Here is a 52712-nt window from a genome sequence, read left to right on the forward strand (position 1 = left end):
GCCGTGCTCGGTGATGTGGTCCAGGGCCCTGAGGTGCCCGTCGGCGAGGTCCACCACGTGGATGTAGTCGCGCACGCCCGTCCCGTCGGCGGTCGGGTAGTCGGCGCCGTACACCTTCAGCTTCTCGCGCCGGCCCACGGCCACCTGGGCGATGAACGGCAGCAGGTTGTTCGGCACGCCCGAGGGGTCCTCGCCGATCCGCCCGGACTCGTGGGCGCCCACCGGGTTGAAGTAGCGCAGCAGGGCGACGTTCCAGGACGGGTCCGACGCGGCGAGGTCCACGAGCATGTCCTCGATGTGCTCCTTGGTCCGCCCGTACGGGTTCTGCGCGTCCATGGGCTGCTTCTCGGTCAGCGGCATCTCCTCGGGGGCGCCGTAGACCGTGGCCGAGGAGGAGAACACGATGGACCGGCAGCCGTGGGCCCCCATGGCGTCCAGCAGGTTGAGGGTGCCGGCCACGTTGGTGCGGTAGTACCACAGGGGCAACTCGGCCGACTCGCCGACGGCCTTGAGCCCGGCGAAGTGGATCACGGCCTCCGGGCGGTGCTCCGCGAACAGGGCGTCGAGTCCCGCGGGGTCGAGGAGGTCGACCTCCGCGAACGCCTCGACGGCGCGTCCCGCGAGCTCCTCGACCCGCTCCAGCGAGGTCCGCGAGGAGTTCGCGAGGTTGTCCATCACGACGACGTCGTGCCCGGCCCCCAGCAGGGCGAGGACGGTGTGCGAGCCGATGTAGCCGGTTCCCCCGGTGACGAGAATCTTCATGGCCCCAGCGTATCGGCCGGGCCGCGGCGGTCCCGTCAGCGGCTCGCGAGGACCACCACGACGTCGTCGGGCGGGGGAGCGCCCTCCGGGTGCGCCTCGGCGGCGTCCACCCACCCCGGGGCGGGCGCGAAGCGGGCGGTGCGCTGGTCCGCCCGGACCCAGCTGCGCCCGTCGAAGGACACCTCGGCGACGCCCAGCGCGTCCGCCTGCGCGACCGCCCAGTGCGCCGCGGCCCAGCCCGCCGGCTCCCCGGGCGCCGGCACGACCACCCGGTCGCCGTCCGTGCGCGGGGCGGGCACCGCCGTGCGGAACGCGTCGCGGAGGGCGTCGGCCGCCCGGCGCGGGTCCCCGGGGTGCTCGGGGTCGTGGAGCACGCAGTTGAGCGAGCCCTCCGTGGCGCCGGTCAGGCTGCCGGCGAAGGCCCGGGCGAGGCCCTCGTGCCGCGCGTACGCCTCGGGGTGCCCGGAGCGCTGGACCGCCTGCGCGGCGTCGGTGACGGACATCGTCCGGTAGTCGAGCTCGGCGAGGCCGTCGTAGAAGGCGGCCGTGGCGTGGGCCGGGTCCATGATCTGCTCGACCGTGCCCCAGCCCTGGGAGGGGCGCTGCTGGAACAGCCCCACGGAGTCCCGGTCCCCGTAGTCGATGTTGACCAGCTGCGACTCCTGCATCGCGGTCGCCAGGGCCACGACCGCCGCGTACGGGTCGGTGCCGCGCGCCACGGACTCCGCGGTGATCAGGGCGGCGTTGGCGGACTGCTCCGCGGACAGGGCGTGCCGCTGCCGCTGCCCGTCCCCGTCCGTGCTCGCGACCACGCACCGGGGCTCCCCGGCAGAGGGCCGCCCCGCGCGCAGCTCCACGGCCACGAGGACCCCCGCCGCGAGCACGGCGCCGACGAGCAGGAGCACGAACAGCGGCAGCCGCAGCGACCTGCTGCGGCGGCCGGGGACGGGGGAGGACACGGGCGCTCCTGGGCGGACGGGAGGACGGGCGGGGGGCGACGGGCGGGCAGGGACGGGTGGACGGGCGACGCCGCGCAGGGCGGGGCGGGCCCGTCCTGCGCGGCGTCGGGCGGCGGGGCGGGGCCCGACGCGCTCAGTTGGCGTGCAGCGCCGCGTTGAGCTCCACGGTCCCGCCGGCGCGGGGCAGCACCTCGACGGCGCCGGTGAGGGAGTTGCGGCGGAACAGCAGGTTGGACAGGCCCGAGAGCTCCGAGGCCTTGGCCGTGGACCGCTCGCCGTCGGAGTGCACGCTCACCCGGGTGCCGGCGGTGACGTAGAGGCCGGCCTCTACCACGCAGTCGTCGCCGAGGGAGATGCCGACACCGGAGTTGGCGCCGAGCAGCACGCGCTCGCCCACGGTGATCCGCTCCTTGCCGCCGCCGGAGAGGGTGCCCATGATGGAGGCGCCGCCGCCCACGTCCGTGGCGTCGCCCACGACCACGCCGGCGCTGATCCTGCCCTCGACCATGGACTGGCCCAGGGTGCCGGCGTTGAAGTTGACGAAGCCCTCGTGCATCACCGTGGTGCCCTCGGCGAGGTGGGCGCCGAGCCGGATCCGGCTGGCGTCGCCGATCCGCACGCCCGCGGGGACCACGTAGTCCACCATTCGCGGGAACTTGTCCACGCTGTGCACGGTCACGTGCCCGCCGGAGGCCTTCATCCGGAGCAGCGCGAAGGTCAGCTCCTCGGCGAGCACGGGCCCGCGGTCCGTCCAGGCGACGTTGGCGAGCAGGCCGAACACGCCGTCGAGGTTCAGGGTGTTGGGGCGCACGAGGCGGTGGGAGAGCAGGTGCAGGCGCAGGTAGGCGTCCGCGGCGTCGGCGGGCGCGGCGTCGAGGTCGATCGAGGTCTCGACGATCTCGCTGCGGACGTTGCGGTCGGGGTCGGCGGTGGCCGCGAGCCGCAGGTCCGCGTCGAGGGAGGTGTCGACCGCGTCGGAGAGGGACGGGGCGGGGTACCAGACGTCGAGGACGGTGCCCTCCTTGGGGCCCGAGGCCACGACGGTGGCCAGGCCGAGTCCGGAGGCGGGACGAGAGGTGGAAGAAGTCATGGCCTCCATCCTACGGGGGACGCCGGGACGGGGCCGACGGGCGGCTGCGGCCTCCCCGTTATGCTGGCAGCCATGATCGCACCGGAGCTGGACCTCGCCGCGGACCCCGCCGACCTGACGGCCGCCCTCATCGACATCGCGTCCGTCTCGGGCTCGGAGGGTCCCCTGGCCGACGCCGTCGAGGCCGCGCTGCGCCGGCTCCCGCACCTCACCGTGCACCGGGACGGGGACGCCGTGGTGGCGCGCACCGACCTCGGCCGCGCCGAGCGGGTGGTGCTCGCCGGCCACCTCGACACCGTGCCCCTGCCGACCGCGCCCGGCGCCCGGGGGACCGTGCCCGCCACGTGGACGGGGGCCGACGGCGACCGGGTGCTCTACGGCCGGGGTGCCACCGACATGAAGGGCGGCGTGGCCGTCCAGCTCGTCCTGGCCGCGGCCCTGACGGCGCCGAACCGGGACATCACCTACGTCTTCTACGACCACGAGGAGGTCGACGCCGACGCGAGCGGGCTGGGCCGGCTCCAGCGCCACGCCCCCGAGCTGCTCGAGGCGGACTTCGCGGTGCTGCTCGAGCCCACCGACGGGACCGTGGAGGGCGGGTGCAACGGCACGATGCGCTTCCGCATCACCACCACCGGCCGTGCCGCCCACTCGGGGCGGTCCTGGATCGGGGAGAACGCGATCCACAAGCAGGCCGACGTCCTCGCCCGTCTGGCGGCCTACGAGCCGCGGACCGTGGCGGTGGAGGGGCTCGAGTACCGCGAGGGGCTCAACGCGATCCGGATCGGCGGCGGCGTGGCCGGCAACGTGGTCCCGGACACCGCCCACGTGGAGATCAACTACCGCTTCGCCCCGGACAAGAGCCCCGAGGACGCCGTGGCGCACGTGCGGGAGGTGTTCGCCGGCTACGAGATCGAGCTCACGGACCTCTCCCCGGCGGCGCGCCCCGGCCTGGACCGTCCCGCGGCCGCCGCGTTCGTGGCCGCGGTGGGCCAGGAGCCCAAGCCCAAGTACGGCTGGACGGACGTGGCCCGCTTCTCGCAGATGGGCGTGCCCGCCGTGAACTTCGGCCCCGGCGACGCCCTGCTGGCCCACACGGACGACGAGCACGTGAGTGCCGACGCGGTCCGGGAGTGCTGCCGGGCCCTGGCCGCGTGGCTCACGGCCTGAGCGGCGTCAGACGGTCGTCTCCTCGGCGGCCATGGGCCCCTCGGCCGGCTTGGTCCGGCCCGCGGTGCGGAAGCTGAGGAACCGCGACAGCCACGCGGCCAGCAGGGTCAGCAGGTAGTTGATGAGCACGAAGACCAGCGCCACCACGAACAGCGTCTGCAGGATGTTGCCGTCCCCGGAGCCCAGGCGCCGAGCGCTCGCGAGCAGCTCCGGGTAGGTGATGATGTAGCCCAGCGCGGTGTCCTTGAGGATCACCACGAACTGGCTGACCATCGAGGGCAGCATCGCGGTGAGGGCCTGGGGGAGCTCGATCATCCGCAGGGACCGGGAGGGCGTGAGCCCGATGACCAGGCCCGCCTCGCGCTGGCCCTTGGGCAGCTGGTGCACGCCGGAGCGGATGAGCTCGGCGATGACCGACCCGTTGTAGAACATCAGGCCCAGCACCACGGCCCAGAACGGCACGTTGGCGGGCTCGACCAGGCCGGCGCGGCCGATGCCCAGGTAGAAGAAGATCATCATCACCAGCACGGGCACGGCCCGGAAGAACTCGACCACCACGGTGCAGACGAAGCGCACCGGGGCCAGCTGGGACAGCCGGCCGAGACCGAAGACCAGGCCGAAGGCGATCGACAGGGCCACCGCCAGCAGCGCGGCCCGCAGGGTCTCCCACAGCCCCGGGAGCAGGAAGTTCTCCCAGGCCCGGGCGGTGAGCAGCGGGGTCCACCGGTCGGCGTCGAGCTGGCCCTGCTCGGCGAGCGCGCCGAGCACGACCCAGGCGAGCGCGGCGATCAGCAGGACTCCCGCCACGTTGAAGAGCAGCGTGAGCCGGCGGGCACGCGGCCCCTGCACGTCGAAGAGGACGTTCTGGGTCTTGGCCATCAGCGCTTCACCGCCAGCTTCCGGGAGGCCCAGGTGGTCAGCAGGCCCACCGGGACGACGATCAGGACGAAGCCGAGCGCCACCACCAGGAAGATCGCGATGATCACGTCCGGGCGGAACTCGATCATGGTCTTCATGAGGGAGGAGATCTCGGTGACCGACGCGGCCGCGGCCACCGTCGTGTTCTTCGTCAGGGCGATCAGGGTGTTGCCGAGCGGGGTGATCGCCCCGCGCAGCGCCTGCGGGAAGACGATCAGCCGGGCCGCGGGCAGGAAGCTCAGCCCGATGGCCCGGGCCGCCTCGGCCTGCCCGGCCGGCACCGTGTTGACGCCGGAGCGGATGGCCTCGCAGACGAAGGCCGCGTGGTAGAGGCTCAGGCCGATCACGGCGTAGAGGAAGAAGTTCCGGTTGAAGTCCGAGGAGAGGTTGATGCCGAGCTGGCTCCACACGCCCAGGACCAGGAACACGAGGATGATCGTCAGCGGCGTGTTGCGGAACAGGTTCACGTACGTGGTGCCGAGCAGCCGCAGGGACGCGATGGGTGAGATGCGCATCAGGGCGATCAGGGCGCCGAGGACCGCCGAGCCGATCGCGGCCCAGAAGGTCAGCTGCAGGTTGACCCAGAACGCGCCCGGCACGTCGTACTGGGCGAACAGACTGGCGAAGTCGGTCAGATAGTCGTTCACGGGAGCTCCCGGGGATCGGGCAGGTCCTGGGTCACGGAAGGCCCCTTCGTCGCGGATCGGTCGGCGTGCTGCGCGGTCGCGGTCCCGTGGCCGGCCGGTCGCCGGCCGGCCACGGGGTGCTCACGCGTCCGGGGTCACTCGCCGCAGGGCTCGGGCTCCGGCGGGTTGAGCTCGGCGTTGTAGGTGTAGTCGGCGCCCTCGGTGTTGGCCGTGACGGCCTCCTCCCAGGCGCCCTCGTCGATCATCTTGGTGATGGCCTCGTTGACGGCCTCGCACTGGTCGGAGCCGTCGGGCAGGCCCACGCCGTAGCGCTCCTCGGAGAAGGTGTTGCCGACCACCTTGAACTTGCCCTGGTTGGCGTCGGTCGAGGCGAGGCCGGCGAGGATGATGTCGTCGGTGGTCACGGCGTCCACCTGGCCGGACTCGAGCGCCGTGAGGCAGTCGGCGTAGCCGGGCTGCTCGACGAGGTTGGCGCCGGGCTGGTCGTCCTTGACCTTCTGCGCGGAGGTCGATCCGGTCACCGAGCACAGGTTCTTGCCCTCGAGGTCGTCGGGGCCGGCGATCGAGGAGTCGTCGGTGCGCACCAGCAGGTCCTGGCCGGCCACGAAGTAGGGGCCGGCGAAGTCCACGGTCTGGTCGCGCTCCTCGGTGATCGAGTAGGTCGCGAAGATCATGTCCACCTGGTCGTTGGAGAGCATGTTCTCGCGGTTGGCGGAGGGGGACTCGACCCACTCGATCTGGTCCTCGGAGTAGCCGAGCTCGGTGGCGACGTACTTCGCGACGTCGACGTCGAAGCCGGTGTACTCGCTGCCGTCGCGGTAGCCGAGGCCGGGCTGGTCGAACTTGATGCCGATCCGCACGGACTCGCCCGAGCCGCCGCCCTCGCCGCCTGCACCGGACCCGCCGTCGTCGCCACCTCCGCACGCGGTGAGGGTCAGGGCCGCGGCCGCGGCCATCGCGGCCAGTCCGAGGGGCTTGCTGCTGCGCATGGTGTGCTCCTTGCTGTGGAGGTGGTGGCGTGGGTCGGAGGGTCGGGGGACGGTCAGTGGCCGAGGATCTTGCCGAGGAAGTCCTGGGCGCGCTCGGAGCGGGGGTTCGTGAAGAACTCCTCGGGGGTGTTCTCCTCGACGATCATGCCGTCGGCCATGAACACCACGCGGTCGGCGGCCTTGCGGGCGAAGCCCATCTCGTGGGTGACCACGATCATCGTCATGCCCTGCTTCGCGAGGGCGACCATGGTGTCGAGGACCTCGTTGATCATCTCGGGGTCCAGCGCGGAGGTGGGCTCGTCGAAAAGCATCACCTTCGGCTCCATGGCCAGGGCGCGGGCGATGGCGACGCGCTGCTGCTGGCCGCCGGAGAGCTGCGCGGGCAGCTTCTCGGCCTGGTTGTCGACCCCCACCCGGGTCAGCAGCTCCATGGCCTGCTTCTTCGCCTCGGCCGCCGACCTGCCCCGCACCTTGACGGGCCCCAGGGTCACGTTCTGCAGGACCGACTTGTGGGCGAAGAGGTTGAAGGACTGGAAGACCATGCCGACGTCGGCGCGCAGCTTCGCGAGGGCCTTGCCCTCCTCGGGCAGCCGCTTCCCGTCGATCAGGATCTCGCCGTCGTCGATGCTCTCGAGCCGGTTGATGGCCCGGCACAGGGTGGACTTGCCGGAGCCGGAGGGGCCGATCACGACCACCACCTCGCCGCGCTTCACCTCCAGGTTGATGTCCCGGAGCACGTGCAGGTCCCCGAAGTGCTTGTTGACGTGCGTCATGCGGACCAGGGCCTCGGCCGTCCCCGCGGTGGAGGAGGCCGGAGCGGCGGCCGGCGGAGTGGCGTGTGACATACCGGAAAGATATCCCAGATTCGTTCCGTGTGATGCCGAACACGTTGCAATCGTGTTAATTGCTTACCCGTCCGTAGAAATGTTGCGGCGCCCCGTCCCGCCCGGCGGCGCATAGCCTGGAGGGCATGACCGAGATCCTCGTGGTGCTGTCCGGGCTCGTGCTGCTGCTCACGGTCGTGGGCGTCGTGGTCCTCGGCCGCGACCGCCTCGCCGAGCGGGTCGTGCCCGCCCGGGACGGGATCGCCGTGGCGCGCGCCCCCGGGGCGCCGCTCGTGCTGCCCGAGCACCCGACGGCGGAGGACGTGGAGCGGATCGCGTTCTCCGTACGGCGCCGCGGCTACGACCCCGCGGAGGTCCACGCCGTGCTGGCCCACCTCGTGGACCGGCTGCCGCCGCCGGAGGACCCGCCGTCCCGCCCGGTGCCGGGGGCGTGAGCGGCCGGACGGCCGTGGCCCTCCGGACGGCCGTGGCCCTCCGGTGGACCCGGGCCCCCTGGTGGGCACAGGCCCTGCTGGTCTGGGCGGCCTCCCGGCTCTGGGCCTGGGCCGTGTTCACCACGGTGGGCCGGCAGCAGGGTCCCGGTCCGTGGGGGGACGGCGCCCTGGGCTACCTCGAGTTCACCGGGACCTGGGACTCGGACTGGTACGAGCGCATCGCCCGGGAGGGCTATCCCGCGTCCCTGCCCCGGGACGCGGCCGGGCAGGTGCAGGAGAACGCCTGGGCGTTCTACCCGGTCTTCCCGATGGTCGTGCGGGTGGTCTCGGCGGCCACCGGCGCGGGGTGGGACGCGGCCGCGTCGGCCGTGTCCCTGGCCGCGAGCCTGGGCGCCGTCCTGCTCGTCCACCGGCTGTTCCTCCGGCTCGCCCCTCCGGCCACCGCCCTGTGGGGTGTCGCGTTCGTCGCGTTCAGCCCGGTCGCCCCGGTGCTGCAGGTCCCCTACGCCGAGTCGCTGCACCTGCTGCTGCTCGCGGGCGCCCTGCTGCTGGTGGCCCGGGGGAACCACCTGGCGGCCGCCCCCGTGGTGCTCCTGATGTGCCTGACGCGCCCGGCGGGGGTCCCCTTCGCGGCGGCCCTGGGGATCACGTGGCTCGTGCGCTCCGTGCGCCGGCACCGGGCCGGGGAGCTGCGCCGCGCGGCGGAAGCCGTCGACGGGCTGTTCGGCCTCGCGGTCCTGGCGTGCGGCGCGGCTCTCGCCTGGCCGGCGATCGCGTGGGCCGTCACGGGCGAGCCGACCGCGTACACCGACACCGAGACGGCGTGGCGGGGCGGGGGAGGGCTGGAGCCGGTGGTGCCCTGGTTCGACGCCGCCGCCGGGCTGTTCGGCCCCGTGCTCGGGCTCGCCGCGCCCGTGCTGCTGGTCGCGGGCGGGACGGTGCTGCTGGGCACCCGCGTGGTGCGGGAGCGGCTGGACCTGCTCACGCGCGTGTGGCTGGCGAGCTACGCCGTGTACCTGCTCCTCTTCCTGCACCCCCAGAGCAGCACCTTCCGGCTGCTGCTGCCGCTGTTCCCCCTCGCCCTGCCGCTGGCCGCGGTCTCGGACTCGCGCGCCTACCGGGTGGCCTGCGTGGTGTTCGGCGCGCTGCTCCAGCTCGTCTGGGTCGGCTGGCTGTGGCACTGGAAGCAGCTGCCCGGGGGCGGGGACTACCCGCCCTGATCCCGTCCGCACCCCGCGCCGGGCACGCCGACGCGGACCCCCGGGCGCCGGGGTGGTCCGGGTCCACGGTTGCGGCTCGGATAGGATGGGAGCCACACCAATCGAGGAAGAGGAGTTCCCACATGGCGGCCATGAAGCCGAGAACCGGTGACGGACCGATGGAGGTCACCAAGGAGGGGCGGAGCCTGATCATGCGGGTGCCGCTCGAGGGCGGCGGACGGCTGGTGGTCGAGCTGAAGCCGGCCGAGGCCGCGGAGCTCAAGGAGTGCCTGGCCGGCGTCACCGAGTGACCACCGGCGCGGACGGCGGGGGGCCCGGCACCACGTGGTGCCGGGCCCCCCGCCGTCCGGACCCGTCCGGTCAGCGGCGGACGGCCAGCAGCAGCCCGGAGCCGGTCGTCAACAGGGCGGTGCTGAAGCGCTCGTCCTCCCGGAACAGCCGGTGCACGGCCCGCATCGTCCGGGTGTTCTCCNCCGGCACCACGTGGTGCCGGGCCCCCCGCCGTCCGGACCCGTCCGGTCAGCGGCGGACGGCCAGCAGCAGCCCGGAGCCGGTCGTCAACAGGGCGGTGCTGAAGCGCTCGTCCTCCCGGAACAGCCGGTGCACGGCCCGCATCGTCCGGGTGTTCTCCTCGCGGTTGGCCGGCTGCGCCACCTTGTCCTGGGACAGGGCGTCGTTGACCACGAGCATCCCGCCCGGGCGCAGCAGCCGGACGGCCTCCTCGGCGTAGTCGAGGGTCCCCTCGGGGTCGGCGTCGAGGAACACGAGGTCGTAGGCGCCGGCGCTCAACCGTGGCATCACGAGGGACGCGCGGCCGGGGATCGTGCGGGTCCGGCTCGTCGGGATCCCGGCCTCCCGGAACGTGTCGCGGGCCGCGCGCAGCGCCCGGATGTCGGTGTCGATCGTGGTCAGCACGGACGTGCCGGGCAGACCGCGCAGCAGGGCGAGACCGGACACCCCGGCCCCCGTGCCCACCTCGACCACGGTGGCGGGCCGGGCCGCCGCGGCGAGCACGGTCAGGGCGGCGGCCGTCCCCGGGGTCACCGGGGGGATGCGCAGGGCGAGGGACCGCTCCCGGGCGCGGTAGGCGAGCTCGTCCTCGGCGGCGAACGCCTCGGCGTACGACCAGCTCGTCGTCTTGTCCGCGCCCATGGTCCGCCCTTCGTCGCTGTAGTGGATGCGCGCCATCCTACCGGCTGGGCCCGTCCGTCCGGCCACCGTCCAGTCGGCATCCAGCTTCCCGGTCGATCATGGAGACGATCACGACGTCTTCCACGGACCTGTTCGCGGGCCTCCTCACGGAGCGGTCCGTGCACCCGCTCCCGACGCCGACCGCGGCACGGGACCGGGCACGGGCCCACCCGGAGCCCGCCGCCCGACCACCGCACGAGGAGGACCGATGCCCCGCCCGGACCGCACCGCGCCGGCCCGCCCCAGCAGCGCGGTGCCCGTGGCCGCGGCCACCGTGAGCGCGGTGCTCACCCTCGTCCTGGGCTCCGGCTACGCGGTCGGGCGCACGGTCGTGATGCAGTCCGCGCACAGCGCCGAGGAGCGGGTGCCGGTCTCGGCGTGGCACGGCACGCACGGGGTGCTGCACGCGGACGAGGTGTCCGCGGACCTGCTGCGCACGGAGGGCTGGACGCTGCCCACCCTGGCCGCGGACGGCTACCGGGTGGGCTCGATGACCCGCGGAACCCTGTCCGGGCACCCGGTCGTGGCCGTCAGGCTGCACCGCGGCGAGGACGAGGTCGTCGTGGTGGAGCAGCGCGGGGGGGTCGACCGCGAGAACCCCATGGACGGACTGACCGGGCTGCCCGTGAGCGCCGAGGGCCTCGAACGCGTCGCCGTGGAGGGCGTGCCGCTGTGGGTGGACGCCGGGCCGCCGTGGCGGGCGGTGCTCGTCGGGGACGAGGTCGTCTACACCGTCTCGGGGGACTCCGGACCGTCCGCGATGGCCCACACCGTGGGCCTCGTCGTGGCCGACGAGCGGGGGCGCGTGGTGGAGCCGTCCCCGGGGGACCCCGGCGTCGTCGAGACGGTGCTGGTCGGCCTGCGCGAGATCTTCGGCTGACCGGCCACCGGCTCCCGGACTGGTAAAATCACTTCCTGTGCTCGGCATCAACGGCGGCGAAGCGATCATCCTGGTGCTCCTGGCCCTGTTCATCATCGGGCCGGAGCGGCTGCCGGAGTACGCGGAGAAGCTCAAGGAGCTGGTCAAGGCCGCCAAGCGCTACGCGACCGGCGCCACCGAGGAGCTCAAGGAGACCCTCGGGCCGGAGATCGCCGACGTCGACTGGCGCAGGCTCGACCCCCGCCAGTACGACCCCCGCACCATCGTGCGCCAGGCCCTCCTGGAGGACGACGAGCCGGCGGCGCCCGCCGCACCCCGGCCGCGCCCCGGCCCGGTGCTGACCCGCCTGGCCCCCGGCGAACGGGCCCCCTTCGACACCGAGGCCACCTGAGCCGGCCCCCGCACACGCCGAGCGCGGGGCCGGCGGTGCGTCAGCGCGGTCCCAGGCCCAGCGGCCGTCCGGCGAGCCCGCGCGGGCGGGCGCCCATCGCGTCGGCGACGGCACGCAGGGCGACCGCGGCGGGCGAGCCCGGCGCGGACCACACCACCGGGCGGCCGGCGTCCCCGCCCTCGCGCAGGGCGACGTCGAGCGGCACGGCGCCGAGCAGCGGCACGTCGTAGCCGAGCCGCCGGGTCAGGGACTCCGAGATCCGGGTGCCCCCGCCGGCGCCGAAGAGCTCGAGCACGCTGCCGTCCGGCATCGGCATGCCCGCCATGTTCTCCACCACCCCGGCCACCCGCTGGCCGGTCTGCACCGCGAGCGCCCCGGAGCGCTCGGCGACCTCGACCGCCGCCTGCTGGGGCGTGGAGACCACGAGCACCTCCGCGGACGGCAGCAGCTGGGCCACGGAGATCGCGATGTCGCCCGTGCCCGGCGGGAGGTCGAGGAACAGGTGGTCCAGGTCGCCGAAGTGCACGTCCGTGAGGAACTGCTCCACGGCGCGGTGCAGCATCGGCCCGCGCCAGGCCACCGGCTGGTCCGGGTCCACGAACATCCCGATCGAGATGACCTTGAGCACCCCGGGGCGCCCGGTGTCCTCCCGCGCCTCCTCGGGGACGTCCACGACGGGGGGCAGGATCATGTCCCCCACCTGGGTGGGCGCCCGGTCGATGCCGAGCAGCCCGGGCACGGAGAACCCGTGGACGTCGGCGTCCACGATGCCGACCGACCGGCCGCGCGCGGCGAGCGCGGCGGCGAGGTTCACGGTGACCGTCGACTTGCCGACGCCGCCCTTGCCGCTGGTCACCGCGTGCACCCGGGTCAGGGAGGACGGGTCGTTGAAGGGGACGGTCCGGGTGTGGCCCACCCGGTCCTTCAGCGCGGTGCGCTGCTCGGGGGTCATCACCCCGATCTCGACGTCCACGGTGCGCACCCCGGCCACGGTCCCCACGGCGTCCCGGACGTCCCGCTCGATGGTCGAGCGGAGGGGGCAGCCGCTGATCGTCAGCAGCACGTGCACCGCGGCGTGGCCGGCGTCGTCGAGGCGGGCGGAGCGGATCATCCCCAGCTCGGTCACGGGCCGGCGCAGCTCCGGGTCGAGCACGCGGTCGAGCGCCGCGCGCAGGTCGGGGTGGAGGGTCTCGGGGGCGAGGACGTCGTCGGGGCGGGGCTCAGGCACGGGGGTTCCCTCGGGTCTCGGGGGCGGTGGGGCGGTCGGGGTTGCGGCTCCTGCGGCGGGCGCCCCGCCGCGGCGGGGCCCCCGGCTCGTCGGCGTCCGGGGCGTCGTCCTGGGACTCCAGGATCTCCTCGAGCACCGAGCGCAGCTCCGAGCGCACGAAGTCGCGGGTGGCGACGTCGCGCAGCGCGATCCGCAGCGAGGCGATCTCCCGGGTCAGGTACTCGGTGTCGGCGAGGTTCTGCTGCGCCCGGCGGCGGTCCTCCTCCTGGGTCACCCGGTCCCGGTCGTCCTGCCGGTTCTGCGCCAGCAGCAGCAGGGGCGCCGCGTAGGAGGCCTGCAGCGAGAGCATGAGCGTGAGCAGCGTGAAGTTGAGGTCCTTCGAGTCGAACTGCAGCTCCCGGGGGGCGATGGTGTTCCAGCCCAGCCACAGGGCCACGAACACCGTCATCCACAGCAGGAACTGCGGGGTGCCCATGAACCGGGCGAAGCCCTCGGTCATCCGCCCGAAGGCGTCGGGGTTCGGCCGGAACCGGTCCAGCAGTCCCGGCCGGTGCTCGCGCGGCTGGTCGAGGGCGTTGCCGCGGGTGCCGACGCGGGGGCGCCGGGGCTCGCGCTCACTCATACCGCTTGCCCACCTTCCGGATCGGGGTCCCGTCGTCGGCGGTGCGCCAGTCCTCGGGCAGCAGGGCGTCGAGGACGTCGTCGATCGTGATCGCCCCGACCACCCGGTCGTGGTCGTTGACCACCGGGATGATCGTGAGGTCGTAGGTCGCGAGCTCGCGCGCGACGTCCTGCAGGGAGGCGAGGTCGGAGACCGGCTCGAACGAGCGGTCGATGAGGTTGCCCACGGCCTCGGGCGGGGGATAGCGCAGCAGCTTCTGGGTGTGCACCATGCCGAGGTACTTGCCGGTGGGCGTCTCCAGCGGCGGGCGGGAGATGATCACGGCCGCCGCGACCGCGGGGCTGAGCTCCTCCTGGCGGATGTGCGCGAGCGCCTCGGCCACCGTGGCCTCCGGCGGCAGGATGATCGGCACGGGGGTCATGAGCGAGCCGGCCGTGCCCTCCTCGTACTCCAGCAGGCGCCGGACGTCCTCGGCGTCCTCGGGCTGCATCCGCGCGAGCAGCTCCTCGGCCTGGGCCTCGGGCAGCTCGTTGAGCAGGTCGGCGGCGTCGTCGGGCTCCATCTCCTCGAGCACCGTGGCCGCGCGGTCCGGTTCCATGTTGGTGAGGATGTAGACCTGGTCCTCCTCCGGGAGCTCCTCGAGGACGTCGGCGAGCCGGTCGTCCTGGAGCTCGTGGGCGATCTCGAGCATGCGCTTGGCCGACATGTCGTGGAGCTCGTCCGCGAGGTCGGCGGGCTGCTGCTCCTCGTGGGAGGCGACCCACTGGGTGGCCGGCTGGTGGCCCGCGGCGGAGGGGTCCCCCGCGTCCTCCCAGTCGATGATCAGCGTCTCGTTGCGGCGGCGCATCAGGCCCCCGCCCGTGCCGGTGCGGCGCACGAAGAGCTGGGTGATCAGCCAGTCCCCGGTGTTGCGCTTGCGCTCCATCGCCATGTCCTCGACCGTGGCGGAGCCGGAGCCGTCGCGCAGCACCACGGTCCGGTCGAAGACCTCGCCGACGGCGAGGGTCTCCGCGCCGCGCTGCTCGAAGCGGCGCAGGTTCACGAGCCCCGTGCTGATGATCTTCTCCGCGTCGATGCTGGTCACGCGGGTCATCGGCACGAACACCCGCTTCTTGCCGAGGACCTCCACCACGAGGCCGACCACGAGGGGCCGGCGGGAGGAGCGGCCGTACCGGGAGCTGCCGCGCATGAGCACGACGACGTCGCGCAACCGCCCCAGACGGTCCCCCAGGGGGTCGAACACGTCGAGGCCGATCAGGCGCGCGATGAAGATCTTGTCGATGTGGCTGCTCACCGTACAAGACTACCCACCGGCTCCCCGGGCCCCCTCCCGGGGCCGGGGCCGGGGTGCGGGGTCGTGGTCGCGGCCCGGGTCGGGGCACGGCGGGGGAGCGGATGGGGGAGAATGGGGGCATGAGCTCGCCACGGTCCCTGCCTCCCGCCAGCCCCGCCGTCCGCGGTCTGCCCCGCGGGGAGGTGATCGGGCGCTACGCCACGTACGCCGACGCGCAGAAGGCCGTGGACCACCTGGCGGACGAGCAGTTCGAGGTGGACCGGATCGCGATCGTCGGCAACGACCTGAAGTCCGTGGAGCAGGTGACCGGCCGGCTGAGCTATCCGAAGGTCGCGGGCCAGGGCGCGCTCAACGGCATGGTCTTCGGCGCGTTCCTCGGGATGATCCTGTCGCTGCTGGGCGGGGAGCAGTGGCTGTCCACGCTGCTCGTGTCGGTGCTGATGGGCGGGGCCTTCTGGATGCTGCTCGCCACCATCACCTACGCCATGCAGCGCGGGAAGCGGGACTTCACCTCGACCAACCAGATCGTCGCCACGTCCTACGACGTCGTGGCCGCCCCCGAGGTGGCCCAGCGCGCCCAGCAGGTGCTCCAGGGGCTGCGCGGGCTGCAGAGCCTGCCGCGGACCGCTCCCGCGCCGCGGCCCGCTCCGCAGCAGGGTCCTCCGCAGGGGATGCGGCAGGGCCCCCCGCAGCCCGGGACGCCGGGGCGGCCCCCGGCGGGGGCCCCGTGGCAGCGGCCCTCCCACGGCGCCTTTTCGCGGGCCTTTTTGATGGCGCAGANAGCCCGGGACGCCGGGGCGGCCCCCGGCGGGGGCCCCGTGGCAGCGGCCCTCCCACGGCGCCGCCCCGGAGCCGGCCGGCGGACCCGCGGGTCCCGCGCCCGCGGTCCCCGCGGCGGGCCAGAGCGAGCGTGCCGACGCGCCCGGCCGCTCCGCGATGTTCCAGGACCTGCCCGACGGCCGGCCCCAGTACGGCATCAGGCTCCCCGCCGGGGAGCCCGACGGGGACGCCGCCGGTCAGGACGCGGCCCCGGACCGGTCCGGGCCGCCGACCGGCGGGAGCACGTCCACCGACGCCTCCCGCTGACGGCCGCCGGCTCAGCTGGGGTCGACGCCCTCCCGGGCGTGCCACAGACCGGTCATCCACGCCTCGACCTCGTCCGGGGTGCGGGGCAGCCCGGACGAGAGGTTGACGTTGCCGTCCTCGGTGATCAGGACGTCGTCCTCGATCCGCACGCCGATCCCGCGGTACTCCTCCGGCACCGCGAGGTCCTCCGCCTTGAAGTAGAGGCCGGGCTCGATGGTGAACACCATGCCGGGCTCGATGACCCCGTCCACGTACAGCTCCCGCTTGGCCTGCGCGCAGTCGTGCACGTCGAGGCCCAGGTGGTGGCTCGTGCCGTGCGGCATCCACCGCCGGTGGTGCTGGCCCGCCGCGGAGAGCGAGACCTCGGCGGGCACGGGCAGCAGGCCCCAGCTCTCCAGCCGCCGGGCCAGGACCTCCATGGCGGCGGCGTGCACGTCCCGGAACCGGTTGCCGGGCACCGCGGCGTCGAACGCGGCGTCGGCGGCGTCCAGGACCGCCTGGTAGATCCGCCGCTGCACCTCCGAGTAGCGGCCGTTCACCGGCAGGGTGCGGGTGATGTCAGCGGTGTAGAGGGAGTCGGCCTCCACGCCCGCGTCCACGAGGATCAGCTCCCCCGGGATCACCCTCCCGGTGTTGCGGATCCAGTGCAGGACCGTGGCGTTGTTGCCGCACGCCGCGATGGTGTCGTAGCCGAGGTCGTTGCCGTCCGTGCGGGCGCGGGCGAAGAAGGCGCCCTCGACCATGCGCTCGCCGCGGTGGCGGTGGCCCGCGGCGGCCGGCAGCACGTGCACGATGTCGGTGAAGCCCGCGATGGTCGCGTCCACGGCCTCGCGCAGCTGCCCGACCTCGTGGGCGTCCTTGACGAGCCGCAGCTCCGAGAGCGCCTCGGCGAGCTCGCCGTCGAGGGCGTCCGAGGACTCGAGGTCCACCCCGGTGTTGATCCGGGAGGTGTCCACCAGGGCGTCGACGTTCAGGTCCACCTCGCGCACGAGCCGGACCCGCAGGCCGCCCAGGGCGGTGGGCCCGGCGTTCTTGGTGACCGCGTCCTCGAGGCCCCCGAGGTCCCGGGTGCGCAGCCCGTAGGCGGCGCCCAGTTCCTCGAGGGTGGGGCGGGGGCCCACCCAGAACTCGCCGTTCTTGGCGTCGGCGTAGAACTCCTTCGAGTCCCGGCCGGCCATGGGGTGGAAGTACAGGGTGGCCTCGTGGTGGCCCCCGTCGTCGCCGGCGCCCTCCTGGACGGGCTCGAGCACCAGCACGGCGTCGGGCTCGTGGTCCACGCCCAGACCCGTGAGGTGCGCGAACGCGGAGTGCGGCCGGAAGCGGTAGTCGGTGTCGTTGGAGCGGACCTTGAGCGGCCCGGCGGGGAGCACGAGCCGCTCGCCGGGGAACCGCTCGGAGATCCGCCGGCGCCGCTCGGCGGCGAAGTCCGCGACCGGGGCCCGCTCCACCTCGGTGGGCTCCGCCTCCGCCCACTGGGACGCCATGAACTGCTGGAAGGCGGCGGAGTCGGGGCGCTGGGACCGGTTCTCGACCCGGTCCGAGAGCGGCTGCGCCGCGTCCTGGGGTGTGGTGCTGTGCTCTGTCATGATTCCTTTCCTCGCGTCGTCGGTCTCATCGTGCCACGGGAGGCGGCGGGCCGTCCGGCCCGGACCGGTATCGTGGAGCGGGTGAAGATCGACCTGCACACCCACTCGTCCGACTCCGACGGCACGGAGAGCCCGGCGGACGTGGCCCGCGCGGCGCACGCGGCGGGCCTGGACGTCTTCGCCCTCACCGACCACGACACCACGTCCGGGTGGCAGGCGGCCGGGGACGCCGCGGTGGCCCTCGGGGTCGCCTTCGTCCCGGGCATGGAGATCTCCTGCACCACCGAGGACGGGATCTCGGTGCACCTGCTGAGCTACCTGCACGACCCGCGGGAGCCACGGCTGCTCGCCGAGATCGAGTCCTCCCGCTGCTCGCGGCGCACCCGGGCCGAGCGCATGGTCGAGCTGCTGTCCGAGGACTACCCGATCGACTGGGACGTGGTCCTGGACCACGTGCGCGAGGGCGCGACCGTGGGCCGCCCGCACATCGCCGACGCGCTCGTCACCGTGGGGGTCGTGGAGAACCGCACCGCCGCCTTCGCCTCGGTGCTGCACAGCCGCTCCCGCTACTACGTCCCCCACTACGCCCCGGACCCGGTGCACGCGGTGCGCCTCGTCCGGGCCGCCGGCGGCGTGCCCGTCTTCGCCCACCCGCTCGCCGCGGCCCGCGGCCGGGTGGTCGGCCCGGAGGTCTTCGAGGCCATGATCGACGCCGGCCTCGGCGGGCTCGAGGTCGCGCACCGGGACAACCCCGACGACGCCCGGGCCCGGCTCGTCCGGATGGCCTCCGAGCACGACCTGGTGGTCACGGGCGCGAGCGACTACCACGGGGCCGGCAAGCCCAACCGGCTGGGCGAGAACCTGACGTCCGTCCAGTCGCTCGTGCGGATCGAGGAGCAGGCCGGCTCCGGGGTCCCCGTGCGCTACCCCTGAGGGCCCCGCCGCCTGCCGGGCGAGCCCGTGCTCAGTCCCACACGGTCGCGCCCGGCAGGCGGGCGCGCATGACCTCGATCGCCTCCGGGTTGCGGTCCACGCACACGAACCGCCGGTCCAGCTGCCCGGCGGCGGCGCCGAGCGTCCCGGAGCCGGCGAAGAAGTCCAGGACCCAGTCCCCGGGGGCGGAGCTCGCGGCGACCATCCGCCGCACCAGGCCCACGGGCTTCTGCGTGGGGTAGCCGGTCTTCTCCCGGCCGGTGGGGGAGACGATGGTGTGCCACCACACGTCCGTGGGCAGCTTGCCCAGCCGCACCTTCTCCGGGGTCACCAGGCCCGGGGCCATGTACGGCTCCCGGTCGACCTCGGCGCTGTCGAACAGGTACCGCTCGGGGTCCTTGACGTACACCAGGACGTTGTCGTGCTTGGCGGGCCAGCGGCGGCGGGAGCGCCCGCCGTAGTCGTAGGCCCAGATGATCTCGTTGAGGAAGCACTCCCGCCCGAAGATCGCGTCCAGCATCACCTTCGCGTAGTGCACCTCCCGGTAGTCCAGGTGCAGGTACAGCGTCCCGTCGTCGGCCAGCACCCGCCACGCCTCCCGCAGACGGGGCTCCAGGAACCCCCAGTAGTCGGCGAACGCGTCGTCGTAGCTGCGCAGGGCCCCCAGCACGGTCGTGTAGGAGCGGCCGGCGAAGCCGGTGCGGTCGCCCTCCCCGGCGGCGGCCGGGGTCACCGTGGACTCCCGCCGCCGCTGGGTGCGGCCCGTGTTGAAGGGCGGGTCCACGTAGATCATGCGGAAGGCCCCGCCGGGCAGCCGCCGCAGGAGATCCAGGTTCTCCGCGGCGACCACCGCGTCGGGGCCCTCGGCGTCGAAGGCGAAGGGGCTCACTCGCCGGCGGTGCCGCTCTGCTCCGGCGAGGCCGCGCTGCTGCGGCGGCGCCGGCGGCGCCGGGTGGTGCCGTCCGAGGTGCGCTCCACCGAGGTCTCCCGGGGCGCCTCGGGAGCCGTCTCGCGCGCAGCCGCCCGGGGCGCCCGGGCGTCCTCGCGCGGAGCGGACGACGTCGCGGCGTCGTCGCGGCGGCCGCGGCCGCCGCGCCCCTCACCGCGGCCGGACCCGCCGCGGTCGCCGCGGCCGGAGCCGCGCCCCTCGCCGCGGCCGGCGCCGCGGTCGCGCGAGCGCCCGTCCCGGCCCTCGCCGCGCGGGCCGCTCTTGCGCCCGCCGGGCTCGCCGAGGTCCTCGAGGACCTCGGCGCCGAGCCCCTCGTGGGTGCGCCTGGAGCGGGGGAGCCGGCCCTTGGTGCCCTTCGGGATGCTCAGCTCCTCGTACAGGTGCTCGGAGGAGGAGTAGGTCTCGCGGGGCTCGGGGATGCCGAGCTCCAGGGCCTTGTCGATCAGCCGCCAGCGCGGGATGTCGTCCCAGTCCACGAACGTCACGGCCGTGCCCTTGTTGCCCGCGCGGCCGGTGCGGCCGGTGCGGTGCAGGTAGGTCTTCTCGTCCTCGGGGCACTGGAAGTTGATGACGTGCGTGACGTCCTCGACGTCGATGCCGCGGGCGGCGACGTCCGTGGCCACGAGCACGTCGACCTTGTTGTTGCGGAACGCGCGCAGCGCCTGCTCGCGGGCGCCCTGCCCCAGGTCGCCGTGCAGCGGGGCGGCGGCGAAGCCGCGGGTGATCAGCTCGTCCGCGAGCTTGGCCGCGGCCCGCTTGGTCTTGGTGAACACGATCGTGCGCCCCCGGCCCTCGGCCTGCAGGATCCGGGCCACGACCTCGTCCTTGTCGAGGTGGTGCGCCCGGTAGACCACCTGGCGGATGTCCTTCTTGGTGGCGCCCTCGTCCGGCGCGGCGGCCCGGATGTGCATGGGCTTGGTCATGTAGCGGCGGGCCATGGCCACCACGGGCCCGGGCATCGTCGCGGAGAAGAGCATCGTCTGCCGGACCTCGGGCACGGCCGAGAGCAGCTTCTCGACGTCGGGCAGGAAGCCGAGGTCGAGCATCTCGTCGGCCTCGTCGAGCACCACGGCCCGCACCGCGGACAGGTCGAGGTGGCGCTGCCGGTTGAGGTCGATGAGCCGGCCGGGGGTGCCGACGACGACCTCGACGCCCGCCTGCAGCTGCTCGATCTGGGGCTCGTAGGCGCGGCCGCCGTAGATGGTGGCCACCCGGGCGTCGCGGGTCCGCGCGGCGGTGGCCAGGTCGTGGCCGACCTGGACGGCGAGCTCGCGGGTGGGCACCACGATGAGCGCCTGCGGGGCGCCCGGCTTCTTCAGCTGGTCCCACCCCGCGTCGCCGCGGCCCACGACGCGCTGGACCACGGGGATGCCGAAGCCGAGGGTCTTGCCCGTGCCGGTCTTGGCCTGCCCGATGATGTCCTGCCCGGACAGCGCCACCGGCAGGGTCATGGCCTGGATGGGGAAGGGGTGGACGATGCCCTCGGCGGCGAGGGAGTCCACGATGTCCTGGCGCACCCCGAACTCGGCGAAGTCCTGGGGCAGCGGCTCGGGGTGCTCGGTGGTCTCGACGACCACCTCGGGGGTGCCGTCGAGGACGGTCCCGTCGTCGGGCGCGGCGGCGTCCGGTGCGGTGTCGGTGATGTGGTCGGTCACGGTCGGTTTCCTTACGACTCGGGCACGCCCGCTGAAGGGAGGGGACCTCGGGGTCCGGCCTCCGGGCCGCCGTGCTGGCGGGCGCCGGGGGGCGTGCGGTGGGTGGAAGCCGATCGTGAGCGTGCGCCGCCTCGACCGCGCGGGCCACGGGAGCGTGGCGCCCGGGTCCGGTCCTGCGCGAGGCCGCCGTGGGGGGCCTGTTCGCGGGGAGCGGGGGCGAGTAGGTGTCTGTCGTTCGTGGGATCGCGGGTACGACCGGTCATCCAGTGCACTCAACAGTGTAGCCCGACGACCGCGCACGCTCCGTGCGGTCGCCGGGCCGGGTCCGCCGTGCCGGGCGGAGGGGGTCTCAGCCGTCCTGGGCGAAGGGGGTGAAGCCGACCGCCCGCTTCTGCTCCGCGCCGACGGCGGCGTAGCCGATGACGCCCGCGGGGACGACCGTCACGTTGCCCTTGGTGTCCGTCAGGGTCAGGGGGGACCCGGAGGACAAGGCCGCGGTGATCAGCTCCACGGCCTCCGGCGCCTCGAGCGCGGAGTCGACGACGATCTCCCGGGCGACGTGCTGAACACCGATCTTGATTTCCATGGTTCCTCCTGGTCGGGGCTGCGGGATGCGTCCCGGCCAGTCTAGGAGGGCGCTACTGCCAGTCCTCGTCGATGATCGAGATTCCGCCCCAAGCTAAACGGAAGATCTGGCGCTGGGCCTCGGCCCGGCCGCCGGTGCCCGGGTTGCGGATCCAGTGCACCGCGGCGGTCTGCGCCATGCCGGTGAGGGAGCGGGAGACGAGCACGGCGTGCGGGTGGCTCAGCCCCGCGTTGGGCCCGAGGACCCCGGCGATCGAGTCCGCCACGGCGAGGTGGAAGCTCTCGAAGCGCTCCGCGACCTCCGGGTCCGCCAGCAGGTCGGACTCGAAGATCAGCCGGTGGGCCTCCGGATTGGCCTCGACGAAGCCGAAGTAGACGTCCAGCATGGACTCGACCCGCTCGCGGTTCACGTCGCTGCCCTGCAGCGCCGTGACGAGCCCGAGCGAGAGCTCCTGCAGGTAGTGGTCCACGAGGGCGAGGTACAGCTCGCGCTTGCCGGGGAAGTGCTGGTAGAGGACGGGCTTGCTCACCTGGGCGGCGTCGGCGATGTCGTCCATGGACGACCCGTGGTAGCCGTTCGAGGAGAACACGGTCAGCGCCGTCTCGAGCAGCTGCCGCCGGCGGGCCTCGCGCGGGAGGCGCGCCGGGCGGCCTCTCCTGGTCTCAGTCATGAACCGTTCCTCCTCAACCGGTCGGCGGCGCCGGCCGAACGAATGCTGCCCTACCCCGCGGCCTGGGACCGGGTGGCGGCTTCCGGCGGCGCCCCGGCCGCCGGTGGTGCGCTCTCCTCCGCGGCGGGCGCGGGGACCTCGATGCCGTACAGCGCCGCCAGACCGGTGATGTACTCGTCCTGCCGGCCCTGCGCGGCGAGCTCGCGCGCGCGGACGGTGGGGGTGTGCAGCAGGGAGCGGACCATGCGCCGCATCGCGAGCTCGATCTGCTCCTGGGCGGCCGTGCATCCGTGGTGGGAGGTGACCTTCTCGAGCTCGGCGTCCAGGACGGCCATGGTGTGCTTGCGCAGGGCGACGATCGCGGCGTCCATGTCCCGGGCCTCCTGGCTCGCGGCGAACTCCTGGGCGGCGCGCTCGACGATCCCGCTCGCGGCGTCGACGGACTCCCGGGTCTCGTCCGGGGCGGCCACGCGCACCGACTCGAGGGTGATGAGCTCGACGCCGGGCAGGTCCGCCACGGCGGGGTCGAAGTCGCGGGTCAGGGCCAGGTCGACCACGGTGCGGGACCCGGCGGGGAACGCGGCGGCGCCCATGGGGGCGGAGCCGCCGCTGCAGCCGATCACGACGTCGGCGCGCTCCAGGGCCGCGGCCAGCTCCGCGGTCCCCACCGGGGTGCCGCCGCGGTTCTCGGTGAACTGCTCCGCCCGGCCCGACGCCGAGTACACCTCGATGTCCGCGCAGCCGCGGTCGCGCAGGGCCGCCATGGTCGCCCCTGCGTAGGCGCCCGTGCCGAACACGAGGGCCCGGCGCGACGTCCAGGTGCCGGACGTGACGTCGTCGGCGAGGTCCAGGGCCACGGAGACGATGGAGCGGCCGCGCTCGCCCAGGGCGGTCTGCGTGCCCACCTTGCGGGCGGTGCGGGCGGCCGCCTCGAACAGCCGCTGGAGCTTGCCGGAGACCGTCCCCGCCTGCTGGGCGTCGTTGAGGGCGCGCCGGACCTGCCCGGTGATCTCGCGCTCGCCCACCACGGCGGACTCCAGCCCGGAGACCACGGTGAAGAGGTGGCGTGCGGCGCCGGAGTCGGTGAAGGCCCGCAGGGAGTCGGCCACGAACTCGGGGTCGAGCCCGGCGCGGGAGCCGATCTGCTCGGCGAGCTCGGCCAGGACCCGGTCCAGCGCCGCCCCGGACGGGACGCCCGGCGTGTCCTCGAGCTCCCCGTAGATCTCGAGCCGGTTGCACGTCGAGAGGGTCACGGCGCCCCGGAGCGGGCCGCTGCGGACCATCTCCTCGGACAGCCCGAGCGCACCGGTGCTGAGACGCGCAACGGTGTTCAGATCGACGTTCTGATGGGAGGCGACGAGAGCGAAGAGGACCACAGTGCATTCATACTAGACGGTCACCGCGGATCCGCGCCTCAGTGACGTCCGAGAGGCCGCTCACGTCCGTCACCGACCGGCCCCTCCCGGACCCCGGTGACGCTGCGTCGGTAAACGACGTCGGTGTTCCTTGGCACAATGGGAGCACTATGCCTACCACCCCTGAGACGGCGAGCACGCCGGACACGTCGACCGCAGCCGTTCCCGGGCACCCCACGGGCGGCACCCACCCCTCGGCGGCGTTCCGGCGCCTGACCGGATCGCTCGGGGCGCTGCCGCAGGGCCATCCGCTGCGGGCCGCCGGCACACTGGACGCCCCGCTGCTGCAGGCCCTCACGGGCCGCGCGCCCGGCCGCCGCCCGGTGTGGTTCATGCGGCAGGCGGGCCGGTCGCTGCCGGAGTACCGGTCCCTGCGCCAGGGCACCGCCATGCTCGACGCCTGCCTGGACCCCGCGATGGCCGCCGAGATCACGCTCCAGCCGGTGCGCCGGCACGACGTCGACGCCGCCATCTTCTTCTCCGACATCGTCGTGCCCATGCGCGTGGCCGGCGTGGACGTCGAGATCGTCCCGGGCCGCGGTCCCGTCCTGGAGCGCCCCGTGCGCACGGCCGCCGACGTCGCCGCCCTGCCGGAGCTCACCGAGGGCTCCCTCGACCCGATCCGCGAGGCCGTCGCCCGCACCGTCGCGGAGCTCGGGGCGACCCCGCTCATCGGCTTCGCCGGGGCGCCGTTCACCGTGGCCGCCTACATGGTCGAGGGCGGGCCCTCCCGGGACCACCTGCTGCCGCGCACGATGATGCACGCCGACCCGGCGGCCTGGCGGGCGCTCGCCGAGTGGGCGGCCCGGACGTCCGGGGCGTTCCTGCGCGCCCAGGTCGAGGCCGGCGCCTCCGCCGTGCAGCTCTTCGACTCCTGGGCGGGCTCCCTGTCCCTGGCCGACTACTCCGCGCACGTGGTGGAGCACTCGGCGGCCGCGCTGCGCGCCGTCGAGGACCTCGCCGTGCCCCGGATCCACTTCGGCACCGGCACCGGTGAGCTGCTCGCCGCGATGCGGGACGCCGGCGCGGACGCGGTGGGCGTGGACTACCGGATCCCGCTGGCCGAGGCCAACCGGCGGCTCGGCGGGTCCACCGTGCTGCAGGGCAACATCGACCCGGCCCTGCTCACCGCCCCCTGGCCCGTGCTCGCCGAGCACGTGCGCGAGGTGCTGGCCGGCGGGGCCACGGCGCCCGGGCACGTGGTGAACCTCGGCCACGGCGTCCCGCCGGGCACCGACCCGCAGGTGCTGACGGACCTCGTGTCCTTCGTCCACGACCAGCCGCTGGAGCAGACCCCTCGCGGCGGCAGGCCGTGAGCGCGGAGCGGGACGGCCGGCCCGCCCGCCGGACCCCGCCCCGATCCGCCCTTGTGGTGGGCGGCGGCGTCTCCGGGCTCGTGGCCGCCCGCGACCTGGCGGCCCGCGGGCTGCGCGTCACCCTGGTCGAGGCCGAGGACCACCTCGGGGGAGCCGTCGGCGCCCACCAGGTGGCGGGCCTCGTCCTCGACTCGGGCGCCGAGTCCTTCGCGACCCGCTCCCGGGCGGTCCCCGACCTCCTGGACGAGCTCGGCCTCGGCGAGCGCGTGGTGCACCCCAACCGCTCCGGCTCGTGGCTGTTCCTGCCGGAGGGCGCCGTGCCCGCCCCCGACTCCGGGATCCTGGGCATCCCCGCCGACCCGACCGCCCCCCGGCTGCGGGCGGCCCTCGGCCGTGCCGGCATGCTGCGCGCGAGCCTCGACCGCCGGCTGCCGGCCTTCGTCGGCATGACCGAGCGCTCCCTCGGCGGCCTCGTCCGGGCGCGGATGGGGGAGCGGGTGCTGGACCGGCTCGTCGCGCCGTTCGCCACGGGCGTGCACTCCGCCCACCCCGACGACCTCGACGTCGACGCCGTCGCCCCCGGTCTGCGGCGGGCCCTGCGCGAGCACGGTTTTCGAATCGGTTTTGGTGTCCTCCGTNGACCAGGACCAGAAAAGAGATTCGAAAACGTGGCCGGGCTGCGCGGCGGCATGAACGCGCTGTCCGAGACCCTCGTGCACGACCTCGAGCGGGCGGGCGTGAAGCTCGTCACCGGCTACGACGTCATCGCCCTCGACCGCGACCCCCGGCGCGAGGGCTGGATGGTCATCCAGCGCCAGCCGCGCTTCGGCCACAAGACCGCCGTGGCGCGCGGGGAGCTGCTCGTGATGGCCACCGACGGCACGACCGCCGTCCGGCTCCTCGCCAGCCACGAGGAGGGGCTCCAGCGGTTCGCCCCCGGGGCCGGGCCCCAGGTGGCCCTGGCCACGCTCGTGGTCGACGAGCCGCGCCTCGACGGCGCCCCCCGGGGCACCGGCCTGCTCGTGAGCGAGGACGCCCGCGGCGTGCGCGCCAAGGCCCTCACCCACGCGAGCGCCAAGTGGGACTGGGTCCGGCAGGCGGCCGGCCCCGGTCGGCACGTGCTGCGGCTCTCCTACGGGCGCGCCCAGCCCGACGCCACCGCCGTGCCCCCGGAGGTGGCCCTGCCCGACGACCAGCTCATCCGCCTGGCCCTCTCCGACGCCTCGACCCTCATGGGCATGCCCCTGCGGCCCGCCCAGCTCGTCGGCGCGGACATCGTGCGCTGGCGCTCCGCGCTGCCCCGCACCGGCGTCGGGCACGCCCGGCGGGTCGCCGACTTCCGGCGGGCGCTCGCGGCGCTGCCCGACGCCGTCGCGGTCGGCGGGTGGCTCGCGGGCACGGGCCTCGCCTCCGTTGTCGCCGACACCCGGGCCCAGGTCCGCGCCCTGCTCGCCGAGGCGGGCGTCCCGGACGACGCCGCGCCGGCCGCCACCGAACCGGCACGCACCCCACCGACCAGCACCCGACGAAAGGACTGAGCCTTGTCCCACGACACCAGCCCCCACGAGCACGGCGGTCACCCCGCAGCCACGCCCGAGCCGACGCAGGACGGCGGCGCGGAGCAGCTGCACTGGGCCGTCTGGTCCGTGTTCGCCCGCCCCGCCGGCGGCGCCGCGGCCCGCACGGCCGGCGACGACGCCTCCGCGGCCGCCGAGTTCGACGGCGTCGTCGAGCAGCTGGCGGCCGAGGGCGTGACGCTGCGCGGCGCCTACGACGTCTCGGGGATGCGCGAGGACGCCGACGTCCTCACGTGGCTGCACGGCGACGACCCCCAGGCGCTCCAGTCGGCGGTCCGCCGGCTGCGCCGCACGGAGCTCCTGGCCGGCACCGCGCAGGCCTGGAACGCGATGGGGGTGCACCGGGACGCCGAGTTCACCCGGAACCACTCGCCGTCCTTCGCCCGCGGCGTCGCCCCCGAGGACTGGGTCTGCGTCTACCCGTTCGTGCGCTCCTACGAGTGGTACTACATGAACGCCCAGCGCCGCGCCGAGATGCTGCGCAACCACGGCATGGCGGCGCGCGACTACCCCCAGGTCCTCGCCAACACCATCGCGTGCTTCGGGCTCAACGACTTCGAGTGGTTGCTCGCGCTCGAGGCCCCCGAGCTGGTCGACCTCGTCGACGTCATGCGGGCCTTCCGCAACACGGAGGCCCGGCTGCACGTGCGCGAGGAGACACCGTTCTACACGGGCCGCCGGATCCGCTCCGAGGAGCTCGCGGAGGTGCTCCGATGAGCGCCGAGAACGCCCTGTCCCGCGCCCGCGCGCACGCGCCGGAGCACTACGACGCCGTCGTCCTCTCGTCCTTCGGCGGGCCGGAGGGGCAGGACGACGTCCTGCCGTTCCTGCGCAACGTCACGAAGGGCCGCGGCATCCCCGACGAGCGGCTCGAGGAGGTCGCCACCCACTACCGGGCCAACGGCGGCGTCAGCCCCATCAACGCCCAGAACCGCGCGCTGCGCTCCGCCCTCGAGGCCGAGCTGCTCGGCCGGGGCCTGAGCGTGCCCGTGCTGTGGGCCAACCGCAACTGGGCGCCCTACGTGGCGGACGTGGTGCGGGAGTGCCACGCGCGCGGGCTGCGCAAGCTCCTGGTGCTCGCCACCAGCGCCTACTCCAGCTACTCCGGCTGCCGCCAGTACCGCGAGGACTACGGCGTGGCGCTCGAGGAGCTGGGCCTCACGGACGAGATGCAGGTCGACAAGGTCCACCAGTACTACGACTCCGAGGGCTTCGTGCAGCCCTTCGTCGAGGGCCTCCGGGAGGGCCTCGCGCAGGTGCGCGACCGGCTCGGCGCCGACGACGGCAGGATCGCGGTCCTGTTCTGCACCCACTCCATCCCCACGACCGACGCCGAGGCCTCCGGGCCGGCGCGGATGGACTTCGAGGAGGGCTCCGCCTACGTCGCCCAGCACCTGGCCGTGGCCCGGACCGTGCTCGAGCGCGTCGGACCGGAGGAGCTCGGGGACCACACCTGGGACCTCGTCTACCAGTCCCGCTCCGGGCCGCCGCAGGTGCCGTGGCTCGAGCCGGACGTCAACGACGCCCTCGAGGAGCTCGCCGAGCGCGGTGTCGCCGGCGTGGTCCTCGTGCCGCTGGGCTTCGTCTCCGACCACATGGAGGTCAAGTGGGACCTCGACACGGAGGCCCTGGAGACCTGCGAACGGCTCGGCCTCCCGGCCGTGCGCACCCCCACCGCGGGCACCCACCCGGCGTTCGTGGCCGGGCTCGCGGACCTCGTGGAGCAGCGCGTCGCCGGGCGCGCCGCCCCGCCGCGGCTCTCCGCGTGCGCCGAGGGCACGTGGTTCGACGACTGCGCCCCGGACTGCTGCGTCAAGGTGCTGCGCGGCGCCACCGGGCCCCGTCCCACCATCGCGCAGCGCCCCCAGGGCGAGCCCCTCCCGGTCGCCCTCGACGAGGCGGGGGAGGTGCGGTGGTCGTGACGGCCGCGGCGCAGGGGCTCCCGGTGCTGCGGGTCGGGACCCGCGGCTCCCGGCTCGCGCTCACCCAGACCACCACGGCGGCCCGGGCCGTCGCGGCGGCGGGCGGGCTGGAGCCGGAGCTCGTCACGATCCGCACCGAGGGCGACGTCCTGACCGGGCCCCTGTCCCAGATGGGCGGCACCGGGGTCTTCGCCACGGCCCTGCGGGCCGCGCTGCTGGCGGGATCCGTGGACCTGGCCGTGCACTCCCTCAAGGACCTGCCCACCGCTCCCGTGCCGGGCCTCGAGGTCGCCGCGGTGCCGGAGCGGGAGGACCCCCGGGACGCGCTGTGCGCCCGCGACGGGCTGACCCTCGCCGGTCTGCCCGCCGGCGCGAAGGTCGGCACCGGCTCCCCGCGGCGAGCGGCGCAGGTGCGCGCCGCTCGCCCTGACCTGGAGATCGTCGACATCCGCGGCAACGTGGGCACCCGGCTGGGGCGGGTGGCCCCCGGCGACCTCGACGCCGTGGTGCTCGCCGCCTCCGGGCTGCGGCGGCTCGGGCTGGAGGACGCGATCACCGAGCTGATCGACCCGTCCGTCATGCTCCCCGCCCCCGGGCAGGGCGCCCTGGCCCTCGAGTGCCGCACCGAGGACGCCTCGGGGGACACCCCGCTCGCCGCCGCCCTCGCCGCGGTGGACCACCTGGAGACCCGCCTGGCCGTGACCGCGGAACGGGCGCTGCTGACCCGGCTCGAGGCTGGCTGCGCGGCCCCCGTGGGCACCTTCGCGCGGATCGAGGACGGCGTGCTCGTGCTCGACGTCGTCGTGGCCGACCCGGACGGCAGCCGGGTCATGCGCCGCAGCGGCCGCACCGCGGAGCGCGGCGTCGACGACGCCCGCGCCCTCGGCCACCGGCTGGGCGACGAGCTGCTCGCCGACGGCGCCGGCCGGCTGGCCCGGTTGACGCTCTGAGACCCGTGCCGCACCCCGGCCCCGCCGACCGCTCCGCCGACCCGGCCGCCGCCCTGCGCGGGGCCAGGGTCGTCGTGACCCGTTCCGCCGACCGGGCCAGGGAGCTCGTGGCGCTGCTGCACGGGCACGGGGCCCGGGTCCGGCTCGCCCCGCTGCTCGAGGCCACCCTCCCCGGGGACACCGGTCCCGTGGCCGCCCTGCTGGACCGGGCGGCGGACCCGGGGGCCGCCGCCGGGTCCTGGCTGGTGGTCACCTCGGTCACCACCGTCCGGGCCCTGCGCGCGGTCGCGGGGGAGCCGTCCGGCACGGCACTCGGCGACCGGTTCGCGGCGGCCCGGCGGGCCGGCCTGCGCGTGGCCGCGGTGGGGGACGCCACGGCCGCGGCCCTCACGGCGGCCGGGCTGCGGCCGGACCTCGTGCCCGGCGCGGTGCACTCGGCCGCCGGGCTGCTCGCCGACTGGCCGCCGGAGCCGGCTCCCGGCACCGTCCTGCTGCCGCTCTCCGCCCGGGCCCGGCCCACCCTCGAGACCGGTCTGACCGCGCGGGGGTACGGGGTGCTGACGGCCACGGCCTACGAGACCGTGCCCTGGCCGGCGCCCGCGCCCCTCGTGCGGCGGGCCGCGGCCCAGGGGGAGGCCGACGGCACGGACGACGACGCGGTCGACGGCACGGACGACGACACGGATCGCGGCGTGGACGGGCGCGTGGCCGAGCTCCACCGGTCCGACCTGCTGCAGGTCCTGGCCGCGGGCGAGGCCGACGCCGTGGTGCTCACGGCGCCGTCCCACCTCGCCGAGCTCGTGCGCGACGACCCCGACGTCCTGGCCGGCACCGTCCTCGTGGCCATCGGCGAGCCGACGAGACGCGCCGCCGCCGAGCGCGGCCTGCCGTCCGTGGCCGCGTCCCTGCCCACCCCGGAGGGGATCCGCGACGCCCTCGCCCGGGCCCTCACCGCACCCGCGGCCTCCCGGGCGGCCGCGGGGGCGCCCGCCCCGACCCCGACGCCGGCGGCTCCGCCGCCGGCCGCACCGACCACACCGATCCCGACGACACCGATCCCTGCGACCGAGGAGACGAACTCCGTGACCCACCGAATTCCCCGCTACGACCTGGTGTCCCGCCCCCGCCGCCTGCGCACCACCCCGGCCGTGCGCCGGCTCGCCGCGCAGACCAGGGTCCATCCGTCCGACCTCATCCTGCCCGTGTTCGTCCGCGAGGGCCTCGCCGAGCCCGCCCCGCTCGGCTCCATGCCGGGGGTCGTCCAGCACTCCATGGACTCGCTCCGGCGCGCCGCCGCCGAGGCCGTGGCCAAGGGCCTCGGCGGGTTCATGATCTTCGGCGTGCCCGCCGAGCGGGACCCCGAGGGCAGCGCCGGGTGCGACCCCGAGGGCATCCTGAACCGGGCGCTGCGCGCCGTGCGCGCCGAGGTCGGCGACGACCTCGTCGTCATGGCCGACCTGTGCCTGGACGAGTTCACCGACCACGGGCACTGCGGCGTCCTGGCCGAGGACGGGACCGTGGACAACGACGCGACCCTGGAGATCTACGGCCGGATGGCCGTGGCCCAGGCCGAGGCGGGCGCCCACGTGCTCGGGCCCTCCGGCATGATGGACGGCCAGGTCGGCGTGATCCGCTCCGCCCTCGACGAGGCCGGGCACCCCGACGTCGCCGTCCTGGCCTACTCCGCGAAGTACTCCTCCGCGTTCTACGGCCCGTTCCGCGAGGCCGTGGACTCCCAGCTGCAGGGCGACCGCCGCAGCTACCAGATGGACCCCGCCAACCGCCGGGAGGCGCTGCACGAGCTGCAGCTGGACCTGGACGAGGGCGCCGACATGGTCATGGTCAAACCGGCCATGAGCTACCTCGACATCCTCCGCGACGTGGCCGAGGTCTCCCCGGTGCCCGTCTCCGCGTACCAGATCTCCGGCGAGTACGCCATGATCGAGGCCGCCGCCGCCAACGGCTGGATCGACCGCCGGGCCGCGATCCAGGAGTCCGTGCTGTCCATCCGCCGCGCGGGCGCCGACTCCGTGCTCACCTACTTCGCCGTCGAGCTCGCGGACTGGTTCCGCGAGGAGAACGGCCTCTCCTGACCCCCACCGTCCCCCGAGCCGGCACCCCCGGCGGAAGGAAGCAGACAAACCCATGAGCGTTTCCCAGGAACTCTTCGACCGCGCGCGCAAGGTCATGCCCGGCGGGGTCAACTCCCCGGTGCGGGCCTTCGCGTCCGTGGGCGGCACCCCGCCCTTCATCACCGCGGCCAAGGGCCCGTACCTCACCGACGTCGACGGCCGCGAGTACGTCGACCTCGTCAGCTCGTGGGGGCCCGCCCTCGTCGGGCACTCCCACCCGGCCGTCATCGAGGCCGTGCACGAGGCCGTGGAGCGCGGCCTGTCCTTCGGGGCCACGACCCGCGGGGAGACCGAGCTGGCCGAGCTCGTGGTCGAGCGGATCGGCGCGATCGACGAGCTGCGCATGGTCTCGACCGGGACCGAGGCGGCCATGACCGCGATCCGCCTGGCGCGCGGCGTGACCGGCCGGGACCTCGTCGTGAAGTTCGCCGGGTGCTACCACGGGCACGTGGACTCCCTGCTGTCCGAGGCGGGCTCCGGCGTGGCGACCCTAGCCCTGCCCGGCTCCGCCGGGGTCACCGCGGCCACCGCGGCCGAGACCCTGGTGCTGCCCTACAACGACCTCGCCGCCGTGGAGGAGGCCTTCGCCGCCCACCCCGGCCGGATCGCCGCCGTCATCACCGAGGGCGCGCCCGCCAACATGGGTGTGGTCACCCCCGGCGAGGGCTTCAACGCGGGCCTGCGCCGGCTCACGCGCGAGCACGGGGCGCTGATGATCTTCGACGAGGTGCTGACCGGGTTCCGCGTGCACGAGGCCGGCTACTGGGGTCTCACCGCCGCGGGCGAGGACGGCTGGGAGCCCGACCTGTTCATGTTCGGGAAGGTCATCGGCGGCGGGCTGCCGGTCGCCGGCGTGGGCGGGCGGGCCGGGGTCATGAACCACCTGGCGCCCCTGGGCCCCGTCTACCAGGCCGGGACCCTGTCCGGGAACCCGGTGGCGATGGCCGCGGGCGCGGCGACCCTGCGCACCGCGGACCGGATCGCCTACCAGACCGTCGACCGGCGCTCGGCGCAGCTGCAGGAGGCGGTGCGCGCGGCGCTGACCGAGGCCGGGGTCGACCACTCCATCCAGTCGGCCGGCAACCTGTTCTCGGTGGCCTTCGGCACCTCCGCCGCCGGCGTGCACGACTACGCGCAGGCCAAGGCGCAGGAGACGTTCCGCTACCCGGCGTTCTTCCACGCGATGCTCGACCAGGGCGTCTACCTGCCCCCGTCGGTGTTCGAGGCGTGGTTCCTCTCCGCCGCGCACGACGACGCCGCGATGGACCGGATCGTCTCCGCCCTGCCGGCCGCGGCGCGCGCGGCCGCCGAGGCCCGGCCGGCCGCCTGACCCCGGCCGCCGGGGCCCGGCCGGCCGCCGTCCCGGGGAGCGCTCAGGCGTCCTCGGGGCGGCGGAGCGGCCACGCGCCGTCGACCACCGCGTCCGGGCGGGTCCGGCGGAAGTACTCCTGGAGGCTCGCGGCCTGCTCGGCCGCCCACCCCACCTGGTCGGCGTGCAGCGCGGCCGCCGGGCGCACCAGCTCGGGGAAGCGGCGGGCCATCAGCACCGCGAGCCGCTCCGTCGCGACCGAGTCCGCCGCCGAGGTGTGCGCCGCGGTGAGCTCGACCCCGTACTCCTCGCACAGCGCCCCGAGGGTGCGCTTGCCGCGCCGGTACCGGTGCACCTGCTTGTTGAGGACGTAGGGGTCCAGCACCGGGAAGGGCTGCGGGACCTCCACCCCGTGGCGCCGGCCCTCGTGGGCGAGGACCGTGAAGTCGTAGGAGGCGTTGAACACCAGCACGGGCGTGCCCGCGGCGAAGAGGCCGGCCAGGACGCCCGCGATCTCCGCGATCACCTCCGCGGCGGGCCGGCCCTCGGCNCGGCATACGAGATGTGCGGACGTGACTGGAGTTCAGACGTGTGCTCTTCCGATCTAGGCCGGCCAGGACGCCCGCGATCTCCGCGATCACCTCCGCGGCGGGCCGGCCCTCGGCGCGGGCCCGCTCGGTGCTCACCCCGTGCACGGCGGCCGCCTCCTCGGGGATCTCCACCCCCGGGTCCGCCAGCCACTCCCACTCGTCCGTCACGGCGCCGGCGGCGTCGGTGCGCACGACGGACGCCGTGACGATGCGGGCCGTGTGCGGGTCACGGCCGGTCGTCTCGAGGTCGAAGGAGGCGCGCGGACCCTCGGTCCACGCGGGGGACGCCTCCGGGGCGCCCGCGGACCCCTCGAGGTCGAAGAGCACGTCCTGCTCCGCGGCGTCGTCCGGCGCGGGCGGGGCGGGCCTCGGCGCGCGCAGCGGGGCGGCGTCGAACAGGGGCAGCTGGTCGGTGGGGCCGGCGGGGCCTGAGGGCGAGGACATGGCTCCCACCGTACCGGCCCCCTCCGACCCGCCACGGACGCGGCCGCCCCGGCCGACGCCTCCGTGCGCACCGGTCCGGAACCGTCCGGGTACGCACGGACGCGGAGCGCTTAGACCGTCGGAGTCCCGTGATGAGATGAGACCCATGCGGCACACCGAGGACAGCACCCACGCCACGAGCTCCGCCCTGCCCGGGGCGGGGCCGGTGCGCTGGACCCTGGTGCCGCCGCACGGCTCCGCGCCGGAGCGCGCCCCGTGGCGGCCGAACCCCGAGCAGGAGGAGATCGCCGGGCTCCCGGCCGGGTGCGGCCCCCGGCTCGTGCTCGGCGGCCCCGGGACCGGGCGGACCCGGGTGCTCGTGGAGCTGGCGGCCCGCCGGATCGGCGGGGGCCTGGACCCGGACCGGCTGCTCGTGCTCACGCCGTCCCGGCTCTCGGCGGCCCGGCTGCGGGACGACCTCACGGCCGCGGTCTCGGCCACCATGAGCTCCCCGCCCGTGCGGGCCTGGCAGTCCTACGCCTTCGACCTGCTCCGGCGGGCCCAGAACCAGGGACTGCTCCCGGGCGTCGCGCACGGACCCAAGCTGCTGTCCGGCCCGGAGCAGGACGTGCTGATCGGCGAGCTCATGGCCGGGCACGCCGCCGGCTTCGGGGCCCCCGTCGTGTGGCCCCCGGACCTCCGGGAGGCGCTCGCCACCCGCGGCTTCCGGCAGGAGGTGCGCGAGCTCTTCGACCGCATGTCCGAGTACGACCTCGCCCCCGACGACCTCCGCCGCCTCGCCCGGCGCCTGGAGCGCCCGGACTGGGCGGCGGCCGCCACGATGCAGGCCGAGTACCAGGCCGTGCGCCGGCTGCGGATGCCGGAGTCCTACGACCCGGCGGCCCTCGTCACGGAGGCCGCGCGGGTCCTCGAGGAGCAGCCGGAGTTCCTGCGGGCCGAGCAGGAGCGCCTCGACCTCGTGCTCGTCGACGACCTGCACGAGGCGACGCCCTCGATCCACCGGCTGCTCGCCGTGCTGTGCCGGGGACGGGACACCGTGCTGACCGCCTGCACGGACACCGTGGTCCAGGGCTTCCGCGGGGCCCGCCCGGACCTGCTGCGCACCCTCGAGGACCGGCTCGCCGAGCCCGCGCGCCCCCTGCGGCGGCACCCCCTGGGCACGAGCCGGCGGATGCCCGGGGCCGTCGCGGAGGTGTGGCAGCGCGTGGCGGAGCGGATCCCCGCCGTGGCCGGGGCCCGGCACCCCCGCGCCCTCCGGCCCGCCGGGAGCGCCCCGGGCGCTGCGGACACGGGCCACGGCGCGGACACCGCGACCGCGCCGGCCGACGTCGCGGTGGACGGCACCGGAGACCGCGCGGCGCCCGGAGAGGTCACCACGGTGGTGCTCTCCTCGCCGCTGCACGAGGCCCGCTGGATCGCGCACCAGGTCCTGGAGCGCCACCTGGTGCACGGCGTCCCGCTGGCGGACATGGCCGTGGTCGTGCGCAACGGCCGCTACCTGGAGGGGCTCGAGCGCCAGCTCTCCGCCCTCGGGGTGCCCGTCAGCACCTCCGCCGCGGAGACGCCGGTGCGCGACGAGCCCGCGGTGCGCCCGCTGCTGGGTGCCCTGCGCATCGTGACCGAGGCCGCCGCGGCGGCCGCGGACCGCGAGGAGGACGCGCACTTCGGCGCCCTCACGGTCCAGGCGGCCGTCGACCTGCTCTCCTCGCGGATCGGCAACGCCTCCCCGATGGACGTCCGCCGGCTCCGCCAGCGGCTCCGGGCGGAGGAGCTCGCCGCGGGGGGGCGGCGCACTAGCGACGACCTGCTCGTGGAGGCCCTCGTGGCCCCCGGGGCGCTCGACGCCGCCGGCGTGCGCTCCGTGCCGGCCCGCCGGATCGCCCGGATGCTCGCGGCCGGGACCCGTGCCCTCCGGGAGGAGGGCGCCACGGCCGAGACCGTCCTGTGGGCGCTGTGGGAGGCGGCCGGGGTCGCCGAGTCCTGGCGGCGCCGGGCACTGGAGGGCGGCCCGGCGGGGGAGCGGGCCGACCGCGACCTCGACGCCGTGGTGGGCCTGTTCGAGTCCGCCGAGCGTTACGTGGACCACCTTCCCGGGGCCGGCCCCGCCCAGTTCCTGGACTACATCGACAACCAGGAGCTGCCCATGGACACCCTGGCCGCCCGCGCCCCGACCGACGAGACGGTCGAGATCATGACGCCCGCCACCGCCGCGGGCCGGCAGTGGCCGGTGGTCTTCGTCGCCGGCGTGCAGGAGGGCGTGTGGCCCAACACCCGCCTGCGCGGGCAGCTGCTCGGCGCGGACCTGCTCACGGACGCGCTCGACCTCGGCGTCGACCAGGCCGCGCGGGTCACCCCGGTCACCCGCATGCGCGAGGTCCGCCACGACGAGCTGCGCTCCTTCTCCGCCGCCGTCTCCCGCAGCTGCGGCACGCTCGTGGTCACGGCGGCCTCCGGCGAGGACGAGCAGCCCTCGGAGTTCCTCGACCTCGTCGACCCCCCGGGCTCGCGGCCCGGGGACGGCGCCCGGGCCGTGGTGGACGCCCCCCGGCCCATGACCCTGCGCGCCCTCGTGGCCGAGCTGCGGCAGTGGGTCCAGCTGCACGAGGAGGACCCCGTGCGCTCGGAGGCCGCGGCCCGGCTGCTCCACCGCATCTCCTCCTCCCCGCGCCCGGTGCCCGGCGCCCACCCCGACACCTGGTGGGGCGCCGCGGAGCTCTCCAGCACGGCGCCCGTCTTCGACGACGGGGTCCCCGTGCCCGTCTCCCCGTCCCGGATCGAGACCATCCACCGGTCCCCGCTCGACTGGTTCGTGGCCGCCTCGCGGGCCGAGGCCGCGACCGACCTCAGCCGCAGCCTCGGCTCACTCGTGCACGCCATCGCCGAGGAGCTGCCGGAGGCGTCGGGCACCGAGCTCGTCGCCGAGCTCGAGCGCCGCTGGCCCACGCTGGGGCTGCCGGAGACCTGGGAGTCCGCGGTCCAGCTCGAACGGGCCCGGCAGATGCTGCGCAAGTTCGCCCAGTACGTCCTGGACGCCCGCAGCAAGCACGGCCGCCGGCTGGCCTCCGTGGAGGGGGCGTTCAGCGTGCTCGTCCAGGGGCGGGCGCGCGACGCCCTGCTCCGGGGCCGCGTGGACCGCCTGGAGCTCGACGAGCAGGGCCGCTACGTCGTCGTCGACCTCAAGACCGGCCGGAACCAGCCCGCCGGGGCGAAGATCGCCGAGCACCCGCAGCTCGCGGCCTACCAGGTGGCGCTCACGGCGGGAGCGGGCACAGCCATGGTCGCGGGTCAGGACGAGACCGTCCTCGAGCTGCCCGGCGGCACCGTGACGGAGCTCTCCGGCGGCGCCCTGCTCGTCCAGCTCGGCACCCGGGCCAAGTCCCCCTCCGTGCAGCAGCAGGACCCCCTCGACCCGGACGCCACGTGGGCGCGGGACCTGATCACCCGGGCCGCGGAGCTCGTGGCCGGGGAACGGTTCACCGCCCGCCACGACCAGGCCGAGGGCGCCTTCAACGGGCACGGGTGCAAGCTGCCGCAGATCTGCCCGCTGTGCGCCGAGGGGCGGCAGGTGAGCGAACCGTGAGGACCGTTCGGACGGATCCCGGCCCCGTCCCACCCGGACAGCAGGAGACGACAGCGCCCATGGCCGACGCCCCCGACGACCGCACCCGGCTCGACGCCGCCGAGCACCCCTACGGCGGCGTCGAGCCCCGGTACAGTCCCGAGGAGCTGGCCGAGCTGCTCGGCGGCAACCTCCCCACGGCCCAGCAGTCGGCCGTGATCTCGGCCCCGCTCACCCCCCGGCTGGTGGTCGCGGGCGCGGGCTCGGGCAAGACCGCGACCATGGTCGACCGGGTGGTCTGGCTCGTGGCCAACGGGGTCGTCGCCCCGGACCAGGTCCTCGGCGTGACCTTCACCCGCAAGGCCGCCGGCGAGCTGGGGGAGCGCATGCGCTCCCGGCTCGCCCGGCTGCGCGCCCAGGGGCTCGTCGCTCCGGCCCACGCCGAGGAGGATGACCTCCCGGCCGCTCCCCAGGACCCCACGGTCAGCACCTACCACTCCTACGCCAACACGCTCGTGCGCAACTACGGGCTGCGGATCGGGATCGAGCCGGACACCACGCTGCTGGGCCAGGCCCGGACGTGGCAGCTCGCCGCGCAGACCGTGGAGGCCTGGACCGGGGAGCTGCTCGAGACCATGCCCGCGAAGTCGACCATGGTCGCCGCCGTCCTCGACCTCGCCTCGGCGTGCGCGGAGCACCTCGTGGACCCGGCGGACGTGGAGCGCTTCGCGGCCGAGCTGCTCGGCGCGCTGGCCACGACACCGCCGGGGCGCCGGAAGAAGACCCTGGGCGCCCAGCTGAAGAAGGTCGAGGACAACCAGCGCACCGCGTGGGTCCTCGCCGAGCTCGTGGCCGACTTCGCCCGGCGCAAGCGCGAGGCCCAGGCCATGGACTTCGGCGACCTCCTCTCCGCCGCCGCCCGGCTCGCGGAGCAGGACCCGGCAGCCCGCCGGACCGAGCGGGAGCGACACCGGGTGGTGCTGCTCGACGAGTTCCAGGACACCTCGCACGCCCAGCTGCGGCTCTTCGCCGCGCTCTTCGGGCAGGGGCACTCCGTGATGGCCGTGGGCGACCCCCAGCAGTCGATCTACGGCTTCCGCGGGGCCTCCTCCGGGCAGCTCTTCGGCTTCTACGACTCCTTCCCGGTCGCGCCCGGCCAGGACGGGGAGCCCAGCTTCCTCACCACGGCGTGGCGCAACGACGCGAGCATCCTGGACGTCGCCAACACCATCGCCGCGCCCCTGCGGACCCTGCCGGCGTGGGCGCGCAGCACGTCCTCCCTCGCCGTCCCCGAGCTCACCCCGCGTCCCGGGGCGGGCACCGGCCGGGTGCGGATCAGCCGGTACGCGACCGACGTCGAGGAGGCCGTCGCGCTCGCGGAGCGCGTCCGGGAGCGCCGGGAGCAGCACCGCGGCGACCCGGAGGAGCAGATGCCCACCATGGCGGTGCTCTGCCGCAAGCGCTCCCAGATCGAGCCCGTGCGCCGGGAGCTCGCCGCCCGCGGCATCCCCTACGAGGTCGTGGGCCTGGGCGGGCTGCTCAGCACGCCGGAGGTCTCCGACGTCGTCGCGACCCTCCGGGTGCTGGACGACCCCGGCCGCTCGGACGCGCTCGTGCGGCTGCTCGCGGGGGCCCGCTGGCGGATCGGGACCCGGGATCTCATGGCCCTCGCCGACTGGGCGTCCCACCTGGAACGCCGCCGCACGGAGGCCGCGCAGGCGGGCCGGGCCGAGGACCTCGAGAGCCCGGTCACCGCGGAGGAGGCCCAGGAGGACGCCCTCGTCGAGCCCGACCTCTCCGACCACGCGTCGCTGATCGAGGCCCTGGAGACCCTCCCGTGGCCGGGCTGGATGTCCGCGCACGCCCGCACCCTGTCCGAGACCGCGCGGGAGCGCCTGATCCGGCTGCGGACGGAGCTGGACCACCTGCGCTCCTTCCTCTCCGACGACCTGCCGAGCCTGCTGCACGAGGTGGAGACGGTGCTCGGCCTCGACGTCGAGGTCGCCGCGCACCCCCACCGCCCCGTCCACCAGGCGCGGCGCAACCTGGACGCGTTCCACGAGGCCGCGCAGTCCTTCACCGCGTTCTCCGCGAGCAGCGACGTCTCGGCGTTCCTCGCGTGGCTCGACGTCACCCTGGCGGAGGAGAACGGGCTCGAGCCCGGCCCCGACCGCACGCGGCACGACGCCGTCCAGCTCGTCACGGTCCACGCCTCCAAGGGCCTCGAGTGGGACCACGTCTACGTCCCGGGACTCAACGCCGGGAACTTCCCGACCGACCGGCCCTCCCGCTGGACCCTCGACACCGGGACCCTGGCCTGGCCGCTGCGCGGTGACGCCCGGTTCCTGCCGCAGTGGGCCGTGGACACGAGCGACCTCAAGGCCCTCGAGGAGTCCCACACGGAGTTCCTGGAGCTCGCCGCCCAGCACGCCGAGGACGAGGAGCGCCGTCTCGCCTACGTGGCCGTGACCCGGGCCCGCGAGGTCCTGGAACTGTCCTGCACCGTGTTCCGGGGCACGGCCGCGAAGGGCCAGGAGCCCTCCGTGTTCGTCGCGGAGCTGGCACCGCTCACCGAGGGCCCCGAGCCGTCCGTCCGCCCGGGCCCCTGGGCCGAGGTCCCGGAGGGGGGCCGCAACCCGGCCGCCGCCACCGTGCTGAGCGCCCCCTGGCCGTACGACCCGCTGGAGGGCCCCGAGGTCACCGAGACCGTGACGGACGAGTACGGGCACAGCGCCGTGCGCGTGAGCCCGCCCCCGCACCGGGGCCGCCGGGCCGTGCTCGAGCGGGCCGCCCGCGCGGTGCGGGAGCGCGGCTTCGAGGACACCGCGGACCTCGACGTCGAGGACCTGCTCGGCGTCGCGGAGCGGGACGGGCTCGCGCCGGACCCGCGCCGGTGGTCCGAGGAGGCGAAGATCCTGCTCGCCCGGCACGAGGACGGCCGGGCCGAGCGGACCGTCCCCATGCCGTCCCACGTCTCGGCCTCGACCCTGGTGGCGCTCGCGCGCGATCCGCTCGAGGTCGTGTCGGGCCTGCGCCGGCCCATGCCGCGCCGGCCCGGCACCGCGGCGCGGCGCGGCACCACCTTCCACGCCTGGATCGAGCAGTACTACGGCAGCTCCGCGATCTTCGACGTCGGGGAGCTGCCCGGGACCGCCGACGACTACGTCGACGCGGCCTACGACCTCCCCGAGCTCGCGGCGACGTTCCGCTCCAGCCCGTGGGCCGACCGCCAGCCGTACGCCGTGGAGTTCCCCCTCGAGACCCCGATCGCCGGGGTCACGGTCCGCGGCCGGGTGGACGCCGTCTTCCGCAACGGCGACGGCACGTGGGAACTGGTCGACTGGAAGACCGGGCGGGCACCCTCCGGCCGGGAGCTGCAGGAGCGGTCGGCGCAGCTGGCCGTGTACCGGCTCGCGTGGTCCCGGCTGCGGGCCGTCCCGCTCGAGGAGGTCACCGCCGCGTTCTACTACGTGGCCGAGGACCGGGTCGTCCGTCCGCACGACCTGTCCGGGGCCGAGGAGCTCGAGGCGGTGGTCCGGGAGGCCTACGACGTGGTGCTGCGCCCCTGAGCGGGGCCGCCGCCCGGTCCCGTCGGCGGCGTCCGGCCGGAGGGGGCCTCGGGGCCGCCGGCCGGGGCGGTGTCCCCGGGCGCGCGGTCCGGGGCCGCGTCCTGGGAGGCGTCGTCCTGCCCCGGGGCCGCCGGCGCGGTCTCCGGGGCGGCCGCGACCGGCTCGGGGCGCCGGGCGACGTCCTGCTCGAGCGTGGCGAGCATCTGCTCCGCGTCGGCCACCAGGTCCTGCGCGCCGCGGTCCACGCCGCGCACGAGCCACTGCGCCAGGGCGAGCTCGGCGTCCAGCCGGGCCCGGTCCAGCAGGTGCGGGTCCGGTGCCCCGTCGGGCGCCTGGAAGGACGTGCGGCGGCAGGCCGCGGCGTAGGCCTCGAGCACCCCCTCGGCGAGGCGGGCGTCGCGCGCCGCGAAGAGCCACGCGAAGTCCTCGGCGGGATCCCCCACGTGCAGGTCGGTCCACCCGGTCACCCCGCGCACCCGTCCGCGGGAGATCACGAGGTCGTCCTCCTGCAGGTCGCCGTGGACCACGCGCGGCCGGAACCGCCACACGGCACGGTCCTCCAGGACCTGCTCCCACCGGTGCAGCAGCGCGGCCGGCACGCGCCGCGTGTCGGCGGCCCGGCGCAGCTCCGTGCGGCGCCGCTGCCGGCACTGCTCGGCGGTGTAGCCGGGCAGATCGGCGTCCAGGACCAGCGCGGTCGGCAGGGCATGGATCGCTGCCAGGAGCCGCCCGAGCTGCACGGTGAGCGTCGGGGGCGGCTCGGCGCTCGGCACGTGCCGGTGGTGCTCGGGGTCCGGCTCGGCGGCCATGCGGGCGAGCGCGTCGATGTCCAGCGGGGCGCCCTCGATGTGGGAGTGCACGAAGGCGTGCAGGTCCCCGTGCGCCACGGAGCCGGCGGCGGTGGGGACCAGGAACGGGAGACGCGACCGGACGGCGGGGGTGAAGGAGCGGAGCACGAGGTGCTCGGTCTCCAGGCGGACGCTCGCCTCGGGGCTCAGCGGGGAACGCACCCGCCAGCGCCGGCCGGAGGCGTCGAGGACCACGGCGGAGCGGAAGTCGGCGTCGTCGTCGGGGGAGGGCCCCACGGCCACGGGTGCGAGTCCGGGGACGCCTGCGGCGGCGACGGCGGCCAGGTGCTCGAGGGACGTGCTCACGCCGTCCACCCTACAAGAGGCCCGGCCCTGCAAGAGGTCCGGCGGCCGTCCCCGTCCCCACCCGCCGGACCCGTGGTCCGCCCGGGTCGCTACAGTGGGGGACGTGCCCGCCTCCACCCCTTCCGAGCCCGTTTCCGGCTCCCGCCCCGTGCCCGCCCCCGAGCGTCTCTCGCCGGCCCGCCTGCCGTTCGCGGCGACGGCCTTCGACCGCGACGCCGTCGACCGTGAGCTCCACGACGTGCGCGTGCTCGCCGCGCAGGACCCCACCACGCTCGTGCTCGTGCTCGCGGGCGGTCTCGCCCCCGTGGCCGGGGACGCCCTGGTCCTGGTGCCCGCGGCCGAGCTCCCGGCCGTGCCCCACGACCCGCGCCGGCCGGAGGTCTACCTGGGCCGGCTGCCCGGCGCCCATGGGGCCCCCGGCCCCCGCGTCCTGCTGCGCGCCGTCGCCGCCCCCGAGCCCGGGGGCGAGGACGCCGCGGCGGAGCCCTTCGCGGTGCCCGAGCCCCTCGTGGCGGCCGTCACCGCGTTCGCCTCCGGCCGGGGCGGGGAGGAGCTGCGCTGGGCCAGCCTGCGGGAGCTCGGCCCGGTGCTCCCGACCGGGGACACCTCGCTGCTCGTCACCGCCCAGTCCGTGGGACTGTGGCACCGGGATCACCCCCGGTGCCCGCAGTGCGGGGAGCCCACCGAGGTGATCCGGTCCGGCTGGGCCCGGCGGTGCCCCAACGACGAGTCGCTGCACTTCCCGCGCACCGACCCCGCGATCATCGTGGCGGTCAGTGACGGCGACCCCGACCCCGACCGGGAGCGGCTGCTGCTCGGCCGCTCCGCGCTCTGGAAGGGCAACCGGTTCTCGACCCTCGCCGGGTTCGTGGAGCCGGGGGAGTCCCTGGAGCAGGCCGTGGTCCGCGAGGTCGCCGAGGAGGCGGGCCTGACCGTGGGGGACGTGCAGTACCTGGGCTCCCAGCCCTGGCCGTTCCCGCGCTCCCTGATGCTCGGCTGCCGCGCCGTGGTGCGCTCCGGCGCGGCCGTCCCGGACGGCCAGGAGATCCTGGAGCTGCGCTGGTTCACGCGGGCTCAGCTGCGGGAGGCGGCGCGCACCGGGTCCGTGACCCTGCCCGGGCGGGTCTCGATCGCGCACGCGCTCATCGCGCACTGGCTCGGCGAGGACCTGCCGGAGACCGCGTGGTGACCAGCAGCGAGACCGGCACGGACGTGGAGTCGACCCTCGAGGAGCGCATCCTCGCCGGCCTGGACCCCGAGCAGCGGGAGGTCGCGACCACGCTGCGCGGACCCGTGTGCGTGCTCGCGGGCGCCGGCACGGGCAAGACCCGGGCCATCACCCACCGGATCGCCTACGGCATCGCCACGGGCGTCTACACCCCGCAGAAGGTCCTGGCCCTGACGTTCACCGCCCGCGCCGCCAACGAGATGCGCAACCGGCTGCGCGAGCTTGGGGCCGCCGGGGTGCAGACGCGCACGTTCCACGCCGCGGCCCTGCGCCAGCTGCAGTACTTCTGGCCCCAGGCCGTGGGCGGGCCCCTGCCCGGGCTCGTGGAGCACAAGGCGCGGCTCATCACCGAGGCCGCGCAGAACATGCGCCTGTCCACGGACCGCGCGGCCGTGCGGGACCTCGCCGCCGAGATCGAGTGGGCCAAGGTCTCGATGCTGACCCCCGACACCTATCCGACGCGGGCGGCCGGGCGGGAGATGCCGCTGAACTACGACGTGCGCACGGTCCAGCGCCTGTACCAGTCCTACGAGGAGCTCAAGACCGACCGGCACCTGATCGACTTCGAGGACGTCCTGCTGCTCACGGTGGCCGTGCTCGAGGAGGACGAGCGCGTCGCCGCGACCGTGCGCGAGCAGTACCGGCACTTCGTGGTCGACGAGTACCAGGACGTCTCCCCGCTGCAGCAGCGTCTCCTCGACGCCTGGCTCGGGGGCCGGGACGACGTCTGCGTGGTGGGCGACGCCTCCCAGACGATCTACTCCTTCACCGGGGCCACCTCCCGGCACCTGCTCGAGTTCCCGGCCCGGCACCCGCAGGCGCGGGTGATCGAGCTCGTGCGCGACTACCGCTCCACCCCGCAGGTCGTGGAGACCGCCAACCGTCTGCTCGCGGCCCGCCGGCCGGCGCGGGGCTCGACCCCCGGCGCCTGGGCCACGCCGCTGCGCCTCGTGGCGCAGCGCCCGGACGGGCCGCCCCCGTCCTGGAACGAGTACGCGGACGACGAGGCCGAGGCGGCGGGGACCGCGGCGCGCATCCGGGACCTGGTCGACGACGGTGTGCCCGCGTCCGAGATCGCCGTCCTCTTCCGCACCAACGGGCAGTCGCAGGCCTTCGAGACCGCGCTCGCGGAGGCGGGCATCGGCTTCCAGCTGCGCGGCACGGAGCGGTTCTTCAACCGGCCGGAGGTCAAGCAGGCCGTGGTGCAGCTGCGCACGGCGGCGCGGGCCGCCGAGGCCTCGGACGAGCCCACGCGCCTGGTGCGCGACATCCTCTCCTCGCTGGGCTACTCGGACCGCGCGCCGCGCTCCACGGGCGCGGTGCGCGAGCGGTGGGAGTCGCTGGCCGCGCTGGTCTCCCTCGCGGACCGGATGGCCGCGGAGGCCGCCGCCCGCGAGGAGCAGTTCGTGCTCCCCGACTTCGCCGCGGAGCTCGAGCGGCGCATGGCCCAGCAGGACGCCCCCGTGATGAACGGGGTGACCCTGGCGTCCCTGCACTCGGCGAAGGGCCTCGAGTGGGACGCCGTGTTCCTGGCGGGCCTCAGCGAAGGGCTCATGCCGATCGGCTTCGCCGAGACCGCCGACGAGATCGACGAGGAGCGCCGGCTGCTCTACGTGGGCATCACCCGCGCCCGGGAGCACCTCGTGCTGTCCTGGACCCTGTCCCGCACCCCGGGCGGCCGGCCCACGCGCAAGCCCTCACGCTTCCTCGACGCCCTGCGGGAGACCGGCGGAGACCGCCCGGCCCCGCGCCGGTCCCGCCCGGGCGGCGCCCGCGCTCACGCCTGATCGAGCCCGCACAGGCACCGGCTCCGGTCCGGCTCCGGCCAGGACACCGCGTCCGGCCACGGCGGGGCGTAGAGGGCGGCGCGTCCCGCGCCGCCCTGCTCCCGGTGCCCGTGCCCCTCGGCCCCGGCGCCGCACAGCGAGTCCAGGGCCACCGCGAGCACCTCGACGGCCAGGCGGACCGCGACGGCCTCCGCGTGGGCCGCGCCCGCCCACGCCGCGAGGACGGCGGCGGTGCCGTGCGGCGCCGTGCGGGGCTGCGTGTGCTCGAGCGTCGCCCGCACGCAGTCCGGGCAGGGCCGGTGCGCCCAGGGCACGGTGGGCCAGCGCAGCAGGACCCCGTCGGCGTGGTGCAGCGACACCACCGGGTGGCGGGGGTCGATCCCCGCCCACGCCTCCGGTTCCACCGCTCCGGGCGGGAGCCGGCCGTCCGGGGCGGGCCGCCCGGAGCTGTGCACCACGACCGTGCCCGGCAGCAGCGCCCCGGGGAACAGCTCCGGCGCGCTGACGGGGGCGCACCGGGGGTCGAGCTCGCGCAGCCGCCGGCGCAGGGCCGCCTCGCGGGACCGGCCGACGTCCGCGGGCCGGTACGCGCCGGTCCCGAGGTCGGCGGCCGCGACGGGCGCGGTGTCGCTGACGTTGAGCCCGAGCACGCCGCAGCGCAGCAGGCGCACGGCCAGCGCCGCCGCGAGACCGTCCAGGCCCAGGAGCAGGACGTGCACCTCGTCCGGACGGGGCCGCTCGAGACAGGACAGGCGCAGGTCCGGGTCGTGCGGGGAACCCTGAGGAGGGCCGGGGAACGGAGTGGTGGGCACGGGACGCCTTCCGGGACGCGCGGGCGGGACGTCGTCACTCTCGCCCGGACCGTGCCCGCGGCGCGCCCGCCGGCGGGTCGTCCACAGTGCACGGCGGAGCGCCGTGCACATGGGCGCGGGCCGGCGTTTCGCGGCCCGTGCCCGCGGCGTGTTCAATGGCCCCATGCCCGTACCGTCGCAGCCCGAGGTCGTCGTGCGCCGCTCCGCCCGCCGGCGCAAGACCGTGTCCGCCCACTGGAGCGAGGACACGGTGGTGCTCTCGGTCCCCCAGACGGCCACCCGGCGGGAGATCGAGCACTGGACCCGCGAGCTGGTGCCCCGGGTCGTGGAGCGCCGGCGCCGCGAGGCGGCCAAGGGCGCCGACCGGCGCTCCGACGACCACCTCCTGCAGCGCGCCCACGAGCTGTCGCGGCGACACCTCGACGGCCGGGCCCGGCCCTCGGACGTGCGGTGGTCCGGGCGGCAGCACACCCGGTGGGGCTCCGCGACGCCGGCCACCGGCGTCATCCGGATCTCGGCGCAGCTCCAGCAGGCCCCGGAGTGGGTGCTCGACTTCGTGCTGGTGCACGAGCTCGCGCACCTGCTCGAGGCCGACCACAGTCCCCGGTTCCGGGAGCTCGAGGCCCGCTACCCCCTCGCCGAGAAGGCCCGGGCGTTCCTGGACGGCGCCGCGTGGGCGCACCGGCACGCAGGACGCGCCGGCGCGGATCAGCGGGAGCCGTCCCCGTCCTGAGGCCCGTCGTCCTCCGGCCGCCCGGGACCGCCGTCCGCGCCGGGAGCAGGGTCCGTGGCCGGACCGCCGTCCGCGCCGGGCCCGCCGTCGGGGCCCTCGTAGCCGCCCGAGAGCAGCCGCTGGAGCGCGGCGTCGACCTCGTCCTCGGACGCGGTGAGCAGCCCGCGGCGCTCGGTGAAGCCCGCGGGGTCGTCCAGGTCCTCGTCGGTGGGCAGCAGCTCCGCGGCGTCCCACAGGCCGTCCCGGTCCTCCACCCCCCGGCGCTCGCCGACGTACTGCCAGAACTGCGCGGCCTCGCGCAGCCGGCGCGGGCGCAGCTCGAGCCCCACGAGGGAGCCGAACGCGTGCTCGGCGGGCCCGCCGGCGGCGCGGCGCCGCCGGACGGTCTCGGACAGGGCCTCCCCGGAGGGCAGGTTGGCGGTCGAGGCGACGGTGACCACGTGCACCCAGCCCTCCACGAGGGCGAGCACCGTCTCGAGCCGCTTGAGGGTGACCTCCTGGTCCGGGGTCTGCTGCGGGGCGAAGATCCCGGAGGACAGGGCCTCCTGCATGCTCGAGGGATCCATCGGGTCGATGTCCCGGGCGGCCTCCTCGATGCGGGACATGTCGATGTGGATCCCCGCGGAGAAGCGCTTGACGAGGTCCAGGATGTGCTGGCGCAGCCACGGGTTCGCCGCGAACAGCCGGACGTGCGCCGCCTCCCGCACGGCGACGTAGAGCATGATCTCCTGCGCGGGGATGTCCAGGCCCTCGCCGAACGCCCTGATGCTGGCGGGCAGCAGCCCGGAGCGGCCCTCCGCGAGCGGGAGGCCGATGTCGGTGGAGCACAGCACCTCGCGGGACAGGCCGCCGATGGCCTGGCCCAGCTGGATCCCGAACAGCATCCCGCCGGCGCCCGCGAGCATCCCCGAGGCCCCGCCCATCATGGCGGACAGCTCGGGGGGCAGCTGCTGGGTGAGGGCGTCGGTGAGCGCCTTCGTCACGGACTCCGCGACCGGGCCCGTCATGTCCTTCCAGGTCTCCTGGGTGGCCTCGATCCACTCCGCGCGGGACCACGCCTGGGGCCGGATCGAGGTCTGGCCGAACTCGGTGTGGTCGGCCAGCCACAGCTCGGCGAGGCGCATCGCGTCCTCGACCGCGCCGCGCTGGGCGGGGGTCACCGACGGGTCGCCGTCGGCGGCGGCGATCTGCCGCGCGTGGTCGTGGGCGAGCTTCCAGTTGACCGGTCCCTCGGACTCCCCGGCGCCCATCATGGACTGGATCTGCTGGAACATCATCGACATCGCCTGGGGGTCCACCGGCACGCCGGCGCGCTGGAGGTCCTCCGGGCTCATCCCGCTCTGCCCCATGAGGCGCTCGAGCATCTCCTGGAAGGGGTCCTTGGGGCCGTCGCCGGAGTCGTCGCCCGGGGTGTTCCCGGGGCGGTCGTTGGGAGGCTGGGGAGTCATGGGTCCACCGTTCTTCGATCGGGTCGGGGGATCGGGCGGCACGGGCGCGCCCGACGTCTCTGCTCCCAGCGTAGCGAGCACCGGACGGGGCCGACCATGAGCCAACTCCCAGTTCGCTGGAAGCTCAGGGCCGGGTCGCGCGCGATAAGCTGGACCGTCCGGACCGTGCGGCCTCACAGCCTCCGGTCCCTCCGACGACGACGCCGAGGACCGCCCGTGACCGCATCCCCCCGCCCGCGCCGCGCCCTGCGCCGCCGCGGTCTCGAGTCCTGGGCGCTGCTGGGCTCCGCCGGGCTGCTGCTGGCCGGGACGGTGCTGCCCGCCCCGTTCGTGATCGAGGCTCCCGGGCCCACGTTCAACACGGTGGGGGAGCACGACGGCCGGCAGCTGCTGGGGGTCTCCGGCGCCCCGACCTACCCGAGCGACTCCGTCCTGGACCTGACCACGGTCTACGTGACCGGCGGGCCCAACAAGAACGTCAACGTGCTCACCGTGCTCGGGTCCTGGCTGGACCCGTCCGCCTCCGTGGTGCCGGCCGACACCCTCTACCCCCGGGACGTGTCGGGGGAGGAGGCCGACCAGTACAGCATGGCGGCGATGAGCAGCTCGCAGGAGGACTCGGTCGCCGCCGCGCTGACGCACCTGGGCCAGGACTTCAGCACCCGGCTCTCCGTGCAGGACACGGTCCCGGGCGGCCCCGCGGAGGGGGTGCTCGAGCACGGCGACGTCCTGCGCGGCGTGGACGGGGAGCCCGTTTCGTCGCTGCCGTCCCTCAAGTCGGCTCTCGACGCGGCGGGGGAGCGCGGCGTCACCCTGCAGGTCGAGCGGGCCGGGTCGCCGCGCGACGTCGAGGTGGACACCGTGCGCGACGAGGCGTCGGGGAACTGGCAGCTCGGCGTGTTCCTGCTGGCCGCCTACGACTTCCCGATCGACGTGGCGTTCGAGCTCGACGAGGTCGGCGGGCCCAGCGCGGGGCTGATGTTCGCGCTGGGGATCGTCGACGAGATGACCCCGGGCTCGATCGCCGGGGACCGGCACGTGGCCGGCACCGGCACCATCACCCCGGAGGGGGAGGTGGGGCCCATCGGCGGCATCCGGCAGAAGCTCGAGGGGGCCGCGGCGGCCGGGGCGGAGGTCTTCCTCGCCCCGGCGGACAACTGCGCCGAGGCGCAGGGCCACGTCCCCGAGGGGCTGACGGTCGTGTCCGTGCGCACCCTCGACGACGCCGTGGCCGCCGCCGAGGCCGCCGGGAGCGGCGGGGACCTCTCCGCGCTGCCGGGGTGCGCCGCCCGATGACGGGCGCCGTGTGCACGATTGCACCCCCGAGAAGCCCGCGGGCAGAATGGACGGGGTGCCCCGGCGACCCGCCGGCGGCGCTCCTCCTCGACGCAGGCCGCACCCCACGACTTCACGCACCACACCTGACGAACGACCCCGATTGCAGAGGTAACCAGTGACCGCCGGACCCACAGCCCCCCGACCACCGAGGCAGCAGCCAGCAGGACAGCGGCGGAAACGGGGTGCGCTGTGGCCGACGGTCGTGGTCGTCCTGGTCCTCGTGGCCGCCTTCGTGGGACTGACGCAGCTCTACACGGACGTGCTGTGGTACGACCAGCTGGGCTACCTCAGCGTGTTCGTCACCGAGAACGTCACGAAGATCGTGATCTTCGTGGTCGCCGCCGTGCTCGTGGCGGCGCTGATGTTCGCCAGCCTCTTCCTCGCCTACCGCAGCCGGCCCATCACGGCCGAGTCCATCGTGGACGACAACCTGCGCCGCTACCAGGAGGCCCTCGAGCCGGTCCGCAAGATCGTCATCGTGGTGGTGCCCGTGCTCTTCGGGCTCTTCGCGGCGAGCACGGCGATGACCCAGTGGGACACCGTGCTGCTGTTCCTCAACCAGGAGCCGTTCGGCCAGGAGGACCCGCAGTTCGGCCTCGACATCGGCTTCTACGTCTTCACCCTCCCGTTCCTGCGCTTCCTCATCGGGTTCCTGGTCTCGGCGATCCTGCTGGCCGGCGTGGCGGGGATCCTGATGCACTACGTCTACGGCGGCATCCGGATCACCGAGCGGGGGCTCAGCACCACCCGGGCGTCCCGTGTGCACCTGGGGGTGCTGGCCGCGCTGTTCCTGCTGCTCCAGGCCGCGAACTTCTGGCTGGACCGGTACTCCACGCTGCAGTCCACGTCCGGGACGTGGACCGGCGCGCTGTACACCGACGTCAACGCCGTGATCCCCACCAAGGCGATCCTGGCGGCGGCCGCGCTGATCGTCGCGATCCTCTTCGTCGTCGCGTCCTTCATCGGCCGCTGGCGGCTGCCGATCATCGGCACCGCCATGCTGCTCGTGGTCGCGGTGGTGGCAGGCGGGATCTACCCGTGGATCGTCCAGCGCTTCCAGGTCACGCCCACCGAGCAGGCCCTGGAGAGCCAGTACATCCAGCGCAACATCGACCTCACCCGGTCGGCCTACGGGCTGGACGCGGCCGAGGTCATGCCGTACGACGCCACCACGGAGACCGAGCAGGGCGCCCTGCGCCAGGACACCGAGACCACCTCGAACATCCGTCTGCTGGACCCCAACGTGGTCTCGGCGGCGTTCTCGCAGCTGCAGCAGTTCCGCCCCTACTACCAGTTCCCGGACACCCTCAACGTGGACCGCTACGAGATCGACGGCGAGGTCCAGGACACCGTCATCGCCACGCGTGAGCTGAACCCCGACCAGAACCAGGGGTGGTTCAACCAGCACGTGGTCTACACCCACGGCTACGGCGTGGTCGCCGCCTACGGCAACCGGGTCGAGGTGGACGGCAAGCCGCAGTTCATGCAGTCCGGCATCCCGTCCCGGGGCGTGATCTCGGACGACTACGAGCCGCGCATCTACTTCGGGGAGAACTCCCCGCTGTACTCCATCGTGGGCGGCGCCGAGGGCGACGAGCCCCTCGAGCTGGACCGCCCGCAGACGGCCGGCGACGAGGCCGGCGACGCCAAGACGACGTTCGCCGGCAACGGCGGGCCCAGCATCGGCAACTTCTTCAACCGGCTCGCCTACGGCATCAAGTTCCAGTCCTCGGACATGCTGCTCTCGGACGCCGTGCGCCCGGAGTCGCAGATCCTCTACGACCGGGACCCGCGCGAGCGGATCGAGAAGGTCGCCCCGTACCTGACGGTCGACGGCGCCCCGTACCCGGCCATCATCGACGGTCAGGTCCAGTGGATCGTGGACGCCTACACCACCTCGGACGCCTTCCCGTACTCGACGCCGTCGGTGCTGCAGGAGGCGACGCAGGACACGCAGACCGCCCAGGGCGCCGCGGCGGCCCTGCCGCCGGAGCGGGTCAACTACATCCGCAACTCGGTCAAGGCCACGGTCAACGCCTATGACGGCTCGGTGAACCTGTACGCGTGGGACGACCAGGACCCGGTGCTGAAGGCGTGGCAGAACGTCTTCCCGAGCACGCTCAAGCCCTACTCCGAGATGTCGGCGGAGCTCATGGCGCACGTGCGCTACCCGCAGGACATGTTCAAGGTCCAGCGGGAGCTGCTCAACCGCTACCACGTCACGGACTCCGGCAGCTTCTACCAGAACGACGACGTGTGGTCCGTGCCCAACGACCCGACGCAGGACTCGGACGTGGCGCTGCCCCCGTACTACCTGTCGATGCGGATGCCCGGTGAGGAGGAGGCCAACTTCTCGCTCACCACCTCCTTCATCCCGCAGCAGTCGGAGACGGGCAACACCCGCAACGTGATGTACGGGTACCTCTCCGCCAACTCCGACGCCGGCACCGGCGAGGACGGCGTGAAGAGCGACGAGTACGGGACGCTGCGCCTCCTGGAGCTGCCGCGCTCGTCCGTGGTGCCCGGCCCGGGCCAGGCGCAGAACCTGTTCAACTCGGACACCGACGTCTCCACGGAGCTGAACCTGCTCCGCCAGGGCGCCTCCGAGGTCATCAACGGCAACCTGCTCACCCTGCCCGCGGGCGGCGGCATGCTCTACGTGCAGCCCGTCTACGTCCAGTCCTCGGGCGACGCCGCGTACCCGACGCTGCGGCGCGTGCTCGTCGGCTTCGGCGAGGAGGTGGGCTTCGCGCCGACCCTCGAGGAGGCCCTCGACGAGGTCTTCCAGGGCGACTCCGGGGCCCAGACGTCGTCCGGTGCGGGCGTCGACGAGGCGGAGGCCGGGAGCCCGGACGGCGCCGGCGAGGACGGGGCCGAGGCCCCGGCCGGCGGCGCCAGCCTCGAGGACGCCCTCAGCGACGCCAACCAGGCGATCCAGGAGTCCGAGGAGGCCCTGCAGGACGGCGACTGGACGTCCTACGGCGAGGCCCAGCAGCGGCTGCAGGACGCCATCGAGCGGGCGCTCGAGGCGGACGGCGTCGTCGCCCCCGAGGCGGAGGGCGCCCTGGCCCCCGAGGAGCCGGCCGAGCAGCCCGCCGAGTAGCCGATTTGCGGGTCCACCCCGCGGCACGTATAGTCATACATGTCGCCGCGGGGTGGAGCAGTTCGGTAGCTCGCTGGGCTCATAACCCAGAGGTCGCAAGTTCAAATCTTGCCCCCGCAACCACTGTGATGTCTCAGGACATCGGCAAGGCCCGAACCCACGGATGTGGGTTCGGGCCTTTTGTCATGCCTGGGGCTGGTAGTCGCGGGTGGGGTCGATGG

At 74.9% G+C, this 52712-nt stretch carries 43 protein-coding genes, 1 tRNA gene and 3 pseudogenes (1 of these 47 running past the window's edge); 25 read left to right on the forward strand and 22 right to left on the reverse strand.

The window, feature by feature from the left end:
• The 3 genes from galE to dapD all read right to left on the reverse strand — a co-directional run.
• On the reverse strand, window positions 1–762 hold the 5' portion of the coding sequence (galE, locus tag H488_RS27625) for a UDP-glucose 4-epimerase GalE (protein WP_017833405.1). 261 nt of this gene lie to the left of the window's left edge; only the first 762 of its 1023 coding nucleotides appear in the window; its start codon is at window positions 760–762; its stop codon lies beyond the left edge, outside the window.
• A gap of 35 nt (window positions 763–797) precedes the next feature.
• The gene (locus tag H488_RS27630; protein ID WP_017833406.1) at window positions 798–1721 is read right to left on the reverse strand and encodes a hypothetical protein; all 924 of its coding nucleotides are present in this window, start codon (window positions 1719–1721) and stop codon (window positions 798–800) included.
• Window positions 1722–1854: 133 nt separating this feature from the next.
• Entirely contained in the window at window positions 1855–2820 is a 966-nt protein-coding gene (dapD, locus tag H488_RS27635) for a 2,3,4,5-tetrahydropyridine-2,6-dicarboxylate N-succinyltransferase (protein WP_031282996.1), read from the reverse strand.
• Between the two features lie 51 nt (window positions 2821–2871).
• On the opposite strand from dapD, the gene dapE reads away from it, so the two are divergent.
• Entirely contained in the window at window positions 2872–3981 is a 1110-nt protein-coding gene (gene dapE / locus H488_RS27640; RefSeq protein ID WP_017833408.1) for a succinyl-diaminopimelate desuccinylase, read from the forward strand.
• Window positions 3982–3987: 6 nt separating this feature from the next.
• On the opposite strand, the gene H488_RS27645 is transcribed toward dapE, so the two are convergent.
• The 4 genes from H488_RS27645 to H488_RS27660 all read right to left on the reverse strand — a co-directional run bounded on the left by H488_RS27645 (window position 3988) and on the right by H488_RS27660 (window position 7317).
• The gene (locus H488_RS27645) at window positions 3988–4860 is read right to left on the reverse strand and encodes an amino acid ABC transporter permease (RefSeq protein WP_017833409.1); all 873 of its coding nucleotides are present in this window, start codon (window positions 4858–4860) and stop codon (window positions 3988–3990) included.
• Complete coding sequence (locus H488_RS27650) at window positions 4860–5546, reverse strand: amino acid ABC transporter permease (protein ID WP_017833410.1); 687 nt, start codon at window positions 5544–5546, stop codon at window positions 4860–4862. The genes H488_RS27645 and H488_RS27650 overlap by 1 nt, the downstream gene beginning before the upstream one ends.
• 134 nt (window positions 5547–5680) lie before the next feature.
• A complete protein-coding gene (locus H488_RS27655) occupies window positions 5681–6535 on the reverse strand; it encodes a glutamate ABC transporter substrate-binding protein (protein ID WP_017833411.1) in 855 nt (284 codons plus the stop codon).
• Window positions 6536–6588: 53 nt separating this feature from the next.
• Window positions 6589–7317: an amino acid ABC transporter ATP-binding protein gene (locus H488_RS27660; protein ID WP_031282997.1), complete on the reverse strand. Its 729-nt coding sequence runs from the start codon at window positions 7315–7317 to the stop codon at window positions 6589–6591.
• A 188-nt stretch (window positions 7318–7505) separates the two neighbouring features.
• Here H488_RS27660 and H488_RS27665 point away from each other — a divergent pair, with 188 nt between their 5' ends.
• From H488_RS27665 to H488_RS36575, 3 genes are all read left to right on the forward strand, one after another.
• Window positions 7506–7814, forward strand: a complete 309-nt coding sequence (locus H488_RS27665) for a DivIVA domain-containing protein (protein WP_017833413.1) — start codon at window positions 7506–7508, stop codon at window positions 7812–7814.
• The gene (locus H488_RS27670) at window positions 7811–9034 is read left to right on the forward strand and encodes a hypothetical protein (RefSeq protein WP_017833414.1); all 1224 of its coding nucleotides are present in this window, start codon (window positions 7811–7813) and stop codon (window positions 9032–9034) included. The genes H488_RS27665 and H488_RS27670 overlap by 4 nt, the downstream gene beginning before the upstream one ends.
• 122 nt (window positions 9035–9156) lie before the next feature.
• Window positions 9157–9324, forward strand: a complete 168-nt coding sequence (locus tag H488_RS36575; protein ID WP_017833415.1) for a DUF3117 domain-containing protein — start codon at window positions 9157–9159, stop codon at window positions 9322–9324.
• A 229-nt stretch (window positions 9325–9553) separates the two neighbouring features.
• Here the strand turns inward: H488_RS36575 and H488_RS27675 are convergent, their stop codons facing one another.
• Window positions 9554–10186, reverse strand: a complete 633-nt coding sequence (locus H488_RS27675) for an O-methyltransferase (RefSeq protein WP_031283004.1) — start codon at window positions 10184–10186, stop codon at window positions 9554–9556.
• A 247-nt stretch (window positions 10187–10433) separates the two neighbouring features.
• Between H488_RS27675 and H488_RS27680 the strand changes: the two genes are divergently transcribed.
• On the forward strand, window positions 10434–11105 hold the full coding sequence (locus tag H488_RS27680; RefSeq protein ID WP_017833418.1) for a hypothetical protein: 672 nt from the start codon (window positions 10434–10436) through the stop codon (window positions 11103–11105).
• Window positions 11106–11142: 37 nt separating this feature from the next.
• Entirely contained in the window at window positions 11143–11496 is a 354-nt protein-coding gene (locus H488_RS27685; protein ID WP_017833419.1) for a hypothetical protein, read from the forward strand.
• A gap of 40 nt (window positions 11497–11536) precedes the next feature.
• Here the strand turns inward: H488_RS27685 and H488_RS27690 are convergent, their stop codons facing one another.
• The 3 genes from H488_RS27690 to H488_RS27700 are packed head-to-tail and all read right to left on the reverse strand — an operon-like array spanning window position 11537 to window position 14640.
• Window positions 11537–12724: an Mrp/NBP35 family ATP-binding protein gene (locus H488_RS27690; RefSeq protein WP_017833420.1), complete on the reverse strand. Its 1188-nt coding sequence runs from the start codon at window positions 12722–12724 to the stop codon at window positions 11537–11539.
• Complete coding sequence (locus H488_RS27695) at window positions 12717–13346, reverse strand: DUF1003 domain-containing protein (RefSeq protein WP_017833421.1); 630 nt, start codon at window positions 13344–13346, stop codon at window positions 12717–12719. The genes H488_RS27690 and H488_RS27695 overlap by 8 nt, the downstream gene beginning before the upstream one ends.
• Window positions 13339–14640, reverse strand: a complete 1302-nt coding sequence (locus H488_RS27700; protein ID WP_017833422.1) for a magnesium transporter MgtE N-terminal domain-containing protein — start codon at window positions 14638–14640, stop codon at window positions 13339–13341. The genes H488_RS27695 and H488_RS27700 overlap by 8 nt, the downstream gene beginning before the upstream one ends.
• Window positions 14641–14759: 119 nt before the next feature.
• On the opposite strand from H488_RS27700, the pseudogene H488_RS38410 reads away from it, so the two are divergent.
• Together H488_RS38410 and H488_RS37445 are read left to right on the forward strand one after the other, a co-directional pair.
• Window positions 14760–15026, forward strand: a pseudogene (locus H488_RS38410) (general stress protein); the annotation flags it as partial.
• Between the two features lie 550 nt (window positions 15027–15576).
• Window positions 15577–15726, forward strand: a complete 150-nt coding sequence (locus tag H488_RS37445; RefSeq protein ID WP_017833424.1) for a hypothetical protein — start codon at window positions 15577–15579, stop codon at window positions 15724–15726.
• Window positions 15727–15737: 11 nt separating this feature from the next.
• Here H488_RS37445 and H488_RS27705 read toward each other — a convergent pair whose 3' ends face one another.
• Window positions 15738–17312 carry an aminopeptidase P family protein gene (locus H488_RS27705; protein ID WP_017833425.1) on the reverse strand — a complete coding sequence of 525 codons (1575 nt, stop codon included), beginning with the start codon at window positions 17310–17312 and terminating at the stop codon, window positions 15738–15740.
• Window positions 17313–17393: 81 nt separating this feature from the next.
• Here H488_RS27705 and H488_RS27710 point away from each other — a divergent pair, with 81 nt between their 5' ends.
• The gene (locus H488_RS27710; protein ID WP_031283018.1) at window positions 17394–18245 is read left to right on the forward strand and encodes a PHP domain-containing protein; all 852 of its coding nucleotides are present in this window, start codon (window positions 17394–17396) and stop codon (window positions 18243–18245) included.
• Window positions 18246–18276: 31 nt separating this feature from the next.
• Here the strand turns inward: H488_RS27710 and H488_RS27715 are convergent, their stop codons facing one another.
• The 5 genes from H488_RS27715 to H488_RS27735 all read right to left on the reverse strand — a co-directional run bounded on the left by H488_RS27715 (window position 18277) and on the right by H488_RS27735 (window position 23481).
• The gene (locus H488_RS27715; protein ID WP_017833427.1) at window positions 18277–19134 is read right to left on the reverse strand and encodes a DNA-methyltransferase; all 858 of its coding nucleotides are present in this window, start codon (window positions 19132–19134) and stop codon (window positions 18277–18279) included.
• Complete coding sequence (locus tag H488_RS27720) at window positions 19131–20849, reverse strand: DEAD/DEAH box helicase (protein ID WP_017833428.1); 1719 nt, start codon at window positions 20847–20849, stop codon at window positions 19131–19133. Before H488_RS27720 ends, H488_RS27715 begins: the two co-directional genes overlap by 4 nt.
• A gap of 349 nt (window positions 20850–21198) precedes the next feature.
• Window positions 21199–21435: a DUF3107 domain-containing protein gene (locus tag H488_RS27725; protein WP_017833429.1), complete on the reverse strand. Its 237-nt coding sequence runs from the start codon at window positions 21433–21435 to the stop codon at window positions 21199–21201.
• 52 nt (window positions 21436–21487) lie between these two features.
• Complete coding sequence (locus H488_RS27730) at window positions 21488–22105, reverse strand: TetR/AcrR family transcriptional regulator (protein ID WP_017833430.1); 618 nt, start codon at window positions 22103–22105, stop codon at window positions 21488–21490.
• 50 nt (window positions 22106–22155) lie between these two features.
• Window positions 22156–23481 carry a glutamyl-tRNA reductase gene (locus H488_RS27735; protein ID WP_017833431.1) on the reverse strand — a complete coding sequence of 442 codons (1326 nt, stop codon included), beginning with the start codon at window positions 23479–23481 and terminating at the stop codon, window positions 22156–22158.
• A gap of 149 nt (window positions 23482–23630) precedes the next feature.
• Between H488_RS27735 and hemE the strand changes: the two genes are divergently transcribed.
• From hemE to hemL, 8 genes and pseudogenes are all read left to right on the forward strand, one after another.
• Entirely contained in the window at window positions 23631–24836 is a 1206-nt protein-coding gene (hemE, locus tag H488_RS27740; protein ID WP_017833432.1) for a uroporphyrinogen decarboxylase, read from the forward strand.
• A gap of 56 nt (window positions 24837–24892) precedes the next feature.
• Window positions 24893–26374 (forward strand): protoporphyrinogen oxidase, encoded by a 1482-nt coding sequence (gene hemG, locus H488_RS27745; RefSeq protein WP_441295100.1) that lies wholly within the window; start codon window positions 24893–24895, stop codon window positions 26372–26374.
• A gap of 3 nt (window positions 26375–26377) precedes the next feature.
• Window positions 26378–27130: a hydrogen peroxide-dependent heme synthase gene (gene hemQ, locus H488_RS27750; RefSeq protein WP_017833434.1), complete on the forward strand. Its 753-nt coding sequence runs from the start codon at window positions 26378–26380 to the stop codon at window positions 27128–27130.
• Window positions 27127–28335 (forward strand): ferrochelatase, encoded by a 1209-nt coding sequence (locus tag H488_RS27755; RefSeq protein WP_020380580.1) that lies wholly within the window; start codon window positions 27127–27129, stop codon window positions 28333–28335. The genes hemQ and H488_RS27755 overlap by 4 nt, the downstream gene beginning before the upstream one ends.
• On the forward strand, window positions 28326–29285 hold the full coding sequence (hemC, locus tag H488_RS27760; RefSeq protein ID WP_017833436.1) for a hydroxymethylbilane synthase: 960 nt from the start codon (window positions 28326–28328) through the stop codon (window positions 29283–29285). Before H488_RS27755 ends, hemC begins: the two co-directional genes overlap by 10 nt.
• Window positions 29286–29392: 107 nt before the next feature.
• Window positions 29393–30199: pseudogene (locus H488_RS37960) on the forward strand (uroporphyrinogen-III synthase); the annotation flags it as partial.
• Between the two features lie 180 nt (window positions 30200–30379).
• Window positions 30380–31378, forward strand: coding sequence for a porphobilinogen synthase (hemB, locus tag H488_RS37965; protein ID WP_031283009.1), 999 nt, complete (start codon window positions 30380–30382; stop codon window positions 31376–31378).
• A 52-nt stretch (window positions 31379–31430) separates the two neighbouring features.
• Entirely contained in the window at window positions 31431–32747 is a 1317-nt protein-coding gene (gene hemL / locus H488_RS27770) for a glutamate-1-semialdehyde 2,1-aminomutase (RefSeq protein ID WP_017833438.1), read from the forward strand.
• Window positions 32748–32790: 43 nt separating this feature from the next.
• On the opposite strand, the gene H488_RS0118375 is transcribed toward hemL, so the two are convergent.
• Window positions 32791–33252 (reverse strand): exonuclease domain-containing protein, encoded by a 462-nt coding sequence (locus H488_RS0118375; protein ID WP_081615759.1) that lies wholly within the window; start codon window positions 33250–33252, stop codon window positions 32791–32793.
• 112 nt (window positions 33253–33364) lie between these two features.
• Window positions 33365–33643: pseudogene (locus H488_RS37970) on the reverse strand (3'-5' exonuclease); the annotation flags it as partial.
• A gap of 262 nt (window positions 33644–33905) precedes the next feature.
• On the opposite strand from H488_RS37970, the gene H488_RS27775 reads away from it, so the two are divergent.
• Window positions 33906–37340 (forward strand): ATP-dependent helicase, encoded by a 3435-nt coding sequence (locus H488_RS27775; protein ID WP_017833439.1) that lies wholly within the window; start codon window positions 33906–33908, stop codon window positions 37338–37340.
• A 59-nt stretch (window positions 37341–37399) separates the two neighbouring features.
• Window positions 37400–40888: an ATP-dependent helicase gene (locus tag H488_RS27780; protein ID WP_017833440.1), complete on the forward strand. Its 3489-nt coding sequence runs from the start codon at window positions 37400–37402 to the stop codon at window positions 40886–40888.
• On the opposite strand, the gene H488_RS0118380 is transcribed toward H488_RS27780, so the two are convergent.
• Window positions 40864–42042, reverse strand: coding sequence for a phosphotransferase (locus H488_RS0118380; RefSeq protein ID WP_172604371.1), 1179 nt, complete (start codon window positions 42040–42042; stop codon window positions 40864–40866). The two genes, H488_RS27780 and H488_RS0118380, sit on opposite strands and share 25 nt — an antisense overlap.
• Before the next feature lie 103 nt (window positions 42043–42145).
• On the opposite strand from H488_RS0118380, the gene nudC reads away from it, so the two are divergent.
• Both nudC and H488_RS27790 read left to right on the forward strand, forming a co-directional pair.
• The gene (gene nudC / locus H488_RS27785; RefSeq protein WP_109222180.1) at window positions 42146–43231 is read left to right on the forward strand and encodes an NAD(+) diphosphatase; all 1086 of its coding nucleotides are present in this window, start codon (window positions 42146–42148) and stop codon (window positions 43229–43231) included.
• Entirely contained in the window at window positions 43225–45057 is a 1833-nt protein-coding gene (locus H488_RS27790) for an ATP-dependent helicase (RefSeq protein ID WP_017833443.1), read from the forward strand. Before nudC ends, H488_RS27790 begins: the two co-directional genes overlap by 7 nt.
• Here the strand turns inward: H488_RS27790 and H488_RS36080 are convergent.
• Window positions 45048–45869, reverse strand: coding sequence for a ThiF family adenylyltransferase (locus H488_RS36080; protein WP_190274507.1), 822 nt, complete (start codon window positions 45867–45869; stop codon window positions 45048–45050). The two genes, H488_RS27790 and H488_RS36080, sit on opposite strands and share 10 nt — an antisense overlap.
• Window positions 45870–46032: 163 nt before the next feature.
• On the opposite strand from H488_RS36080, the gene H488_RS27795 reads away from it, so the two are divergent.
• Window positions 46033–46602: a M48 metallopeptidase family protein gene (locus H488_RS27795; RefSeq protein ID WP_035927587.1), complete on the forward strand. Its 570-nt coding sequence runs from the start codon at window positions 46033–46035 to the stop codon at window positions 46600–46602.
• On the opposite strand, the gene H488_RS27800 is transcribed toward H488_RS27795, so the two are convergent.
• Entirely contained in the window at window positions 46578–48050 is a 1473-nt protein-coding gene (locus H488_RS27800) for a zinc-dependent metalloprotease (protein WP_017833446.1), read from the reverse strand. The genes H488_RS27795 and H488_RS27800 overlap by 25 nt on opposite strands.
• 216 nt (window positions 48051–48266) lie before the next feature.
• Between H488_RS27800 and H488_RS27805 the strand changes: the two genes are divergently transcribed.
• From H488_RS27805 to H488_RS27815, 3 genes are all read left to right on the forward strand, one after another.
• A complete protein-coding gene (locus H488_RS27805; protein WP_017833447.1) occupies window positions 48267–49346 on the forward strand; it encodes a YlbL family protein in 1080 nt (359 codons plus the stop codon).
• Between the two features lie 157 nt (window positions 49347–49503).
• Window positions 49504–52491, forward strand: a complete 2988-nt coding sequence (locus H488_RS27810) for a UPF0182 family membrane protein (RefSeq protein ID WP_031283016.1) — start codon at window positions 49504–49506, stop codon at window positions 52489–52491.
• 46 nt (window positions 52492–52537) lie between these two features.
• Window positions 52538–52614, forward strand: a tRNA-Met gene (locus tag H488_RS27815).
• The last annotated feature ends 98 nt before the right edge of the window (window positions 52615–52712 follow it).

The organism is Kocuria sp. UCD-OTCP (assembly GCF_000349605.1).
Classification (GTDB): domain Bacteria; phylum Actinomycetota; class Actinomycetes; order Actinomycetales; family Micrococcaceae; genus Kocuria; species Kocuria rosea.

Coding starts and splice junctions, on each gene's coding strand:
- dapD (WP_031282996.1), bottom strand. CDS start 2,820: ATGGAGGCCATGACTTCTTCCACCTCTCGTCCCGCCTCCGGACTCGGC.
- dapE (WP_017833408.1), top strand. CDS start 2,872: ATGCTGGCAGCCATGATCGCACCGGAGCTGGACCTCGCCGCGGACCCC.
- H488_RS27645 (WP_017833409.1), bottom strand. CDS start 4,860: ATGGCCAAGACCCAGAACGTCCTCTTCGACGTGCAGGGGCCGCGTGCC.
- H488_RS27655 (WP_017833411.1), bottom strand. CDS start 6,535: ATGCGCAGCAGCAAGCCCCTCGGACTGGCCGCGATGGCCGCGGCCGCG.
- H488_RS27665 (WP_017833413.1), top strand. CDS start 7,506: ATGACCGAGATCCTCGTGGTGCTGTCCGGGCTCGTGCTGCTGCTCACG.
- H488_RS36575 (WP_017833415.1), top strand. CDS start 9,157: ATGGCGGCCATGAAGCCGAGAACCGGTGACGGACCGATGGAGGTCACC.
- H488_RS27675 (WP_031283004.1), bottom strand. CDS start 10,186: ATGGGCGCGGACAAGACGACGAGCTGGTCGTACGCCGAGGCGTTCGCC.
- H488_RS27680 (WP_017833418.1), top strand. CDS start 10,434: ATGCCCCGCCCGGACCGCACCGCGCCGGCCCGCCCCAGCAGCGCGGTG.
- H488_RS27695 (WP_017833421.1), bottom strand. CDS start 13,346: ATGAGTGAGCGCGAGCCCCGGCGCCCCCGCGTCGGCACCCGCGGCAAC.
- H488_RS37445 (WP_017833424.1), top strand. CDS start 15,577: ATGTTCCAGGACCTGCCCGACGGCCGGCCCCAGTACGGCATCAGGCTC.
- H488_RS27705 (WP_017833425.1), bottom strand. CDS start 17,312: ATGACAGAGCACAGCACCACACCCCAGGACGCGGCGCAGCCGCTCTCG.
- H488_RS27725 (WP_017833429.1), bottom strand. CDS start 21,435: ATGGAAATCAAGATCGGTGTTCAGCACGTCGCCCGGGAGATCGTCGTC.
- H488_RS27730 (WP_017833430.1), bottom strand. CDS start 22,105: ATGACTGAGACCAGGAGAGGCCGCCCGGCGCGCCTCCCGCGCGAGGCC.
- hemE (WP_017833432.1), top strand. CDS start 23,631: ATGCCTACCACCCCTGAGACGGCGAGCACGCCGGACACGTCGACCGCA.
- H488_RS27755 (WP_020380580.1), top strand. CDS start 27,127: ATGAGCGCCGAGAACGCCCTGTCCCGCGCCCGCGCGCACGCGCCGGAG.
- hemL (WP_017833438.1), top strand. CDS start 31,431: ATGAGCGTTTCCCAGGAACTCTTCGACCGCGCGCGCAAGGTCATGCCC.
- H488_RS27775 (WP_017833439.1), top strand. CDS start 33,906: ATGCGGCACACCGAGGACAGCACCCACGCCACGAGCTCCGCCCTGCCC.
- H488_RS27780 (WP_017833440.1), top strand. CDS start 37,400: ATGGCCGACGCCCCCGACGACCGCACCCGGCTCGACGCCGCCGAGCAC.
- H488_RS27795 (WP_035927587.1), top strand. CDS start 46,033: ATGCCCGTACCGTCGCAGCCCGAGGTCGTCGTGCGCCGCTCCGCCCGC.
- H488_RS27800 (WP_017833446.1), bottom strand. CDS start 48,050: ATGACTCCCCAGCCTCCCAACGACCGCCCCGGGAACACCCCGGGCGAC.